Origin of the sequence: Herbiconiux ginsengi (assembly GCF_900107435.1) — a bacterium.
Classification (GTDB): Bacteria; Actinomycetota; Actinomycetes; order Actinomycetales; family Microbacteriaceae; genus Herbiconiux; species Herbiconiux ginsengi.
This window is the reverse complement of the sequence record NZ_FNPZ01000007.1, coordinates 56,050-113,720: the sequence shown is the minus strand read 5'-3', so window position 1 is coordinate 113,720 and position 57,671 is coordinate 56,050. Positions and strand designations below refer to the sequence as shown.

General features: G+C 69.2%; 47 protein-coding genes, 1 pseudogene and 2 riboswitches (1 of these 50 running past the window's edge). Of the genes and pseudogenes, 30 read left to right on the top strand and 18 right to left on the bottom strand.

From position 1 onward, the window contains the following. Positions 1-220, bottom strand: partial view of a prolipoprotein diacylglyceryl transferase gene (lgt, locus tag BLW00_RS21165; protein WP_245741729.1) — the start only. Its footprint begins 713 nt before the window's first position; 220 of the gene's 933 nt are visible here — the first part of the coding sequence; its start codon is at positions 218-220; the stop codon falls past the left edge of the window. A gap of 181 nt (positions 221-401) precedes the next feature. Here lgt and BLW00_RS21160 point away from each other — a divergent pair, with 181 nt between their 5' ends. The 8 genes from BLW00_RS21160 (at position 402) to BLW00_RS21125 (ending at position 8,695) form a co-directional block, all read left to right on the top strand. After that, positions 402-653 (top strand): DUF2510 domain-containing protein, encoded by a 252-nt coding sequence (locus BLW00_RS21160; RefSeq protein ID WP_092557968.1) that lies wholly within the window; start codon positions 402-404, stop codon positions 651-653. 191 nt (positions 654-844) lie between these two features. After that, positions 845-1,054, top strand: a complete 210-nt coding sequence (locus tag BLW00_RS21155; protein WP_092557966.1) for a cold-shock protein — start codon at positions 845-847, stop codon at positions 1,052-1,054. Positions 1,055-1,223: 169 nt separating this feature from the next. Then, positions 1,224-2,324 (top strand): fatty acid desaturase family protein, encoded by a 1,101-nt coding sequence (locus BLW00_RS21150; protein WP_407650987.1) that lies wholly within the window; start codon positions 1,224-1,226, stop codon positions 2,322-2,324. 16 nt (positions 2,325-2,340) lie between these two features. Continuing rightward, the gene (locus BLW00_RS21145; protein ID WP_175494509.1) at positions 2,341-3,069 is read left to right on the top strand and encodes a copper resistance CopC family protein; all 729 of its coding nucleotides are present in this window, start codon (positions 2,341-2,343) and stop codon (positions 3,067-3,069) included. Between the two features lie 50 nt (positions 3,070-3,119). Beyond that, positions 3,120-3,213, top strand: a riboswitch (glycine riboswitch). 1 nt (position 3,214) lies between these two features. Beyond that, a riboswitch (glycine riboswitch) is annotated at positions 3,215-3,311 on the top strand. A gap of 83 nt (positions 3,312-3,394) precedes the next feature. Next, positions 3,395-4,525, top strand: a complete 1,131-nt coding sequence (gene gcvT, locus BLW00_RS21140) for a glycine cleavage system aminomethyltransferase GcvT (protein WP_092558044.1) — start codon at positions 3,395-3,397, stop codon at positions 4,523-4,525. A 1-nt stretch (position 4,526) separates the two neighbouring features. Then, entirely contained in the window at positions 4,527-4,898 is a 372-nt protein-coding gene (gcvH, locus tag BLW00_RS21135; protein ID WP_092557962.1) for a glycine cleavage system protein GcvH, read from the top strand. Positions 4,899-4,905: 7 nt separating this feature from the next. Continuing rightward, positions 4,906-7,863, top strand: a complete 2,958-nt coding sequence (gene gcvP, locus BLW00_RS21130; RefSeq protein WP_092557960.1) for an aminomethyl-transferring glycine dehydrogenase — start codon at positions 4,906-4,908, stop codon at positions 7,861-7,863. A gap of 55 nt (positions 7,864-7,918) precedes the next feature. Continuing rightward, entirely contained in the window at positions 7,919-8,695 is a 777-nt protein-coding gene (locus tag BLW00_RS21125; protein WP_092557958.1) for a pentapeptide repeat-containing protein, read from the top strand. On the opposite strand, the gene BLW00_RS21120 is transcribed toward BLW00_RS21125, so the two are convergent. Continuing rightward, entirely contained in the window at positions 8,692-9,468 is a 777-nt protein-coding gene (locus BLW00_RS21120; RefSeq protein ID WP_092557956.1) for a CPBP family intramembrane glutamic endopeptidase, read from the bottom strand. The two genes, BLW00_RS21125 and BLW00_RS21120, sit on opposite strands and share 4 nt — an antisense overlap. 200 nt (positions 9,469-9,668) lie before the next feature. Between BLW00_RS21120 and BLW00_RS21115 the strand changes: the two genes are divergently transcribed. From BLW00_RS21115 to typA, 5 genes are all read left to right on the top strand, one after another. After that, entirely contained in the window at positions 9,669-11,285 is a 1,617-nt protein-coding gene (locus BLW00_RS21115; protein WP_092557954.1) for a peptide ABC transporter substrate-binding protein, read from the top strand. Between the two features lie 106 nt (positions 11,286-11,391). Then, positions 11,392-12,321 (top strand): ABC transporter permease, encoded by a 930-nt coding sequence (locus tag BLW00_RS21110; protein WP_175494507.1) that lies wholly within the window; start codon positions 11,392-11,394, stop codon positions 12,319-12,321. After that, on the top strand, positions 12,311-13,261 hold the full coding sequence (locus tag BLW00_RS21105; protein WP_092557952.1) for an ABC transporter permease: 951 nt from the start codon (positions 12,311-12,313) through the stop codon (positions 13,259-13,261). Before BLW00_RS21110 ends, BLW00_RS21105 begins: the two co-directional genes overlap by 11 nt. Further along, on the top strand, positions 13,258-15,021 hold the full coding sequence (locus BLW00_RS21100; RefSeq protein WP_092557950.1) for a dipeptide ABC transporter ATP-binding protein: 1,764 nt from the start codon (positions 13,258-13,260) through the stop codon (positions 15,019-15,021). The genes BLW00_RS21105 and BLW00_RS21100 overlap by 4 nt, the downstream gene beginning before the upstream one ends. 53 nt (positions 15,022-15,074) lie before the next feature. Next, positions 15,075-16,985, top strand: a complete 1,911-nt coding sequence (gene typA / locus BLW00_RS21095; RefSeq protein WP_092557948.1) for a translational GTPase TypA — start codon at positions 15,075-15,077, stop codon at positions 16,983-16,985. An 8-nt stretch (positions 16,986-16,993) separates the two neighbouring features. On the opposite strand, the gene BLW00_RS21090 is transcribed toward typA, so the two are convergent. The 4 genes from BLW00_RS21090 to efeU all read right to left on the bottom strand — a co-directional run bounded on the left by BLW00_RS21090 (position 16,994) and on the right by efeU (position 21,881). Continuing rightward, entirely contained in the window at positions 16,994-18,403 is a 1,410-nt protein-coding gene (locus BLW00_RS21090) for an MFS transporter (protein WP_092557946.1), read from the bottom strand. A gap of 100 nt (positions 18,404-18,503) precedes the next feature. After that, positions 18,504-19,793, bottom strand: coding sequence for an iron uptake transporter deferrochelatase/peroxidase subunit (gene efeB, locus BLW00_RS21085; protein ID WP_092557944.1), 1,290 nt, complete (start codon positions 19,791-19,793; stop codon positions 18,504-18,506). 17 nt (positions 19,794-19,810) lie between these two features. Further along, on the bottom strand, positions 19,811-21,004 hold the full coding sequence (efeO, locus tag BLW00_RS21080; protein WP_092557942.1) for an iron uptake system protein EfeO: 1,194 nt from the start codon (positions 21,002-21,004) through the stop codon (positions 19,811-19,813). Positions 21,005-21,017: 13 nt separating this feature from the next. Further along, positions 21,018-21,881, bottom strand: a complete 864-nt coding sequence (efeU, locus tag BLW00_RS21075; protein ID WP_092558040.1) for an iron uptake transporter permease EfeU — start codon at positions 21,879-21,881, stop codon at positions 21,018-21,020. A 133-nt stretch (positions 21,882-22,014) separates the two neighbouring features. Between efeU and BLW00_RS21070 the strand changes: the two genes are divergently transcribed. From BLW00_RS21070 to BLW00_RS21045, 6 genes are all read left to right on the top strand, one after another. Continuing rightward, positions 22,015-23,871 (top strand): helicase HerA-like domain-containing protein, encoded by a 1,857-nt coding sequence (locus tag BLW00_RS21070; protein WP_092558038.1) that lies wholly within the window; start codon positions 22,015-22,017, stop codon positions 23,869-23,871. Between the two features lie 29 nt (positions 23,872-23,900). Further along, the gene (locus tag BLW00_RS21065) at positions 23,901-24,437 is read left to right on the top strand and encodes a hypothetical protein (protein ID WP_092557940.1); all 537 of its coding nucleotides are present in this window, start codon (positions 23,901-23,903) and stop codon (positions 24,435-24,437) included. A gap of 36 nt (positions 24,438-24,473) precedes the next feature. Further along, the gene (gene fdxA / locus BLW00_RS21060) at positions 24,474-24,797 is read left to right on the top strand and encodes a ferredoxin (RefSeq protein WP_092557938.1); all 324 of its coding nucleotides are present in this window, start codon (positions 24,474-24,476) and stop codon (positions 24,795-24,797) included. 17 nt (positions 24,798-24,814) lie between these two features. Continuing rightward, positions 24,815-25,930, top strand: coding sequence for a succinyldiaminopimelate transaminase (gene dapC, locus BLW00_RS21055; protein ID WP_092557936.1), 1,116 nt, complete (start codon positions 24,815-24,817; stop codon positions 25,928-25,930). Positions 25,931-26,194: 264 nt separating this feature from the next. Continuing rightward, positions 26,195-27,472 (top strand): citrate synthase, encoded by a 1,278-nt coding sequence (locus tag BLW00_RS21050; protein ID WP_407650988.1) that lies wholly within the window; start codon positions 26,195-26,197, stop codon positions 27,470-27,472. Positions 27,473-27,732: 260 nt separating this feature from the next. Further along, positions 27,733-28,596 carry a hypothetical protein gene (locus BLW00_RS21045; RefSeq protein WP_092557934.1) on the top strand — a complete coding sequence of 288 codons (864 nt, stop codon included), beginning with the start codon at positions 27,733-27,735 and terminating at the stop codon, positions 28,594-28,596. 129 nt (positions 28,597-28,725) lie between these two features. On the opposite strand, the gene dapD is transcribed toward BLW00_RS21045, so the two are convergent. After that, entirely contained in the window at positions 28,726-29,685 is a 960-nt protein-coding gene (gene dapD, locus BLW00_RS21040) for a 2,3,4,5-tetrahydropyridine-2,6-dicarboxylate N-succinyltransferase (RefSeq protein WP_092557932.1), read from the bottom strand. A 39-nt stretch (positions 29,686-29,724) separates the two neighbouring features. Here dapD and dapE point away from each other — a divergent pair, with 39 nt between their 5' ends. The 3 genes from dapE to BLW00_RS21025 all read left to right on the top strand — a co-directional run bounded on the left by dapE (position 29,725) and on the right by BLW00_RS21025 (position 32,425). Then, positions 29,725-30,873 (top strand): succinyl-diaminopimelate desuccinylase, encoded by a 1,149-nt coding sequence (dapE, locus tag BLW00_RS21035; RefSeq protein WP_092557930.1) that lies wholly within the window; start codon positions 29,725-29,727, stop codon positions 30,871-30,873. Between the two features lie 8 nt (positions 30,874-30,881). Next, complete coding sequence (locus BLW00_RS21030) at positions 30,882-32,132, top strand: mannosyltransferase family protein (protein ID WP_245741728.1); 1,251 nt, start codon at positions 30,882-30,884, stop codon at positions 32,130-32,132. 119 nt (positions 32,133-32,251) lie between these two features. After that, entirely contained in the window at positions 32,252-32,425 is a 174-nt protein-coding gene (locus BLW00_RS21025; RefSeq protein WP_022897336.1) for a DUF3117 domain-containing protein, read from the top strand. Between the two features lie 80 nt (positions 32,426-32,505). Here BLW00_RS21025 and BLW00_RS21020 read toward each other — a convergent pair whose 3' ends face one another. Beyond that, positions 32,506-33,138, bottom strand: a complete 633-nt coding sequence (locus tag BLW00_RS21020) for an O-methyltransferase (RefSeq protein WP_092557928.1) — start codon at positions 33,136-33,138, stop codon at positions 32,506-32,508. Positions 33,139-33,233: 95 nt separating this feature from the next. Here BLW00_RS21020 and BLW00_RS21015 point away from each other — a divergent pair. Further along, a pseudogene (locus BLW00_RS21015) lies at positions 33,234-33,519 on the top strand (Sec-independent protein translocase TatB); the annotation flags it as partial. 388 nt (positions 33,520-33,907) lie between these two features. On the opposite strand, the gene BLW00_RS21010 reads toward BLW00_RS21015, so the two are convergent. The 4 genes from BLW00_RS21010 to BLW00_RS20995 are packed head-to-tail and all read right to left on the bottom strand — an operon-like array spanning position 33,908 to position 37,941. Continuing rightward, positions 33,908-34,861 carry a hypothetical protein gene (locus BLW00_RS21010; protein ID WP_092557926.1) on the bottom strand — a complete coding sequence of 318 codons (954 nt, stop codon included), beginning with the start codon at positions 34,859-34,861 and terminating at the stop codon, positions 33,908-33,910. Beyond that, the gene (locus tag BLW00_RS21005) at positions 34,858-36,030 is read right to left on the bottom strand and encodes a P-loop NTPase (protein WP_217634465.1); all 1,173 of its coding nucleotides are present in this window, start codon (positions 36,028-36,030) and stop codon (positions 34,858-34,860) included. The genes BLW00_RS21010 and BLW00_RS21005 overlap by 4 nt, the downstream gene beginning before the upstream one ends. After that, positions 36,027-36,614, bottom strand: coding sequence for a DUF1003 domain-containing protein (locus BLW00_RS21000; protein WP_092557924.1), 588 nt, complete (start codon positions 36,612-36,614; stop codon positions 36,027-36,029). The genes BLW00_RS21005 and BLW00_RS21000 overlap by 4 nt, the downstream gene beginning before the upstream one ends. Further along, positions 36,601-37,941, bottom strand: a complete 1,341-nt coding sequence (locus tag BLW00_RS20995) for a magnesium transporter MgtE N-terminal domain-containing protein (protein ID WP_092557922.1) — start codon at positions 37,939-37,941, stop codon at positions 36,601-36,603. The genes BLW00_RS21000 and BLW00_RS20995 overlap by 14 nt, the downstream gene beginning before the upstream one ends. Positions 37,942-38,068: 127 nt before the next feature. Between BLW00_RS20995 and BLW00_RS20990 the strand changes: the two genes are divergently transcribed. Then, positions 38,069-38,566, top strand: a complete 498-nt coding sequence (locus tag BLW00_RS20990) for a general stress protein (RefSeq protein WP_245741726.1) — start codon at positions 38,069-38,071, stop codon at positions 38,564-38,566. Between the two features lie 75 nt (positions 38,567-38,641). On the opposite strand, the gene BLW00_RS20985 is transcribed toward BLW00_RS20990, so the two are convergent. After that, positions 38,642-40,153, bottom strand: coding sequence for an aminopeptidase P family protein (locus BLW00_RS20985; protein ID WP_092557920.1), 1,512 nt, complete (start codon positions 40,151-40,153; stop codon positions 38,642-38,644). A gap of 84 nt (positions 40,154-40,237) precedes the next feature. On the opposite strand from BLW00_RS20985, the gene BLW00_RS20980 reads away from it, so the two are divergent. Then, positions 40,238-41,110 (top strand): PHP domain-containing protein, encoded by an 873-nt coding sequence (locus BLW00_RS20980; RefSeq protein ID WP_092557918.1) that lies wholly within the window; start codon positions 40,238-40,240, stop codon positions 41,108-41,110. A 177-nt stretch (positions 41,111-41,287) separates the two neighbouring features. Here BLW00_RS20980 and BLW00_RS20975 read toward each other — a convergent pair whose 3' ends face one another. Further along, positions 41,288-42,799, bottom strand: a complete 1,512-nt coding sequence (locus BLW00_RS20975) for a DEAD/DEAH box helicase (RefSeq protein ID WP_092557916.1) — start codon at positions 42,797-42,799, stop codon at positions 41,288-41,290. Between the two features lie 213 nt (positions 42,800-43,012). On the opposite strand from BLW00_RS20975, the gene BLW00_RS20970 reads away from it, so the two are divergent. Further along, entirely contained in the window at positions 43,013-43,729 is a 717-nt protein-coding gene (locus BLW00_RS20970) for a ferritin-like fold-containing protein (RefSeq protein ID WP_245741725.1), read from the top strand. A gap of 21 nt (positions 43,730-43,750) precedes the next feature. On the opposite strand, the gene BLW00_RS20965 is transcribed toward BLW00_RS20970, so the two are convergent. Next, positions 43,751-44,059 (bottom strand): hypothetical protein, encoded by a 309-nt coding sequence (locus tag BLW00_RS20965; RefSeq protein ID WP_092557914.1) that lies wholly within the window; start codon positions 44,057-44,059, stop codon positions 43,751-43,753. Positions 44,060-44,069: 10 nt separating this feature from the next. After that, the gene (locus tag BLW00_RS20960; protein WP_092557912.1) at positions 44,070-44,294 is read right to left on the bottom strand and encodes a DUF3107 domain-containing protein; all 225 of its coding nucleotides are present in this window, start codon (positions 44,292-44,294) and stop codon (positions 44,070-44,072) included. A 163-nt stretch (positions 44,295-44,457) separates the two neighbouring features. Between BLW00_RS20960 and BLW00_RS20955 the strand changes: the two genes are divergently transcribed. After that, a complete protein-coding gene (locus BLW00_RS20955; RefSeq protein ID WP_245741724.1) occupies positions 44,458-47,733 on the top strand; it encodes a UrvD/REP family ATP-dependent DNA helicase in 3,276 nt (1,091 codons plus the stop codon). Further along, positions 47,730-51,143: an ATP-dependent DNA helicase gene (locus BLW00_RS20950; RefSeq protein WP_245741723.1), complete on the top strand. Its 3,414-nt coding sequence runs from the start codon at positions 47,730-47,732 to the stop codon at positions 51,141-51,143. The genes BLW00_RS20955 and BLW00_RS20950 overlap by 4 nt, the downstream gene beginning before the upstream one ends. Before the next feature lie 21 nt (positions 51,144-51,164). On the opposite strand, the gene BLW00_RS20945 is transcribed toward BLW00_RS20950, so the two are convergent. Continuing rightward, entirely contained in the window at positions 51,165-52,208 is a 1,044-nt protein-coding gene (locus tag BLW00_RS20945) for a phosphotransferase (protein ID WP_092557908.1), read from the bottom strand. 61 nt (positions 52,209-52,269) lie between these two features. Between BLW00_RS20945 and nudC the strand changes: the two genes are divergently transcribed. Together nudC and BLW00_RS20935 are read left to right on the top strand one after the other, a co-directional pair. Continuing rightward, complete coding sequence (gene nudC / locus BLW00_RS20940; protein ID WP_092557906.1) at positions 52,270-53,292, top strand: NAD(+) diphosphatase; 1,023 nt, start codon at positions 52,270-52,272, stop codon at positions 53,290-53,292. Then, on the top strand, positions 53,289-55,100 hold the full coding sequence (locus BLW00_RS20935) for an ATP-dependent helicase (RefSeq protein ID WP_092557904.1): 1,812 nt from the start codon (positions 53,289-53,291) through the stop codon (positions 55,098-55,100). Before nudC ends, BLW00_RS20935 begins: the two co-directional genes overlap by 4 nt. A gap of 1,030 nt (positions 55,101-56,130) precedes the next feature. On the opposite strand, the gene BLW00_RS20930 is transcribed toward BLW00_RS20935, so the two are convergent. Then, on the bottom strand, positions 56,131-57,477 hold the full coding sequence (locus BLW00_RS20930) for a zinc-dependent metalloprotease (RefSeq protein WP_175494505.1): 1,347 nt from the start codon (positions 57,475-57,477) through the stop codon (positions 56,131-56,133). Between the last annotated feature and the right edge of the window lie 194 nt (positions 57,478-57,671).

Genomic DNA, 57,671 nt, shown 5'->3' with positions numbered 1-57,671 from the left:
CCGCGCCCGGGTAGAAGTAGTCGCCGAGGTGCGTGAACACGTGGTAGAAACGAGCCCCGATGATGCCGAGCGGAACCGCCCAGAGCACGATGTCGATGACGATGCCCGGCTCGCCGCCGCGGGCGGTGAGGCGCCGGTTCACGATGATCATCGCGACGATGATCCCCGCGAGGATGAACAGCGCGTAGATGTGGATCTGGAGGAACCAGACGTTGAACACCGCGAACGAGTGATCGGGACTCGGGATGCTGAGCGGGCTGATGATCTGCGACCTTTCACGAAAGCGCGGAGAGCTGCGCGATGCACCGGATCGACCCGGCCACGTCGAATTCTAAAGGATACGGCCGTCGCCGCGATTCGCAGTTCGGCCGAGACCCAGCTTCGCGGCGTAGAACCGACGCATGAGCGACGATCGGCCGAGCCGCCCCGGCTGGTATCCCGCCATCGGCGACCGCGCGGCCGGCCGGGAGCGCTGGTGGAACGGCACCGAGTGGACGGGCGACGAGCGCGACACGGGCACCGGTTCGGGTGCGCGGGGCCGGATGTCGCCGGCCCGCCGCAACCGCATCCTCTTCGGCGTCATCGTGGCCGCGATCCTCTTCGCCGGTCTCGTCTCGATGATGGCGACGGATCTGATCAGCGCGGTTTCCTAGGCGATTCGTAGCGAAATCCGCTGTCCCCGGCTAAGCTGGCCTGAGTTGTTGTGTTACCCATGAATCTTGAATAGGGTCTACTGCTCGATTTCGATCGAGTCGCAGACTTGTTTTTCTGAGGAGCGGAACAAAGTACACCGCGACGGTAGGTCCCGACAGGCGGGGCCGCTTACCTCGAAAAGAGAAAAACAATGCCTACAGGCACCGTGAAATGGTTCAACTCCGAAAAGGGCTTCGGCTTCATCTCCCCCGATGACGGTGGCGAAGACGTGTTCGCCCACCACTCCGGCATCTCCGGCTCGGGCTACAAGAACCTCGAAGAGAACCAGCGCGTCTCGTTCGACGTCACCCAGGGCCGCAAGGGCCTGCAGGCGGAGAACATCACGCCGCTCAGCGCATAAGCACTGAACCAGAAGAACCCGTGGTCGCCGCAAGGCGACACGGGTTCTTTCTTTTTGCGTCGGCAGGGTCAATACGCAGGTTGACCCCGTAGCCTGTGGCTATCTGAAGTGGGCGAATGCTCGAAGAAACGACTGGGAAGTCGAACCCGACACCAGTGAGCAGGTCCCGTTGACCGTCATCAATAATCCGGCCGCCCGTGCCACGGTCCCTCGCAAGGCCGGTGCCGCGCATCCGACCGCCGCGTATTCCGAACTCCTCACCACGGTGCGCGACGTGGGCCTGCTGCGCAAGCGCCGGGCCTTCTACATCGGCATGTTCTCCGTGCTCGTGCTGGCCCTCGGTGGCGCAGCCGCCGGCTTCGTGCTGCTCGGCGAGTCCTGGTACCAACTGCTGATCGCCGGCGGTCTCGGCATCATCTTCACCCAGTTCGCCTTCTTGGCGCACGAGGCGAGCCACCGCCAGGTGTTCGAATCCGGCCCCGCCAACGACCGCGCCGGCCGCACGCTCGCCACCGCATTCGTGGGCATGAGCTACACCTGGTGGATGTCGAAGCACACCCGCCACCACGGCAACCCGAACGTCATCGGCAAAGACCCCGACATCGAGGTCGACACGGTCTCCTTCATCGAAGAGGATGCCGCCTCCCGCCGTGGCCTGATGGCCTGGCTCACCCGCCGGCAGGGCTACGCGCTCTACCCGCTGCTGTTGCTCGAGGGCCTGAACCTGCATTACCTGTCGTTCAAGACGCTGTTCAGCCGCAAGCCGGTCGAGGGTCGCCGCTTCGAACTGTGGTTCATCGGCATCCGCCTCGTCGCCTATGTGGCGGTCATCTTCTACTTCCTGCCACTCGGCATGGCGTTCGCCTTCATCGGCGTGCAGTTGGCCGTGTTCGGTCTCTACATGGGCGCATCCTTCGCCCCGAACCACATCGGCATGACCGTCTTCCCGGCCGGCACCCGCATCGACTTCCTCAGCAAGCAGGTGCTCTCCTCGCGCAACATCGCCGGCGGCTGGGGCATGACCGTGTTCATGGGCGGGCTCAACCTGCAGGTCGAGCACCACCTCTTCCCGAACATGGCCCGCCCCAACCTGATGAGGGCCCGCCCGATCGTGCAGGAGTACTGCGCGACCCACAAGATCCCCTACACGCAGACCTCTCTGCTCGAGGCGCACGCCTCGGTGATCGCCTACATGAACCGCGTCGGCATGCACGCGCCCGATCCCTTCGACTGCCCGCTGGTCAACCAGTACCGGGTTCGCCGCGGCTGACGGATATCGTTGTCGGGTGAGAACTGCGCGCACCCGAACCCGCTCCAACGCCCTCGCCGGCGGCCTCGCTGCCGCCGGCGTCGTCGCGCTCCTGCTGGCCGGCTCGGCCGGTGCGGCCACGGCGCACGACGCGCTCGAGTCGTCGTCGCCGGCCGCCGGTGATTCCCTGACCACCGATCCGGGGCTCGTGACCCTCGGCTTCTCGGATGAACTGATCACTCTCGGCGCCGACACCAGCGGCTTCGCGATCCAGGTCGTCGACAGTGAGGGCCTGCACTACGAATCCGGCTGCGTGAGCGTGCAGGGCTCCTCGATCGACACGCCCATCGCCCTCGGCCTCGCCGGCGGCTACGTGGTGCTCTGGCAGGTCGTCTCCTCCGACGGCCATCCCACCTCCGGGCAGTACGAGTTCGACTACGAGCCGCCCACCCGGGCCGGCGCCCACGACGGCCTCACGAATCCGCCCGCCTGCGGCGAGCCCTGGGCGGGGGAGCCCGACGGAACCCCGACTCCCGCCGCCGGGGCGGCTGCTCCGACACCGATCGCCACCGCCTCGACCCCGGTGCCGGCCGCTGCGTCGACCGACGTCACGCTGACGGCGACCGATGCGCCGAATCCGGCATCCGCTGCGGTCGTGCCCTGGCCGATCGCCGTGCTCCTGGGCCTCGTGGGCCTCGGCGTCATCGGGGCGATCGTCGTACTGGTCGTGCGCCGCGGCCGTGGCGGAGGCTACGGCGGCCAGTGAGGGGCGCTAAGCTCGTTCGCGTAGCACCTCAACTGAATACCGCTGGCCACTAGCTCGACGCGGGAGAGCCGATCCACTCCGGAACGGCACCGAAGGAGCAATCCTCCCCGATAATCTCTCAGGTCCTCGTACCGCATCGAACTGGCCGCTCTGGAAAGCAGTCCGCAGCATCGACAGCGGCTCGCCCACGGTGAAAGCGCCGCTCGCGGCGTGAAACTCTCAGGCACGATGACAGAGGGGGAGTTCTCAGGGCAGACCTGCACGGTGATCGTGCATGCTGCTCCCGCCACTCGCCGGCACCGCCTGCGACGAAACCGGAGAACTCATGACCGAATCGACGGATTCCCCTCCTCGCTACTCCCCGCTGCACGCGGTGCATGTCGCCGCGGGCGCCACCTTCACCGACTTCGCCGGCTGGCAGATGCCGGTTCGCTACTCGAGCGATCTCGCCGAGCACCACGCCGTGCGCACGGCCGTGGGGCTCTTCGATCTCTCGCACATGGCGGAGTTCGAGGTGTCCGGCCCCGAGGCCGCAGCGTTCCTCGATCATGCGCTCGCGGGTCTGCTCTCGGCCATCGAGCTCGGCCAGGCCAAGTACTCGTTGTTGCTGGCCCCGGAGGGCGGCATCATCGACGATCTCGTGGTGTACCGCACCGGAGACTCCGATTTCCTCGTCGTGGCCAACGCCTCGAACCACGATCCGGTGGCCGCCGCGCTGACCGAGCGGATCGGCGGCTTCGACGCCGTGCTGCGCGACGTCAGTGACGAGACGGCACTGATCGCCGTGCAGGGTCCGGTCTCCCGGTCGGTCCTCGAAGCGACCGCCGGCTTCGACGCCCCCGGCCTCGACGAGCTGCGGTACTACCGGGCCATCGAGGGCACCTTCCGGGGCGAGCGCGTTCTGGTCGCTCGCACCGGCTACACGGGTGAGGACGGATTCGAGCTGTACGTGCATCCGGATCTGGCCGAGGCCGTCTGGGCCGCCGTGGCAAAGGCCGGAGCCGACCACGGCATCGTGCCCGCCGGGCTCGCCAGCCGTGACACCCTGCGCCTCGAGGCCGGCATGCCGCTCTACGGCCACGAACTCTCCCTCGAGACCTTCCCGGTGCAGGCGGGACTCGGTCGGGTGCCCGCGATGGCGAAAGCCGCGTTCGTCGGCCGTGCGGCCGTCGAACAGGGCCCGGCCGCCGACGCTCCGGCGCTGGTGGGTCTCGTGGCCGACGGCCGTCGAGCTGCGCGTGCCGACTATCCGATCTACGCCGACGACACGGCGACGGAGCCGATCGGCATTGTGACGAGCGGGGCGCTCTCGCCGACGCTCGGGCATCCGATCGCCATGGCCTACGTGACTCCGGCGTTCGCCGAGCCCGGCACCGAGCTCAGTGTCGACATCCGGGGCACCCGCCTCGCGTTCCGCACCACGACCCTCCCGTTCTACCGCCGGAAGAAGGATTGACATGACTGACCAGAGCGAACTCCGTTACACCTCCGAACACGAGTGGGTGCTCGTCGAGGGCACGGTCGCCACCATCGGCATCACCGCCTACGCGGCCGCCCAGCTCGGCGACATCGTGTACCTCGATCTGCCCGCGGCCGGCACCCAGATCGCCGGCGGCAGCGTCGTGGGCGAGATCGAGTCGACCAAGTCGGTGGGCGAGCTCTTCGCCCCGGTCGACGGCACGGTGGTGGAGAAGAACGCCGCGGTCGAAGACGCGCCCGAGCTCGTGAACAGCGACCCGCTGGGCGCCGGCTGGCTGCTCAAGGTCGAGTTCACCGAGCTGCCCGAACTGCTCTCGCTCGCCGAATACAACGCCCTGATCGGGGAATGACCACACGATGACCCAGCTCCCCTTCTCCTCCCGGCACATCGGAACGGATGCGGCGGCCCAGTCGCACATGCTCGAAGCGGTGGGCTACTCCAGCGTCGCCGAGCTGATGGCCGCCGCGGTGCCGCGCGCCATCCAGTTCGACCGCTCCCTGGCCGACTCGCTCGTGCCGCCGGCGGCGACCGAACGGGAGGCCGTCGCCGAGCTCCGGGCCCTCGCCGCCCAGAACCGGGTCTCCACCTCGTACCTCGGGCTCGGCTACTACGACACCATCACGCCCGCGGTGATCAAGCGCAACGTTCTCGAGAACCCGAGCTGGTACACGGCCTACACGCCCTACCAGCCGGAGATCTCGCAGGGCCGGCTCGAGGCGCTGATCAACTTCCAGACCATGGTGGCCGATCTCACCGGCCTCGCCACCGCGAACGCCTCGATGCTCGACGAGTCGACGGCGGCGGTGGAGGGGATGCTGCTGGCCCGCCGCGCCAGCAAGTCGACTTCGCGCCGCTTCATCGTCGATGCAGACGCATTCCCGCAGACGAAGGCCCTGCTGCGCTCGCGCGCCGAGGCGGTCGGCATCGAGATCGTCGAGATGGTGCTCGACGCGGTCGACCATCCCGCGCATCCGGCCGCCGACGCGTTCGGCGTGTTCATCCAGTATCCGGGCGCCTCGGGGCGGGTCTGGAACCCGGCCGACGTGATCGAGATCGTGCACCAGGCCGGCGGGATCGCCGTGGTGGGCGCCGACCTGCTGGCGCTCGCGCTCATCACCTCGCCCGGAGAGCTCGGCGCCGACGTCGCGATCGGCACCACCCAGCGCTTCGGCGTGCCGATGGGCTTCGGCGGGCCGCACGCCGGCTACATGTCGGTGCGGGCCGGTCTCGAGCGTCAGCTGCCTGGGCGGCTCGTCGGGGTCAGCGTGGATGCCGCGGGGCACCCCGCCTACCGGCTCAGCCTGCAGGCGCGCGAGCAGCACATCCGGCGCGAGAAGGCCACCTCGAACATCTGCACCGCACAGGTGCTGCTGGCCGTGATGGCGGGCATGTATGCGGTGTACCACGGTCCCGACGGGCTCCGTGCGATCGCCAGCGAGGTCAACCGGGCCGCTCGCTCCCTGGCTGCCCGGCTCGCGGCCGCCGGGTACGAGATCGTGCACGGTGACTACTTCGACACCCTCCAGGTGCGGGTGCCCGGCCGGGCCCGCGGACTCGCGGAGCATGCGCACTCGCAGGGCATCCTGCTGCGGGTCGACGACGACGACACGATCGGCATCGCGGTCGACGAGACCACCGGCGATGCCGAACTGCTCCAGCTCGCCATCGTGTTCGACGCGGTCACCGCTCCACCGATCGCGACGACCGACGCGCGCGCCGCGTCCGAGGCGAACCTCGAGCGCGCTCGGCGAGCGAGCGCCGCGGCGGAGGAGATCACCGAGGTGGCACCGTCCCTCCCCGAGCACCTGGTGCGCACGAGCGACTTCCTCACGCATCCGGTGTTCAACACCCACCGCTCGGAGACGAGCATGATGCGCTACCTCAAGCGTCTCGCCGACTACGACTACGCGCTGGACCGCGGCATGATCCCACTCGGCTCCTGCACCATGAAGCTCAACGCCGCCAGTGAGATGGAGGCGGTGACCTGGCGTGAGTTCGCGGGCATCCACCCCTTCGCGCCCAAGAGCGACGTGGGCGGTTACCTGGAGCTGATCGGCCAGCTCGAGCGCTGGCTCGCCGACGTCACCGGCTACGACTCCGTGTCGCTGCAGCCGAACGCGGGCAGCCAGGGCGAGCTCGCGGGCCTGCTGGCCATCCGCGGTTACCATCGCTCGCGCGGCGACGTCGATCGCACGGTGTGCCTCATCCCGTCGAGCGCGCACGGCACCAACGCGGCATCCGCCGTTCTCGCGGGCATGAAGGTCGTGGTCGTGGCCTGCGACGAACTCGGAAACGTCGATCTCGACGACCTGCGCGCCAAGATCGACCAGCACGCGGCCGGCCTCGCCGCGCTCATGATCACCTACCCGTCGACCCATGGCGTCTACGAGCACGAGGTCACCGAGATCTGCCGGCTCGTGCACGAGGCCGGGGGACAGGTGTATGTCGACGGGGCCAACCTCAACGCGCTGCTGGGCTTCGCCCGCTTCGGCGACTTCGGGGGCGACGTCTCGCACCTCAACCTGCACAAGACCTTCTGCATCCCGCACGGCGGCGGTGGTCCGGGCGTCGGACCGGTCGCCGCGAAGGCCCACCTGGCTCCATTCCTCCCGGGGCATATGTTCGCTCAGGATGCCGGGCACCTGCTCATCGACGGAAGCCGCGTCGAGCACGCCGGCGGCCCGATCTCGGCAGCGCCGTACGGCAGCCCCAGCATCCTGCCGATCAGCTGGGCCTACGTGCGCATGATGGGGCTCGAGGGGCTCGCGGATGCGACGGCCTCGGCCGTGCTCGCCGCCAACTACATCGCCGCGCGGTTGGCCCCGCATTTCCCCGTGCTCTACACGGGCGAGAACGGCTTGGTGGCACACGAGTGCATCCTCGACCTGCGAGCGATCACCGCGGCATCCGGAGTATCGGTCGACGACGTCGCGAAGCGCCTCGTGGACTACGGGTTCCACGCACCCACGATGAGCTTCCCGGTGCCCGGCACCCTGATGGTCGAACCGACCGAGAGCGAAGACCTGGCCGAGATCGACCGTTTCGTCGAGGCGATGATCCGCATCAAGCAGGAGATCGACTCGGTCGCGGCCGGGGAGTGGCCGGCCGACGACAACCCGTTGCGGAACGCTCCGCACACGGCGCAGTCGGTGATCGAGGGCGAGTGGGCGCATCCCTATGACCGCGAGAGGGCCGTGTACCCCGTGCACTTGTTGGTGCGGGGCAAGTACTGGCCACCGGTGCGCCGCATCGACCAGGCCTACGGCGACCGCAACCTGGTGTGCGCCTGCCCGCCACCGGAGGCCTTCGAGTAGGGCGCGAGCGCTCGAACGAGGTTCGGCGTCATCGCGCTTTGCTAAGGTTCTCGCCATGCCCGCCGCTCCGCGCTTCCGCTCCGTTCGTCTCCAGGCCGGCCTGATCGTTGGCGTCGTGCTCGCGCTCGTGGGCGTGGGCGCAGCTCCGGCGTTCGCCGCCGACCCCGTGTTCGCCGAGGGCGACTGCGTCGTCTACCGGTTGAGCGATAACGGGCCGGGCGGCGCGCAATGCGCCGGGGTCGACCTGAGCGGCACGCGCTTCGGTGAGGGCGACTTCCGCGGCGCCGCCTTGACCGGCGCGAATTTCGCGGGTGGCGACGTCCAGGGCGCCAAGTTCGACGGCGCGGTGCTCGACGGGGCCGACTTCAGTGCGACGCGCGTGGTGGGCGCCGACTTCACGAACTCGAGCATCCTGCCGGGCACCATCGATGTGACGGCCGACGCCTCCGGCCAAGCGCCGGTCGAATTCGCCGCAAACCTGCCGACCGGGCTGACGCTCGACGGCTGTTCGATCGTCGGCACTCCCGTGGAGTCCGGCCAGGCCTTCCCGATCGGCACCTCGAACATCTTTTGTCAGCTCTCGACCACCTTCGCCGGCAACGACCCGGGCACCGCCCAGGCCGTGATCACGGTGAACGTCACGGCTTCGCCGACGGCCCCGGCCACGAGTGATCCGATCTTCACCGCCGTGGCGGAGACCCCGGATGCGCAGAGCGGCTCGGGCGAGACCCCCAACACCCTGATGATCGGCGGCTTCATCGGCGGCGGGCTGCTCGTGGTGCTCGGCATCGTCGCGTTCATCCTCGCCAATCGCAAAGGCCGGAAGGCCTAGCCGAACAGCGCCGGGAAGGTGGCCAAGGCCCAGGCGTAGCCGACGAACGAGGCGATGTCGATGATCCAGTGCGCGACCACCAGCGGCATCACGCGCCCCCAGCGCCAGTAGCACCAGCCGAACACGATCCCCATCACCACGTTGCCGAAGAAGGGCCCGATGCCCTGGTAGAGGTGGTAGCTGCCGCGCAACACGGCGGCCGACAGGATGATCTGCCATTTCCCCCAGCCGAGCTGGCGCAACCGGGTGAACAGATAGCCGACCACGATCAGCTCCTCCTGCAGCGCCGCACGGAGGGCCGAGAGGATGAGGATCGGCGTCGTCCACCAGTAGGTGTCGAGGGGAGCGGGCACCACGTTCACGGTGAAACCGAGAGCGCGGCCGACGAAGTAGAGGGCGATGCCCGGCACGCCGATCACGAGCACGAGCAGCAGACCTCGCCCGAGGTCGCTCGCCGGCTTCTTCAGGTCGAAGCCGATGCGGCGGAAGGGATTGCCGCCGGAGATCGCGAGCAGGTAGAACGCCAGCGCCACGGGCACCAGGTCGAAGAAGATCGCGAGCAGCTGATAGGTGAGGTCGAGCCAGGCGCGGTCGCTCAGCGCTCCGTTGATCGTCGCGGTCTGGTCGGCCAGAGCGGTCTCGGCGGTCAGCCGGCCGATCAGATTGACGACCGAGTAGACCGCGGATGCGCCGAGCGAGACCCCGAGCACGATCCCGATCTCCGTCCACAGACGACGGCGGCGAAAACGGGCCCATTCGGTGGCTCGGGTCATCACTCCACTTTCTTGCGCGCAGCGCTCGTTTTCGACGAAATCTGTGGGAAATCCACAATAAACCAGCGGAGATAGTTTCGTGTATGTAACTTTTTTGGCCACCATTTTGTCGTTCCTGGTACCCCCACTTAGGGTACTTCCTTAGGCTGCGCCCTCCATAAGGGGGTTTCGCCTTGCCCGCATTTTGCACAGGAGGAAAATTGAAAATCAGACGGTTAGGCATCGGCGCCATCGCGCTGGCTGCCGCGAGTGCACTCGCACTGTCCGGCTGCGCCAGCGGCAGCTCGGACACTCCCACGGGAAGCTCTTCCGCGGTCATCACGGCGAACGGTTCTGAACCGCAGAACCCGCTGATCCCCACCAACACGAACGAGACCGGTGGTGGGCGCATCATCGACTCCCTCTTCGCCGGACTCGAGTACTACGACGCGACGGGCGCTCCCCAGCTCGACGTCGCCGAGTCCATCGACACCGACGACTCGCAGACTTTCACGATCAAGATCAAGCCCGACCTGACCTTTACCAACGGTGACCCGGTCGATGCGCAGAGCTTCGTCGACGCCTGGCAGTATGGCGCCCTCCTCTCGAACGAGCAGCTGAACAGCTACTTCTTCGAAGACATCGAAGGCTTCAGCTACGACGAGGACAGCCCCCTCACGGGCCTCAAGGTCGTCGACCCCACCACGTTCACCGTCACGCTCAAGGAGCCCCGCGCGGACTTCCCGCTGCGCCTGGGCTACTCGGCCTTCTACCCGCTGCCCAAGTCGGCCTACGACGACATGGACGCCTTCGGTCAGGCCCCCATCGGAAACGGCCCCTACAAGCTGGCCTCCGATGACGCTTGGCAGCACAACGAGAAGATCGACCTCGTCGTCAACGACGAGTACACCGGAGGCCGCAAGCCGGCCAACGGCGGCGTGACCTTCGTGTTCTACGCCAGCCAGGACGCCGCGTACGCCGACCTCCTCGGTGGCAACCTCGACGTTCTCGACGCGGTTCCGGACAGCGCGTTCGGCACCTACGAGTCCGACCTCGGCGACCGCGCCGTGAACCAGCCGTCCGCTGTGTTCCAGTCGTTCACCATCCCGGAGCGCCTCGCGCACTTCGGCAACGACGAGGAAGGCAAGCTCCGCCGCGCCGCCCTCTCGATGGCGATCAACCGCGACGAGATCACCGACGTCATCTTCCAGGGCACCCGCACCCCCGCCTCCGACTTCACCTCCCCGGTGATCGACGGCTGGAGCGACTCCCTCGAAGGCGCCGACGTGCTGAAGTACAACCCGGACGAGGCGAAGAAGCTGTGGGCCCAGGCCGACGCCATCTCGCCCTGGGGCGACACCAAGTTCCAGATCGCGTACAACTCCGACGGTGGTCACCAGGGCTGGGTCGACGCCGTGTCGAACAGCATCAAGAACACGCTGGGAATCGACGCCTCGGGTGCTCCGTACCCGACGTTCGCCGAGCAGCGCACCGCGATCACCGACCGCACCATCCAGACGGCGTTCCGTACCGGATGGCAGGCCGACTACCCGGGTCTGTTCAACTTCCTCGGCCCGCTGTACGCGACCAACGCATCCTCGAACGACGGCGACTACTCGAACCCCGACTTCGACGCTCTGCTCCAGGCCGGTTCGTCGACCACCGACACCGCGGAGGCGAACGACGACTTCCAGAAGGCCCAGGAGATCCTGCTGAAGGACCTCCCGGCGATCCCACTGTGGTACTCGAACGTCACGGGCGGCTCCAGCGAGTCCGTCAGCAACGTGGAGTTCGGCTGGAACTCGGTTCCGCTCTACTACGCAGTCACCAAGAGCTAGTTCTCGCTCGATCGGGGGCGACGGCCATCGGCTGTCGCCCCCGTATCATGTTCTCTAGTCCAGGTGGCACACGATGCCCATTAGCCCGATTGGTACGGTCTGACCTTTGGCCGGATATATCTTCAGGCGTATTCTGCAGGCGATCCCCGTCCTGCTCGGTACGACCTTCCTCATCTACTTCATGGTCTTCGCGATGCCCGGAGACCCGCTTCTCGCCCTCTTCGGTGACAAGACCCCGAATCCTGCTCTGCTCGAACGCCTGCGCCAGGAATACCACCTCGACCAGCCGTTCATCGTGCAGTATTTCCTCTACCTCGGCGGGATCCTCCGCGGCGACTTCGGCACCTCCTTCTCGGGTGAACCGGTCTCCGCGATCCTCGCGCGCACCTTCCCGGTCACCATCCGGCTCGCCATCATGGCGCTCTTCATCGAATTCGTCGGCGGCGTGCTGATCGGTCTCGTCTCGGGTCTGCGGAAGGGGAAGCTCTTCGATGCATCGGCGCTCGTGGTCAGCCTCATCTTCATCTCGCTGCCCATCTTCGTGATCGCGTTCGTCGGTCAGTTCATCTTCGGCATCCAATTGGGCTGGGCGAGAACCACCGTCTCGTCGGGAGCTCCGATCCAGGACCTGATACTCCCGGCCTTCGTGCTGGCGAGCATCACGTTCGCGCAGATCGTGCGACTGACCCGCGCGTCGGTGATCGAGACCCAGAGCCTCGACTTCGTGCGTACCGCCTACGGCAAGGGCCTCACCCGGCGCCGCATCATCCCCGTGCACATCCTGCGCAACTCGCTCATCCCGGTCGTCACCTATGCCGCCACCGACTTCGGCGTGCTGCTGGTGGGTGCCACCGTCACAGAGGGAATCTTCAACGTCCCCGGCGTCGGGCGCACGCTCTACCAGGCCATCATCCGAGGCGAGGGCCCGACCGTGGTCTCGTTCGTGACCGTGATGGTGCTCATCTACTTGGTGGTCAACCTCGTCGTCGACCTCCTGTACGGCCTTCTCGACCCGAGGATCCGCTATGTCAAATAACACTCCGTCTTCGAATCACTTCGTCGCGCCCCTGGAGGAGACCCCTCTCGTCGCGATCGACGCGGTCAAGGTCGGCGACCGTCCGAGCAACCTCTGGATCGACGCCTGGCGCGACATGCGCCGCCGCCCGATGTTCTGGATCTCGGCCGCGATCATCCTGCTCGTGCTGATCGTCGCGTTCTTCCCGAACCTGTTCACCCAGGTGCCGCCGAACGACAACTGCCAGCTGTCCAACAGCAACGGCGCCCCGACGGGGGAGCACATCCTCGGCTTCACCAAGCAGGGTTGCGACGTGTTCTCGCGCATCATCCACGGAACCTCGACGTCGCTCTCGGTCGGCATCATCGTGGTCATCCTGACCACCGTGCTCGGCATCCTGTTCGGCATGTTCGCCGGCTACTACGGCGGATGGCTCGACTCCGTGCTCTCCCGCGCGGGCGACATCTTCTTCTCGATCCCCTACATCCTGGCCGCCGTGGTCATCATGTCGGTGTTCTCGGCCTACCGGAACGTGTTCGTGATCTCGTTGGCCATCGGCATCTTCGCCTGGCCGGCGACCGCGCGCGTGCTGAGAGCCGAGATCCTGCGGGTGAAGAACTCCGACTTCGTGATGGCCGCGCAGGCGCTCGGCGTCTCGCGGTTCCGTATCCTGATCCGACACGTGCTGCCCAACTCGATCGCCCCGGTCATCGTGGTCACCACGATCTCGCTGGGAGCGGCGATCGTGGCCGAGGCCACTCTGTCGTTCCTCGGTGTCGGCCTGCCCAACTCGACCATGTCGTGGGGCAACGACATAAGCCAGGCGCAGACCGACCTCCGCACCGCGCCGCAGACACTCATCTATCCGTCCCTCGCGCTCTCGATCACCGTGCTCAGCTTCATCATGCTCGGCGAGGTCATCCGAGACGCTCTCGACCCGAAGGCGAGGGCTCAGCGATGAGCGACCGCATCACCGCATCGTCCGACGAGCAGGCTCCGCTGCTCAAGATCCGCGACCTGCAGGTCGGCTTCCAGACCACGGAGGGCGTCGTTCCCGCCGTGCGCGGCGTCGACCTCACCCTGATGCCGGGCCAGACCCTTGCCATCGTGGGGGAGTCGGGCTCGGGCAAGTCCACCACGGCGCACGCGATCATCAACCTGCTCCCCGGCCCCGGCCGCATCACGGGCGGCTCGATCGAGTTCGACGGCAAGGAGCTCACGAAGTACTCAGAGAAGGAGATGGAGGAGATCCGCGGCAAGCTGATCGGCTTCGTTCCGCAGGACCCGATGTCGAACCTCAACCCGGTGTGGAGCATCGGTTTCCAGGTCGAGGAGACGATCCGGGCCAACGGCATCGCCACCGGCCGCAAGGAGGTGCGCGCCCACGCCATCCAGGTGCTCCGGGAGGCCGGACTCGCGGATGCCGACAAGCGGCTGAAGCAGTTCCCGCACCAGTTCTCCGGAGGCATGCGCCAGCGGGTGCTGATCGGCATCGGGCTGTCGTCGCGCCCGAAGCTGCTCATCGCCGACGAGCCGACCTCGGCTCTCGACGTGACCGTGCAGCGGCGCATCCTCGACCACCTCGAGACGCTCACCCGAGACATCGGTACCGCAGTGCTGTTCATCACGCACGACCTCGGCCTGGCGGCCGAGCGTGCCGAGCAGCTCGTGGTGATGTACAAGGGCAAGATCGTCGAGGCCGGGCCCTCGAAGGAGATCCTGCAGAACCCGATCCACCCCTACACCCAGCGTCTCGTGGCCGCGGCTCCGAGCCTGGCCTCGCGGCGCATCCAGTCGGCGACGCACGAGTCGGCGACCCACGCGCTGAGCGACCTCGACTACGCGCCCACCTCGGTGACCGAGGGTCTCGACCTGATCGCCGCCGCGGAGCAGCGTCTCGAGCACCTGCCCACGACCAAGCGTCCCGACGCCATCGTGGTGAAGGACCTCACGAAGGTCTACAAGATCCGCGGCCAGGGCCGGGGTGCGTCGGGTGAGGTCATCGCCTCCGACAAGGTGAACTTCTCGGTGGAGAAGGGCACGACCACGGCCCTCGTGGGCGAGTCGGGCTCGGGCAAGTCGACCGTCGCGCGGATGATCCTGCGCCTCGAAGACCCCACCAGCGGCTCGATCATGATCGACGGCCAGGATGTCGCTCCCCTCAAGGGGAAGCAGCTGCTCGATCTGCGCCGGCGCATGCAGCCGGTGTTCCAGGACCCGTACGGTTCGCTCGATCCGTTGCGCAACATCGGCAACACCATCGGTGAGCCGCTCCACACGCACAAGGTGGGCGACCGGACGTCGCGCAAGGAGCGCGTGCTCGAGCTGCTCGACCAGGTCGCGCTGCCGCAGTCGCTCATCACGCGGTACCCGAACGAGCTCTCCGGCGGTCAGCGGCAGCGTGTCGCCATCGCCCGCGCGCTCGCCCTGAAGCCCGACGTCGTCATCCTCGACGAGGCGGTCTCCGCTCTCGACGTGCTCGTGCAGGCCCAGATCCTCAAGCTGCTGGCCGATCTGCAGGCCGAGTTGGAGCTCACCTATCTCTTCATCACGCACGACCTCGCGGTGGTGCGCGTCATCGCCGACAACGTCTGCGTGATGCAGAAGGGGCGGATCGTGGAGGCGGCTTCGACCGACGATGTCTTCGACAACCCGCAGGAGCAATATACTAAGGAGTTGCTGAACGCCATTCCGGGCGCTGGAATCACCCTGGGCGTTTAGCGGATCGGGCCTCGTCGCCCCCTTTTTCCCCCGAATTCCTGAGGACTTTTCCCATGGCACATGCCACCCGTGATGACCTGCGTAACGTCGCGATCGTCGCCCACGTCGACCACGGCAAGACCACGCTGGTCGACGCCATGCTCACGCAGACCAACTCCTTCGACGCGCATTTCGATGCCGACGACCGGATGATGGACTCGAACGACCTCGAGCGTGAGAAGGGCATCACGATCCTCGCCAAGAACACGGCGATCTCCTACAACGGCAAGCACGCGAACGGCAAGGCGATCACCATCAACGTGATCGACACCCCGGGCCACGCCGACTTCGGCGGCGAGGTCGAGCGCGGCCTGTCGATGGTCGACGGCGTCGTGCTGCTGGTCGACGCCTCCGAGGGCCCGCTGCCGCAGACCCGCTTCGTGCTCCGCAAGGCGCTCGAGGCGAAGCTGCCGGTCATCCTGCTGGTGAACAAGACCGACCGTCCGGATGCGCGCATCGACGAGGTCGTGGGGGAGTCGCAGGATCTGCTGCTCGGCCTGGCCTCCGACATGGCCGACGACGTGCCCGACCTCGACCTCGACGCCATCCTCGACGTGCCGGTGGTGTACGCCTCCGGCCGTAACGGCGCCGCGAGCCTCAACAAGCCCGAGAACGGCACGCTGCCCGACAACGACGACCTCGAGCCGCTGTTCGGCGCCATCCTGGAGCACATCCCGGCCCCGACCTACGACGACGAGGCGCCGCTCCAGGCCCACGTCACCAACCTCGACTCGTCGCCCTTCCTCGGCCGTCTCGCCCTCCTCCGTGTCTTCAACGGCACGATCAAGAAGGGTCAGCAGGTCGCCTGGGTCAAGCACGACGGCACCGTCACCAACCAGCGCATCAGCGAGCTGCTGAAGACGGTGGCGCTCACGCGCTTCCCCACGGAGTCGGCCGGCCCCGGCGACATCGTGGCCATCGCCGGCATCGAGGACATCACGATCGGCGAGACCATCGCCGACCCCGACGACGTGCGACCGCTGCCCGCGATCACCGTCGACGACCCCGCCATCTCGATGACCATCGGCACCAACACCTCGCCGCTGGTCGGCAAGGTCAAGGGCCACAAACTCACCGCGCGCATGGTGAAAGACCGGCTCGACCGCGAGCTGATCGGTAACGTCTCCCTCCGCGTCGTCGACATCGGAAACCCCGCCGCCTGGGAGGTGCAGGGCCGTGGAGAGCTCGCGCTCGCCATCCTGGTCGAGAACATGCGCCGCGAGGGCTACGAGCTGACCGTGGGCAAGCCCCAGGTGGTGACGAAGCAGGTCAACGGCAAGACGCACGAGCCCTACGAGCACCTCACGATCGACGCCCCGGAAGAGTACCTCGGCGCCATCACGCAGCTGCTCGCCGCCCGCAAGGGCCGGATGGACGGCATGTCGAACCACGGCACCGGCTGGGTGCGCATGGAGTTCATCGTTCCCTCGCGCGGCCTGATCGGCTTCCGCACCGAGTTCCTCACCATCACCCGCGGCACCGGCATCGCCAACGCGATCTCGCACGGCTACGACGAGTGGGCCGGCGCGATCGTGACCCGCAACAACGGATCGATCGTGGCCGACCGCGCCGGTGTCGTCACGCCGTTCGCCATCATCGCTCTGCAGGAGCGCATGACCTTCTTCGTGAACCCCACCGAAGAGGTCTACGAGGGCATGGTGATCGGCGAGAACTCACGCGCCGACGACATGGACGTGAACATCACCAAAGAGAAGAAGCTGACCAACATGCGTCAGTCAACGGCCGACAACTTCGAGTCGATGACCCCGTCACGTCAGCTCTCGCTCGAAGAGAGCCTCGAGTTCGCCCGCGAAGACGAGTGCGTCGAGGTGACGCCGGAGACGGTGCGCATCCGCAAGGTCGAGCTCGACCAGAACCTGCGGGCTCGCAAGACCGCGAATCTCAAGCGCGCCAACAACTCCTGACCACACGGTCAGCGTGAAGCGGTGGCGGCCTCGGCCGTCGCCGCTTTCGCTGTTCCGGTGCGGCCGCTGAGGGCCAGGGCTCCCAGCGTGAACAGCAAGCCCAGAGCGAAGACGGCCGCGAACGCCCCGGCGCCTCCCGCGGTCGCTGCGGCGCCGGGGCCGGCAACGGCCTGGAACAGGATGCCGGCCAGCGAGAGCGCCATCGCGGGGCCGGCGGCGTCGGCGATGTTCAGCGCCGCACTGTTGAAGCCCTGGTTTCCCGGAGCCGAGTATTCGAGCACGAGCACCGAGAGCCGCGGGTAGCACAGCCCCATGCCCGCGCCCGAGACCGCCCAGCCCGCGATGGCGACGGACGCGGGCAGGCCGAGCAACGCCGTGGCGAGCACCACGGACACCGCCGCACAGACCAACACCGTGCCGATGCGCAGGCTCGTGCGCGTGGTGAGCCGGTCGCTGAACTGCCCCTGCAGCCACGACGACGCGCCCCAGGCGACGCCCGCCACGGTGAGCGCGAGCCCCGCGAGAGCCGGGCTCAACCCGAATCCTCCGGTGAGGAAGTAGGGCAGGTACACCTCGGCCGAGAAGTAACCGCCGGCCAGGAGCATCCGGAGCAGCACGACCGTGGGCAGACCGCGCGCGCCGAGCAGGGTGCGCCGCGGCACGAGCGGGCGCAGGGCCACGAGCGCCACCACCAGCGCGGCGCCGCCCATGACGAAGACGGCGGCTCCGTCGAGTTCGGTCGACAGGCTGAGCCCGAGGATCGCGACGGCCAGCAACAGCGACCACAGGATGCGCGGGGCGCTCCAGGCAGGCCTCGGCGCGTCATCCGGAGCCCGCATCGAGCGCATCGCAGGCACGACCATCACGGCCGCGAATACGGTGAGTACCGCCACGCCGAGGAACACCCAGCGCCAGCCGACCGTCTGTCCGAGCACGCCCGCGATGAACGGGCCGACGAGGGCCGGGATGACCCAGGCAGCCGCGAACATGCCGAAGATTCGCGGTTGCAGCAACGGCGGATACACGCGCGCGACGACGACGTAGAGCGCCACGGTCATGGCGCCTCCGCCGAGTCCGTGCACGAGTCGGCCGGCGACCACGGCGCCCATCGTGACGGCCGTGCCGGCGAGCAGCAGCCCCAGTACGAACAGGGCGACGGAGGCGTAGAGCGGGGTCTGCGGGCCGGCGCGATCGGCCCAGGTGCCGGCGACGACCATCCCGAGCACGGAGACGGCGAGCGGAGCGGCGAACGCGACGGCGTAGAGCGCCGCGCCGTCGAGTTCGGCGCTGATGACGGGCATGACCGTTGTGACGGCGAGGTTCTCGAAGGCGCTCACGAACACCAGAGAGATGGCCCCGATCGTGATCAGCCGGTAGTGCCGCGAGAACAGTCCGGGTGTCCTCGTCGTGCTGCTCACACCCTCGACCGTAGCGCGTCGCCCGGCCAGGGGTCGTGATCCGCACGTTTTCGCGCTGCGCCCGCGGCCGGAGGCGCCAAGACGTGCGGATGAGCGTCGGTTACGCGCCGAAGAGGGTCTCGCCGACGTAGCCGCCCTGGTGGGCACCCGGGGGCACTGCGAAGATGGCCGATCCGACGTGGCGGATGTACTCGTTCATCGCGTCGTTCTTGGCGAGGTTCATCTGGATGGGGATGAACTGCTCGCGCGGGTCGCGCTGGTAGGCGATGAAGAAGAGGCCCGCGTTCAGGCGGCCCAGCTCGTCGTTGCCGTCGACGAAGTTGTAGCCGCGGCGCAGCAGCTGCGCGCCGGAGTTCTGGTCGGGGTGCGAGAGCCGCACGTGCGCATCCTTCGCGATGAGCGGGGCGCCGCCCTGGCCGGTGGCCGCGAAGTCGGGCTCGGAGAATTCAGTGCCGCCCGAGTAGGGCGCGCCCTCGCCTTTCGTGCGCCCGATCACCGCCTCCTGCTCGCGGAGCGAGGTGCGGTCCCAGGTCTCGATCGTCATACGGATCTTGCGCGAGACCAGGTATGACCCGCCGGTCATCCAGTCCGCACCGTCGGAGCCCGACGCCCAGACCTGATCGCTCAGCACGCCGGTGTCTTCGGCCTTGATGTTCGCGGTGCCGTCTTTGAAGCCGAACAGGTTGCGCGGCGTCTGCTGCGCCTTGGTGGTGGAGCTGGTGCGGCCGAACCCGAGCTGCGACCAGCGGATGTTCGCGCGCCCGAAGGCGATCCGCGACAGGTTGCGGATGGCGTGCACCGCCACCTGCGGGTCGTCGCTGCAGGCCTGGATGCAGAGATCGCCGCCGGAGAGCGCATCCTGCAGCATGTCGGCGGGGAAGTGCGGCAGGTCGACCAGCGCGGCCGGGCGCCGGGATGCGATGCCGAAGCGGTCGGTGCCGTCGGCGGTCTGGAAGAGCGTGGGGCCGAAGCCGATGGTGATGGTGAGACCGGATGCTGGGAGCCCGAGCGCCTCGCCCGTGTCATCCGGCGGGGCGTCGTAGTTGCCGCTGACGGCGCCGAACTGGCCCGCCTCCTTGCCCTGGGTCATCAGGGCGGCCGCGGCGCTCCAGTCCTGCAGCAGTTCGACCAGTTCGTCGCGGCTGATGTCGGCCACGTCGTAACTGGCGAAGTGCAGGCGGTCTTGTGCCGGGGTGACGATGCCCGACTGGTGCTCGCCGAAGAAGGGGTACACCGCCGCGTTCTCCTGGGCGGAGGCGGTGGGCGGCAGCACGAAGCGGTCGACCGCGGCCCCCACGCCGAGACCCACGACGCCCGCCCCGGCGAGCCCGAACAAGCCCCTTCGGGAGATGCCGGACGTCGACGGCGCGGGCGTCGTGGGATCGGACATGGTGATTACTCTAGATCTCAGCCGACGAGCGTCGCCGTGAGCTGGCTGAGCGGCTCGCCCAGCGCGTTCACGCCGTCGGCCAGCTGCTTCACCTGATCGGGCGTGAGGTCGTTGTAATAGGTGAATCCGTCGTCGAGGTTGCCGTACTCGGCCAGGAGGGTCTGCAGGGAGCCGAACTGGTCGTCGAGCTTCTTCACCAGCTCGGGATCCTTGGCCTCCACGATGTCGCGCACACCCTCGTAGGCGACCTTCGCGCCCTCGAGGTTGGCCTGGAAGTCCCAGAGGTCGGTGTGTGACCAGATCTCCTCTTCGCCGGTGATCTTGCCGCTCGCCACTTCCTCCATGAGCCCGATCGCGCCGTTGGAGATGGCGTCGATCGTGACCGTGTAGTCGGACGCGTTCACCGCGTCGTAGAGCGCCTGGGTGTCGGTGGTGAGCTTGGCGGCGTAGTCCTGCCGCTCGGCGGCGGTCAGTGGCACGTAGGTGACACCGCCGTTGTCGGCGGCGGCCGGCGGGAAGAGGTCCTTCTCGATGCGGTGCCAGCCGGTCCACTCGTCGCCCTCCGCGACGTCGGCCTCACGGAAGTCGATCTTCGGGTCGAGGTCGCCGAACGACTCCGCCACCGGCTCGATGCGCTCGTAGTTCGCGCGGGTGATGGCGTAGAGGTCGCGGGCCTTCTGGTCGTCGCCCGCGAGGTAGGCGTCGAGGAAGGTCTGGGTGCCCGTGACCAACTGGCCCACTTGGTCTTTCACGTAGGCGACGTAGTTGACGGCGGCCTGGTCGACCTGGTCCTGCACGTCGCCGGCCAGCTGCACCTTGTCGCCCGTGACGGTGAAGGAGGCGCGGCCGATGCCGTCGCCCACCATGCCGGGCTTGCAGACGGTGAAGTAGTCGCCGGGCTGGGCCTGCACCACGAGGTCGCGGGAGATGCCGGGGCCGACGTTCTCGACCTCACCGATGATCCGCAGTCCGTCGTCGGCGAGCAGGTAGAACTCGGTGACCTGGTCGCCGGAGTTGGTGACCGAGAAGGTGAGCGTGCCGCTGGTCGCGGTGGTGGCGCTGACCGCGCAGTCGTCGGCCGAGCTGTCGACGGTGATCGCGCCGGCTGCATCCGTCGACGAGGCGTTGTTCGGAACGCAGCCGGCGAGGGCGAGCAGGGTGATCGCCGCGCCGGCGGTGATCAGAAGGGGTCTGGTCTTCAGGATCGTCATGGACGTTGGGCTCCTAGCTGTGGGCGGTGTGGGCGACGGCGGGTGCGGGCGCCGACGCCTTCTTCTTGGACTTCTGGCCCCGCAGCACCGCGCGGATGAACAGGGTCATGGTGGGAACGAAATAGAGCAGCCAGACCGTGAGCTCGAGCCAGGTCGTGGCGGGGGAGAAGTTGACGGTGCCCTTCAGCAGCGTGCCGTACCAGCTGTCGGGCGGCACGATCGCGCTCACGTCGAAGGCGAGGCTGCCCAGACCGGGCAGGATGCCCGCCTCCTGCAGGTCGTGCACGCCGTAGGAGAGCACGCCGGCGGCGACCAGGATGAGGAAACCACCCGACCAGGCGAAGAACCGGGCGAGATTGATGCGCACGAGGCCGCGGTAGATGAGGTAGCCGAGCACCACGGCGCTGAGGATGCCGAGGGCTGCGCCGAGGAGGGGGAGCGTCGTCTCTCCCGTGGCCTGGACGGCGGCCCAGATGAACAGGGCGGTCTCGATGCCCTCGCGGCCGACGGCGAGGAACGCTACCAGCACCAGGCCCCAGCCGGCGCCGATCAGGGCCCTGTCGATGTCGCTCTGCAACGTTCCTTTGAGGTTCTGGCTCGTGCGGAGCATCCAGAACACCATCCAGGTCACGAAACCGGTGGCGACGATGGAGAGCGAGCCGCCGAGCGCCTCCTGCGCCTCGAAACTGAGGCCGTAGGCGCCGAAGGTGAGGATCGCGCCGACGCTCAGAGCCACCAGTACGGCCAGTCCCACGCCGATCCACAGCCGGAACAGCACGTCGCGACGGCCGATCTTGCGCACGTAGGCCACGAGGATGCCCACGACGAGCGCGGCCTCGAGGCCCTCACGCAGACCGATCAGATAGTTGGCGAGCACGAGCACCATTTCCGGGAGAGGGGAGCCTTACTTGGGTAAGCCTAGCCTTACCAAGGGTCGAGCGTAATGATCGCGACGGTGATTGTCCAACCCGAAGCATCTCTGTGAGGCGTGGTTCTCCTAGGCTGTGCTCATGACGGATGACGAGGTTCGTAATGCTCAGGCGGATGCCGCGGCAGCGGTGGAGGCGGCCCGGCTGGCGCAGGCGGCGGCGGAGGCCGCGGTGAAGCGGGCCGAGGAGGCGGCGGCCGCTGCGGCGGCCACAGTGGCCACGGCGGCTCCGGCGGCTCCGGATGACCCGCCGGCAGCCGCTGCGGAGTCACGCGCGGGGGCGGCCGAGCCGCCCGCTGCACCGCTCGACGGCGGGGAGCCGTCGGTCGGGCCGCTCGACGCCGCCGAGGTGGAGGTCATCCGCGCCGGGTACGCCTTCGAGGGCCCGGCGCTCGACATCGGCGCTCTCGTCAACGGCGAGGCGCTGCCCGGGGTGCAGGTGCGCATCCCGCTCGCCATGACCAACCGGCACGGTCTGGTGGCCGGCGCCACGGGCACCGGCAAGACGCGCACCCTGCAGACCCTCGCCGAACAGCTCGCAGCCGCCGGGGTTCCCGTGTTCGCCGCCGACATGAAGGGCGACCTCTCGGGTGTCGCCACGCCGGGCGACGGCACCGAGAAGCTGCTCGCCCGCACCACTGCGATCGGCCAGGACTGGACTCCGAAGGCCAGCCGAACCGAGTATTTCAGCCTCGGCGGCATCGGCAAGGGGGTGCCGATCCGGGCCACGCTCTCCGGTTTCGGCCCGTTGCTGCTCAGCAAGGTGCTGGGCCTCAACGACACGCAGGAGTCGAGTCTCGGCCTGGTGTTCCACTATGCCGAGCAGGCAGGACTGCCACTTCTCGACCTCAGCGACCTCCGGGCCGTGCTCACCCACCTCACGAGCGACGAGGGCAAAGAGGAGCTGAAGACGATGGGCGGGCTCTCCAACGCCACCGTCGGCGTCATCCTGCGCGAGCTCATCGCCTTCGCCGCCCAGGGCGCCGAGGCGTTCTTCGGTGAACCGGAGATCGACACCTCGGTGTTCCTGCGCACGGCCGACGACGGCGCCGGCATCATCAGCCTGCTCGAGCTCCCACGCGTCGCCGACCGGCCGGCGCTCTTCTCCACGTTCTTGATGTGGCTGCTCGCCGATCTCTACAACGACCTGCCGGAGGTCGGTGACCTCGACAAGCCGAAGCTGGTGTTCTTCTTCGACGAGGCGCATCTGCTCTTCCGCGATGCGTCGAAGGACTTCGAACAGGCGATCGTGCAGACCGTGCGGCTCATCCGGTCCAAGGGCGTGGGCATCTTCTTCGTCACCCAGACGCCGAAAGACGTTCCGGGTGACGTGCTCGCCCAGCTCGGCTCGCGGGTGCAGCACGCCCTTCGTGCCTTCACGCCCGACGATGCGAAGGCCCTCCGCGCGACGGTGTCGACCTACCCGACCTCGGCCTACGACCTCGACCAGGTGCTGCAGAACCTCGGCACCGGTGAGGCCGTGGTGACGGTGATGAACGAGAAGGGCGCGCCGAGCCCGGTGGCCTGGACGCGCGTGCGCGCTCCGCAGGGGTCGATGGCCCCGACTCCGGATGCGCAGATCGACGCGGCCGTCGCGGCCTCGCCGCTGCTGCCCCTCTATGGAACGCCGATCGATCGCGAGTCGGCGCGGGAGCTGCTGGCCGCGAAGATGAACGCGGCGGCGGCGGCCGCGGCCGCCGACGAAGCCGCGGAGGAGTACGCCAAGCAGCAGGCGGAGTTCGAGGCGCAGGTGGCGCGGGAGGCGAAGGCGCAGGCCGCGAAGGATGCCCGGAGAGCGCCCGCGCCCCGGTCCGCTCCCCGCAGCCGCACCACGAAGCCGGAGCCGAACATCCTCACCGACGTTCTCGGGTCCAAGACCACCCAGACGATCCTGAGAGGTGTCATCGAAGGGGTCTTCGGAACCCGTCGACGGCGGTAGCGACGGTCTGCACGTCGTAGGCTGGATCGGTGGACAACGAGCCGCGCCACTACGGCGCCGATCAGGGCGAACCGGCCTACGGCATCCGCACGACCGGTGCCGACGGGCCGAGCGTGCCCGTTTCGCGCGAGGTCGTCGTCGCCGATTCCGGAACCCCCGTCGGTGCGTCGATCCTCACCCGGGTGCTCGGCTACCTGGTCGCCCTCCTGCTCGGTGCGCTCTTCGGCGTGCTCGGCACGATCGTGCACCAGATCAGCTTCAGCGTGTTCGGCCTGTTCGACGTGCCGATCGGCCTGATCATCGCCCTGCCCGCTGAGACACTGCTGCTGGTGGGGTTGCGGATGAGCTTCGCCTCGCGGCTCGCCTCGATCCTCGCCGGGGTCGGTCTGGTGGGCATGGTGGCCCTGCTGGCGCTCCCGAGCCCGGGCGGCTCCATCCTCATCCCCGGCAGTGTGGCCGGGGCGGAGAACGTTCTGGGCACCGTGTGGCTCATCGGATCGACGCTGGTCGCCGTGGTGGTGCTCGCCTGGCCCCGGCTGGGCGGCGCGCGCCCGGCGACGAAGTAGACTCGTATTCCGGTCATCGAAGGGATCTGAAGCACTGTGACCTATGTCATCGCCCTCCCGTGCGTGGACGTCAAAGACCGCGCGTGTATCGACGAGTGTCCCGTCGACTGCATCTACGAAGGCGAACGTTCGCTCTACATCCACCCCGACGAGTGCGTCGACTGCGGTGCCTGCGAACCGGTGTGCCCCGTCGAAGCGATCTACTACGAAGACGATCTGCCCGAAGAATGGGCCGACTACTACAAGGCCAACGTCGAGTTCTTCGACGAGATCGGGTCGCCCGGCGGCGCCGCGAAGGTCGGCGTGATCAAGCACGACCACCCGGTCATCGCCGCGCTCCCGCCTCAGGGCGAGCACTGAGTTCCGGGGCCTGAGCCATGGCCCTCGGTGAACTTCCCGACTATCCGTGGGATCAGATGGCGTCCTTCGCGGCGACGGCGAAGGCGCATCCCGACGGCATCGTCGACCTCTCGATCGGTTCGCCGGTCGACCCGACGCCACCGGTGATCCGTGACGCGCTCGCGGCGGCGACGGATGCGCACGCGTACCCCCAGACAGCCGGCACCCCGCTGCTGCGGGAGGCTGTCGTCGACTGGTACGCGCGCCGTCGCGGCGTCACCGGGCTGACCGAGGCGAACGTGCTGCCCACCATCGGCTCGAAGGAGTTCGTGGCCTGGCTGCCGTTCACGCTCGGTCTCGGCGAGGGCGACGTGGTGGTGCACCCGCGCGCCGCGTACCCGACCTACGCGATGGGGGCGACGATCGCGGGGGCGACCTCGTTCGCCTCCGACGATCCCGACGAGTGGCCCTCGAACACGCGACTGGTGTGGACCAACAGTCCCGGCAACCCGGACGGGAGCGTGCTGGACGTCGACGCCTTGCGCGCCGCCGTCTCGCGGGCCCGCGAGCTCGGAGCGGTCATCGCCGGCGACGAGTGCTACGCCGAGCTCGGCTGGGCCGGGCGGTGGGCCTCCGAGCCCGTGCCGAGCATCCTCGACGCCCGGGTCACCGGAGGCGATCCCACGGGCGTCATCGCCGCATACTCGCTCAGCAAGCAGTCGAACCTCGCGGGCTATCGTGCCGCCTTCGCTGCGGGCGACCCGGCGGTGATCGCCCGGCTGTTGACGGTGCGGAAGCAGGCCGGGATGATGCCGCCTGCCCCCGTGCAGGCCGCGATGGTCGCCGCGCTCGGCGACGACACGCACGTGGCGGAGCAGAAGGCACGGTACGGGGCCCGCCGTTCCGTGCTGCGTCCCGCGCTCGAGCGGGCCGGGCTCCGGATCGACGCGAGCGAGGCCGGTCTGTACCTCTGGGCGACCGAGCAGCGCGACGGGTGGGACACCATCGCGGCGCTCGCCTCCCGCGGCATCCTGGCCGGTCCGGGGCACTTCTACGGTGATCATTTCCCGCAGCACGTGCGGTTCTCGTTGACCGCCACCGACGAGCGGATCGCCGCCACGGCAGCCCGCCTGGATGCGTCAGGATTGCGTTAGGAGCATTCCTCCAACAACCCGGTGCAAGCGTGATCGGATGCAACAGTAGGGTTCTGGTCACATTAGGCTGTATGAGGGTCAACGCGGTCACGGGTTCACAAAAGCCTCACTGCGTCCCGCCACTGACACGCAGGCAGGATCACTCAAGGAGGCGCCGTGACGGACGTCGGTCAAAAAGCAGAGGGCACGATCGCCGGTATCGACGACGTCGTCGAGGCGCCGGTCGCCGAGGCCACGCCGAGCGTCGAGGGTCAGACCGCCACGCTGAGCTACCCGGGAGGCAGCGCCGAATTCCCGCTGCTGCAGAGCGTCGACGGAGCGTCGTCGATCGACCTCTCCACGCTCACCAAGAAGACCGGGCTCACCACTCTCGACTACGGTTTCGTGAACACGGCGGCCACGCGCTCCGAGATCACCTACATCGACGGCGATGCGGGCATCCTGCGCTACCGCGGCTATCCGATCGAGCAAGTGGCGCAGAATCTCACCTATCTCGAAGTGGCCTGGCTGCTCATCTACGGCGAGCTTCCCACGCCCGCCGAACTCACCGACTTCGACGAGAAGATCCGCCGCCACACCCTGCTGCACGAAGACCTCAAGAGGTTCTTCGACGCGCTCCCGCACAACGCGCATCCGATGTCGGTGCTCTCGTCGGGCGTCTCGGCTCTGTCGACGTACTATCAGGACTCGCTGAACCCGCACAAGCCGGAAGACGTCGAGATCTCCACCATCCGGCTGCTCGCGAAGCTGCCCGTGATGGCGGCATACGCGCACAAGAAGAGCCTCGGGCAGGCATTCCTCTACCCCGACAACTCGCTGTCGTTCGTCGACAACTTCCTGCGGCTCAACTTCGGCAACCTGGCCGAGCCGTACGAGATCAACCCGGTGCTGTCGAAGGCGCTCGAGCGGCTGCTCATCCTGCACGAAGACCACGAGCAGAACGCGTCGACGTCGACCGTGCGGCTCGTCGGATCGACCGAGGCCAACATGTTCGCCTCGATCTCGGCCGGCATCAACGCGCTCTTCGGGCCGCTGCACGGTGGAGCGAACGAGGCCGTGTTGACGATGCTCGCTCAGATCCGCGACTCCGGCGAGGGCGTGGGCAAGTTCGTCGAGCGGGTGAAGAACAAGGAGGCGGGCATCCGTCTCATGGGCTTCGGGCACCGCGTCTACAAGAACTACGACCCGCGCGCCAAGCTCGTGAAGGAGAGCGCCGACGAGGTGCTGGAGGCGCTCGGGGTGCAAGACCCGCTGCTCGACATCGCTAAGGAGCTCGAGCAGGTCGCCCTGTCGGACGAGTACTTCATCTCGCGCCGGCTGTACCCGAACGTCGACTTCTACACCGGCGTCATCTACAAGGCCATGGGCTTCCCGACGCGGATGTTCACGGTGCTCTTCGCGATCGGCCGGCTCCCCGGCTGGATCGCCCACTGGCGCGAGATGGCCACCGACCCGCAGACGAAGATCGGTCGCCCCCAGCAGCTCTACATGGGCGCCCCCGCCCGCGACCTCCCGCCCACCTTCCGGGCCCCCCGCCCCTAGGCGTCGCCCCTCCTCCTCCTCCTCCTCCTCTCCTCCTCGCGACCCGCCAAATTCCGCCCTTCGGAAGGCCGTTCCTGGGCGGATTTTGGCGGGTCGCGTGGTTGTGGACAAGGGATTGTGCACAGATGGCGGATTGTGGTCCCGTGGGGGTGGCGTAATCGTGACCATGGGGCATGGAACGAACGCCGCTACCGCCTCACCTGACCAAGGTCCCATTTCATGTCGACGCCGGTGCTGAAGCAAGTCTGACCGACAAGCGGATGCGTGGCCGCGACCTGACGACTCCCTTCCCCGGCGTGCGCATGGTCGCCGAGGCGTCGATAGGAGGTGGCGACGGCGCTTCGTTGTTGGCCCGCTGCCTCGCCTACTCGACGCGACAGAGCGCGGGTCAGGTGTTCAGCCATGCGACGGCTGCCCGACTCTGGGGCGTGCCGTTGCCGGCATGGCTGCAATCCGACCCGCGACTCCATGTCTCGACCGTCGATGGCGCCAATCGACCCCGGCTGATCGGCGTCGTCGGGCACGAACTCACCGATCCGGCGCTCCGGATCGTCACACGACTCGGGGTTCGGGTGCTCGATCCGGCGACGGTCTGGTTACAGCTCGCAGCAAGGCTTCCCCTCGACGACCTCATCGCCGCAGCCGATCATCTCGTTCTCACCCCTCGCCGCGCCGACCTCAGCGATCCTCGTCCCTACGTCGCCCTGGATCGACTCTCCGATCGAGTCCGGCGATTCCGCGGGCGCGGACGGCGGAACGCCCTCATCGCGATCGGTCAGGCTCGAGACGGGGCGGAATCACCGAGGGAGACCTTGCTGAGGCTCTCCTTGATTCGGCACGGACTCCCGGAGCCCGCCTTGAATCTTCCCCTCTTGGATGCTCGCGGCGGGCGGATCGGGTTCGGCGACCACGTCTACCCGGAGTTCCGCGTCGTCGTCGAGTACGACGGGGAGCAGCATCGCACCGACTCGAAGCAGTTCCTGCACGACATCGAGCGCCACGAGGCGCTCGTGCGTGCCGACTGGCTGCATCTTCGGGAGACGAAGGAGACTCCACGCTCCGGACCGCGCTCAACCCCCTGGCGCACCGAGCGGGCTCTCCGTGTGCGCGGCTGGCGACCATGACCGCCGCTCCTCCTTGCGACCCGCCAATACTCGCCCACTTTTCCGGGGGAGAAGGGCGGATATTGGCGGGTCGGGAGGCAGGGAGGAGGAGGGGAGGAGGAGCGGAGGATGAGGAGGGGGAGGGGAGGGTCAGGCGTGGAGGGTGGGGTTGAGGGTGACGCCGGCGCCGGAGCGGGAGACGGCCTCGACCGCGCCCGAGAGGGAGTTGCGGCGGAAGAGGAGGTTCGGCACGCCGGAGAGGGCGACCGCTTTAACGATGCGGTTCTCCTCGTCGGAACCCGATCCGTCGATGAGCACCACCTTCGTGCCCGCCGTGACGTAGAGCCCGGCCTCCACCACGGAATCGTCGCCGATCGAGATGCCGATGCCCGCGTTCGCGCCGAGCAGCGCGCGCCGCCCGATCGAGACGCGCTGCGTGCCTCCGCCGGAGAGGGTGCCCATGATGGAGGCGCCGCCGCCGATGTCGGAGCCGTCGCCCACGACGACGCCCTGCGAGATGCGCCCCTCCACCATCGAGGCGCCGAGCGTGCCGGCGTTGAAGTTCACGAAGCCCTCGTGCATCACGGTGGTTCCCGGAGCGAGGTGGGCACCGAGACGCACCCGCGAGGCATCCGCGATGCGCACCTTCGCCGGGGTGACGTAGTCGAGCATCCGGGGGAACTTGTCGACACCGTAGGCCTGGATGCCCGCCCGCTGGAGCGAGGGGCGCAGACGATCGAAGTCGTCGGGATGCACGGGGCCGGCGTTCGTCCACACCACGATCGGCAGGTGGGCGAAGATGCCGTCGAGGTTCACCGAGTTGGGGGCGACCAGGAGGTGGGAGAGCAGGTGGAGCCGCAGGTAGGCATCCGGGGTCGACTGCGGAGCCGCCGCCAGCTCGATCTCCACGGTCGCGACCTCGATGGTCACGTTGCGGCGCGCATCCGGGCTCGCGAACGCCACGAGATCGTCAGGGCGTTGCGTTTCTGCGGGCGCGCGGCCCAGCGCGGGAGCCGGGAACCAGGTGTCGAGCACAGTGCCGTCGCCGGCGAGAGTGGTGAGGCCGTAGCCCCAGGCGTGCGTGGGCTCGGTCAGGACTTCATCAGGCATGACTCAAGCGTATTGGGCCCGGAACCCTAAACTTGTGGAATGCCTGCTTTCGACCCCGCGCATCCGGTTCTCGATCTCACCGAGTCGTCGGTGGTGCTGACCCAGCAGATCTGCGACGTCGAGTCGGTGTCGGGCAACGAGACCCTTCTCGCCGACGCGATCGTGGCGGCGCTGGCGGATGCCGCCCACCTCGAGATCTTCCGCGACGGCGACACTATCGTGGCCCGCACCAACCTCGGCCGCGCCCAGCGAGTGGCGATCGCCGGACACATCGACACCGTGCCGCTCAACGCGAACCTGCCCACGCGCTACGAGACGATCGACGGCGTCGACTACCTCTGGGGCCGTGGCACGGCCGACATGAAGGCGGGCACGGCGGTGCAGCTGAAGCTCGCCGCCGAGCTGGTGGCGCCCACGGTCGACATCACGTGGATGTGGTACGACCACGAAGAGGTCTCGAACGACCTGAACGGCCTCACCCGGCTCGCCGCCAACCGGCCCGACCTGTTCGCCGCCGACTTCGCCATCCTCGGCGAGCCGAGCAACAGCCAGATCGAGGGCGGCTGCAACGGCAACCTGCGTGCCGAGATCCGCGCCTACGGGCTGCGCGCCCACTCGGCCCGCAGCTGGGTGGGCGACAACGCCATCCACAAAGCCTCGAGCATCCTCGACACCCTCGCGAACTACCGGGCGCGCGAGGTGGAGGTCGACGGGTTGGTCTACCGAGAGGGACTCAACGCGGTCGGCATCTCGGGCGGAGTGGCCGGCAACGTCATCCCGGACGAGGTGATGGTGCACGTGAACTACCGCTTCGCGCCCAGCCGCTCCGGAGAAGAGGCGATCGCGCACATCCACGAACTCTTCCCGGGCTTCGACGTCCGGATCGTCGACCTCGCCGAGGGAGCGCGCCCGGGGCTCGACGCGCCACTCGCGCAGCGTTTCCTCGCGGCCGTGGGCGGGGTCGCCAAGCCGAAGTACGGCTGGACCGACGTGGCCCGCTTCTCGGCCATGGGGGTCCCCGCCGTGAACTACGGCCCGGGCGACCCGCTGAAGGCGCACGCCGACGACGAGCGGGTGAGCATCCAGCAGATCATCGACTGCGAGGCCGGGCTCCGGGCCTGGCTGACCGCGGGCGAGCCGGCCGACGGTCAGCCGGCCGAACCCGTGGCCGAACCCGTCGCCGACTGAGCCCGCCCGTGTCGCAGCAGCTCGCCCGCGCATTCGGCGCGCAGCCCGCACCGCCGGTGCGTTCCCCGCGCCCGTCTCGGCTGCTGCTGCGCTACCGGATGACACCGTGGTGGCTCCGGGTGATCGTCGTGTTTGCGCTCTCCCGCGTGGTGACCACGATCATCGTGCTGCTCTTCGCGCGAGCACAGGGCGCGAATCCGTGGACGGGCCCGAATCCGCCCTATCTCAGCTACGCCGCGATCTGGGACGGCAATTGGTACAAGATCATCTCGTTCTACGGCTATCCGGCTCAGCTGCCGGTGACGGCCGACGGGCACGTGGGCGAGAGTGCGTGGGCGTTCATGCCCGGATACCCCTTTCTCGTGGGCGGCATCCGCTTCATCACCGGGGCCCGCTGGGAGCTCATCGCCGTCGTCGTAGCCGTGGCCTGCGCACTGGGCGCGGCCCTGGTCTTCTACCGCCTGATGCGGCACGTGCTGAACGACTCGAATGCCGCGCTCTTCAGCGTGGTGCTGTTCTGCGTGGCCCCGCTCTCGCCGCTGTTCCAGTTCGCCTACGCCGAGTCGATGTCGCTGCTGCTGCTCGTCTCGGCGCTCTACCTCGTGGTCAGGCGCCGCTACGCCTGGGTGTTCCCGATCGTCGCCGTGATGGCCCTCACGAGGCCGTCCGGGCTCGCCTTCGCCCTGTTCGTGGGCTTGCATCTCGTGCACCGGTTCCTGGTGCGGCGCACCGATCCCTTCCCGGTGCGGGAGCGGGTGATCACCGTGGCGCTGGCCGCCTTCAGCGGGGTCATGGGTCTGGTGTGGCCGCTGATCGCCTGGATCGGCACCGGATCGATGAGCGCCTACACCGACACCGAGTTGGCCTGGCGGGCGTCGTACATCGGCTACGGGGAGCTGGTGCCGTTCACCGCATGGTTCCAGGGCGGCAACTGGTGGCTGGGGGAGCCGTGGGGCATCCTCGTGGTCGCGCTGCTCATCATCGGATTCGCCGTGTTCCTGTTCCTTCGGCCGGTGAAGCGGCTCGGCGTCGATCTGCGGCTGTGGCTGGCGAGCTACGCGATCTATCTGCTCGCCGTGTTCTTTCCGCAGTCGAGCACCTTCCGGCTGCTGATGCCACTGTTCCCGGCGCTCGGCGCGCTGGCCTTGCCCCGCTCGAAGATCTACCGGATCGCGCTCGTGCTGGTCTGCATCGCCGGGCAGGTGGGGTGGATGACGATCGCCTGGGGAGTCGACGGTCGTGACTGGACACCGCCGTGATCTTCCGACCGTGAACCCCGGTCGAACATCGGGTGAAACGGATGTTCGACACCCGATGAGTTTCATCACGCGTGGCGCATCGGCGATAATGGATACCGACACCACGAAAGGGGAGCCGAATGGCCGCCATGAAACCCAGGACCGGAGACGGACCGATGGAGGCAGTGAAAGAAGGACGCCTCATCATCGTGCGAGTGCCGCTGGAGGGCGGGGGGCGCCTCGTCGTCTCCGTCAACGACGCGGAGGCGAAAGAGCTTCACGATGCACTCGCCGGGGTGGTCAACCCCGCTTAGGCGAGTTGCTCACGACGACCTCGGTGCCTGGCACCGGGGTCGTCGGCTTTAACGCTCGCCGACGCGCCGGGGGTGACGGCTCAGCTGACGATCTTGGTGACCTGCAGCAGCCCGTCTCCGGCGGGGGAGAGCGCCACCAGCACCGCCTCGGAAGCCGAGAGCTCGGTGATCAGGGTGCGGAAGTCGCCCACGGTGTCGCCGCGTTGCACAGGATCGGCCACCTTGTCTTTCCACAGCGCGTGCGGCACCAGCACGGTCCCGCCGCGGCGCACGAGCCGGAGGGCGTGCTCGACGTACTCGATCACCGATGCGGCGTCGGCGTCGACCAGCACCAGGTCGTAGGAGTTCTCGTTCAGGCGGGGGAGAACGTCGCCCGCCCGGCCGGTGATGAGGCGGATGCGGTTGGCCGGCACCTTGGCCTCGAGCAGCGCCGCCCGGGCGACCTGCTGGTGCTCGAGCTCGGTGTCGATGGAGGTGATCGTCGCATCCGGAGCCCCCTTGAGCATCCAGAGGGCGGAGACGCCGAGTCCGGTGCCGATCTCGACGATCGATTTGGCGGCCGTCGCCGCGGCGACGACGGCGAGTTGGCTGCCGATGGCGGGCGAGACGGACTCGACACCGACCTCGGACGCGTGCGATCGGGCCGCGATGATCTGCGGGCTCTCGACGACGATGTCGTCGGCGTACTTCCAACTGGATTCTTTGCTTGACACGGTGGGCCTCCGATGCCAGCTTAGGCAACCGGCCGCCTGCTCCCTGGGAGCCACGCCCCACAGCTAGCTCTCGGCGACGGCTGTATGATTTCAGAGTGTTCGGGTTGACCTTTGAGAAGCTGCTGCTGATCGGTGTGATCGCGGTCTTCGTGCTGGGCCCGGAACGCTTGCCGGGATACGCGGCCAAGCTCGCTCAACTCGTCCGCACCGTTCGCGACATGGCCAACGGCGCCAAAGAGCGCATGAAAGACGAAATGGGCCCCGACTTCGACGAGGTCGACTGGAAGAAGCTCGATCCGCGTCAGTACGACCCACGGCGCATCATCCGCGAGGCGCTGCTCGACGACGAGCCGGCCGCGCCGGCCGTGCGTCCGGTGACCCGAACGCCCGGAGCCGCACGACCGGAGCCGGCGTATCTGCAGCACAAGGCGAAGTCCGCGGGCGGGCCGGTGCCGGTCGCCGGCGCGGGCGCCGGGGCCGCGGTTGCGGGAGCCGGCCTTGCGGGAGCCGCCGGTGCCGCCGGAGCCGCCGGTGCCGATGGTGCGGTGGATGCCGACGCGGGTGCTGCTTCCTCGGATGCGACGCTCGACGGGGCCGAGACCCCGGTGGCGGTGGACGCTGCCGGTGCGGTCGCCGAGCCCACCCCGGCGTACGACTCCGAAGCCACCTGACTCGCGTAACCCCGGGTACCGCCAGAAGCGCTGACGTCGAAGAAGTCGTTGTGCGCCGGTGCAGTTCTGGGGTGCGGTCTGTGCCCGAGGGTGCTGCGTCAGCCTGCGGGCGCGGGCGCGGGCGTCGCCGCAAAACCGCAGTGGGCCGCGATGAAGTCGTAGAGAGCGAGCCGCAAGGTGTCGCTCGACGGCACCGGGACCGTGCCTGACGGGCCGTCGGTCACCTCGAGCACCACGGGCAGGAAGGTGCCGCGCTTGTCCTCCGCGATCGAGTGCGGATCGCAGCGGGCCGGTACGGCGTCGAGTGTGAACTCCCGCACCGCGCCGCCACCCGGCACCGTTGCGTCCAGCGGCCAGGTCGTGCCGTCGGCGGGGGCGAGCAGGATGGTGAAGCGCGCCTCATCGAGCAGCAGTTCACCCGTTCCGCCCGAAGGGTCGACGCGCAGGGTCAGGTGCGCCACCGAGTCGCCGCCGGCACCGGTGACCTCGAGAGTGTCATCCAGGGTCAGCGCTGCGATCCCGGCCACCGCTTCGTCGAGGCAGTCCTCGGCGGCGATCCGGGGGAGCACGCCGAACGGGTCGGCGGGTGGGCCCGTCACTTCTCGGGTGGTTCCGGATGCGTCGGCCACGGTGATCGTGAGGCTCGGCGTGGTCGCGTCCGGGGTCGGGCAGACCGCCGCGGGCAGCTGCACGGGCAGGTGACGGGTGAGACCCGCGGGCACCGCGGACGAGGCGGCCTTCGTCCACGCCGCGGGCTCGGCGAACTGCGCCGATTCGAATCGCGCGCCCACCACCGTGATCGGGTCACCGGCCTCGTTCGTGACCGAGACCTGCAGCACTCGGGTGGCGTAGTCGGGCCGGTTCTGCAGGATCGAGAGCCCGAGGCCGTCGACGACGGTGGCTGGTGCCGGGGTCGTGGCGGCTGTGGGGGTGGGGCGCGCCGACGGCGAGGCATCCGCACCGCCCGGCCCCGTGCATCCGCTGAGCGCGAGCGAGGTCGCCACCAGACCGCCGGCCAGCACGACGCCACGCCGACGACGCCGCAGGGTCATACCGGCGAGAGACCGAGTTTGCGGCCCGCCAGATCGCGTCCGCGCCGGGCCATCCGGTCGGCGACGGCACGGATGGCGACACTGGCGGGATCGGCCGGGTCGGCCAGCACGACCGGTGAGCCCTGGTCGCCGCCGGTGCGCAGCCCCAGGCTGATCGGCACCGAGGCGAGCAGCGGCACCTCCGAGCCCTGTCGGGCGCTCAGCCGGGAGGCGACATCCGATCCTCCGCCCGCGCCGAAGATGTCGAGGATGCTGCCGTCGGGGGCCGCGAACCCGGCCATGTTCTCGATGACGCCGTAGACGTGCTGCCCGGTCTGCATCGCGACCAACCCGGAGCGCTCGGCGACGTCGGCCGCCGCAGCCTGGGGGGTGGTCAGCACGATGACCTCGGCGTTCGGCAGCAGCTGACCGATCGAGATCGCGATGTCGCCGGTGCCGGGCGGGAGGTCGAGCAGCAGCACGTCGAGGTCGCCGAAGTAGACGTCGGTGAGGAACTGGTTGATCGTGCGGTGCAGCATGGGTCCACGCCAGGCGACCGCGCCACCGGTGGAAGAGGCCTGATCGGGATCGATGAACATGCCGATCGAGATCACCTTCACCCCGAAGGCCACGGGCGGGAGGATCATGTCGTCGACCCGGGTGGGGCGGGCCGCCACTCCCGCGTCGTCGACCAGGCCCAGGATGCCCGGGATCGAGAACCCGTAGACGTCGGCGTCGATGAGACCCACCGAGAGTCCGCGCTCGGCCAACGCGACGGCGAGGTTCGCCGTGAGCGTCGACTTGCCCACGCCGCCTTTGCCGCTGGTGACGGCGTAGACGCGGGTGAGCGAGCCAGGCCCGAAGGGCATGACCCGCTGGCCGGGGCCCCGGAGCTTCAGGGTGAGGGCGGCGCGCTCCTCCTTGGACATGACGGAGACGTCGACGAGCACACCCGCGATGCCGGGAACCGCCGCGGCAGCCTCGCGCACGTCGCGTTCGATGGTGTCGGCGGCCGGGCATCCGGCGATCGTCAGCTTCACGCCGATCGTCGCGTGGCCGCTCTCGCTCACGTCGACCGACCCGACCATGTCGAGCTCGGTGATGGGTTTGCGGATCTCCGGATCGATCACCCGTGCCAGGGCACCGCGCACGGCCTCCGCGAGAGCGCCGTCTGCTGCGGACACGATCAGTCGCTCGTCGTGCGGGAGGCGCCGGGAGGGCTGGACGCTGCGGCCGAACCGACGGCACCGGTGGGCCCGGTGGCCGGCCGGTCGCGATCGAGTTCTTCGAGAAGTGACCGCAGCTCGGCGCGGATGAACTCCTTGCTCGCCATGTCTTGCAGCGCGAGCCGGAGCGCCACCACCTCGCGGGCGAGGTACTCGGTGTCGGCGAGGTTGCGCTCGGCGCGCTGCCTGTCTTGCTCGAATTGCACGCGGTCGCGGTCGTCCTGCCGGTTCTGGGCGAGCAGGATGAGCGGAGCGGCATACGAGGCCTGGAGCGAGAGGATGAGGGTCAGCGCCGTGAACCCGATGGCCGCGGAGTCGAAACGCCACGCCTCGGGGCCGAGGGTGTTGAACAGCATCCAGACGACGACGAACAGGCTCAGGCCGAAGAGGAACCACGGTGTGCCCATCCCGCGCGCGATGGCCTCGGTGAGGCGGCCGAAACGATCGCGATTGGGGGCGGCGACCGAACGACGGCGGGGGAGCACGCTGCTGCGGCGCCCTTTCGGGGCATCCAGGGAGTTGTCCTGCTTGGTGTTACGACGTGCCATTGGTGGTCCTCCTTCCGCGGTTCATCAGTCGCGGCGCTCCGCTCTGCGCTCGCGTCGGCGTGCGATTCGGCACCCGGTCGGGAGCGTCGTCATCGCTGTCGTTACTTCGCCAGTCGTCAGGCAAGAGGTAGTCGAGGACATCGTCAATGGTCACCACCCCGACCAGTCGGTGGTTGTCGTCGACAACCGGCACGGAGACGAGGTTGTAGCTCGCGAGGATGCGCGACACCACGGCGGCGCTGGTGTCGGCGGTGACCGGCTCCAGGCCTTGGTCGAGGATGGTGCCGAGGCGCTCGTGCGGCGGGTAGCGGAGCATCCGCTGGAAGTGGACCATGCCGAGGAAGCGCCCGGTCGGCGGCTCGTAGGGCGGCAGGGTGACGCAGATCGCGGCGCCGAGGGCCGGAGCGAGCTCATGCCGGCGGATGAGCGCGAGACCCTCCGCCACCGTGGCGTCGGCGGAGACGATGATGGGCTCGGTGGTCATGAGCCCGCCGGCGGTGTCGGGGGCGTAGGCGAGCAGCATGCGCACGTCGTCGGCCTCTTCGGGCTGCATGAGCTCGAGAAGGTGCTCGCCGCGCTCCTCGGAGAGCTGAGCGATGAGGTCGGCCGCGTCATCCGGCTGCATCTGATCGAGCACGTCGGCGGCCCGGTCGTCGTCGAGCTGGGAGAGGATCTCCACCTGCTCGCTCTCCGGCATCTCCTCGAGTACGTCGGCGAGACGGTCGTCGGGCAGTTCTTCGGCCACCTCGAGCATGCGGGCCTGGGGGAGGTCGAGAAGGGTGTTCGCGAGGTCGGCGGGCTTCAGGTCGCTGTAGGTGGCGATGAGCTGCTCGGCCGACTGCGCCTGGCCGACCGCGGTCTTCTCGCGCACGTCGCTCCAGTTGGCGAACACGGTCGCACCCTTGGCGAAGGGGGAGGAGCTCGTCTTCGGACGGCGCACGAAGAGCTGGGCCACCGCCCACTCGCCCGGGCCGAACTCCTCGATGGCCACGTCTTCGATCGTGGCCTGGCCGGAGCCGTCGGTGAACACCACGGTGCGGCCGAGCAACTCGGCGATCACCCGCACCTCACCACCGCGCTGCTCGAAGCGGCGCACGTTGATGAGACCGGTGGTGATGATCTGACCGCTCGAGATGCTGGTGACGCGCCCGATCGACACGAACACGCGGCGCCGGCCCGGGATCTCGACGATCAGACCCACGACGCGTGGGGGGTCGCTCTTGCGGTAGACCACGAGAACGTCGCGCACCTTGCCGAGCCGGTCGCCCGCGGGGTCGAAAACGGTGCACCCCGCCAAACGGGCGACGAAGACTCTGGTGGCACTCACATGTCTAACTTAGACCTTCGAACCGTGTGCTTCCGGGGCGTGCGCGGCGCGCGCCGGCCGCGTCGCCGCATCCCGGTGCCGACCGCCTTCCCACCCGGCATGGATATGCCCGTGGAAGAATGAGCGCGTGACCGATCGACCACCCTTCACCCGCCGCGGGATGCCGCGTGAGCCCGTGCTGCCGCGCGGGGAGGTGGTGGCGACCTTCGACAGCTACCAGGAGGCACAGGCGGCGGTCGACCGCCTCGCGCACGCCGAGTTCCCGCTCCGCGAGGTCTCGATCGTCGGCAGCGACCTGAAGAGTGTCGAACGGGTGACCGGCAAGCTGAGTTACGGCCGGTCGGCGCTCGCCGGCGCGCTGTCGGGCCTCTGGGTGGGATTGTTCTTCGGGTTGCTGCTGGTGCTGCTCTCGCCCACCGGCACGACCCCGTTGTTCATCGGTGCCGCCGCGTTGATCGGTGCGGGGTTCGGACTGTTCTTCAACATCGCGGTCTACAGCATCGGGCGCCGTCGCCGCGATTTCACCTCGGTGATGCAGGTGATCGCGACGTCGTATTCGGTGCTCGTCGGCGCGGAGTTCGCCAACCGCGCCCGCAACCTGCTCGACGCTCCCGCGGCTCCGTAACCCGCGCTCACGCGCCCCTCGGCCGCACGTGCCCGGCGTGGGGCCTCGGCTCGGCTCTCCGGGTGCCCGGGCTGCTCACCCCTCCGGGTTCAGGCGGGCGAACCAGGCCTCCACGTCGTCGGCCGTGCGCGGGATCGCGATCGAGAGGTTCTCCGCGCCGTCGGCCGTCACCAGGATGTCGTCTTCGATGCGCACGCCGATGCCGCGCATCTCCTCCGGAACCGTCAGGTCGTCGGGCTGGAAATAGAGCCCCGGCTCGATCGTGAACACCATGCCCGGCTCGAGGATGCCGTCGAGGTACAGCTCACGCCGTGCCTTCGCACAATCGTGCACGTCGATGCCCAGGTGATGGCTGGTGCCGTGCACCATGTAGCGGCGGTGCTGCTGGTTGTCGGCTTCGAGCGCCTCCTCGGCGGTGACCGGCAGGAGCCCCCATTCCGCAGTGCGTCGCGCGATCACGGCCATGGCCGTCTGATGGATCTCACGGAATCGGATGCCCGGACGCACGATCGCGAACGCCGCATCGGCCGCCTCGCGCACCGCCTCGTAGATCTTCCGCTGCACCTCGGTGTAGCGCCCCGAGACGGGGATGGTGCGGGTGATGTCGGCCGTGTAATAGCTGTCGAGCTCGATGCCCGCATCCATCAGGATGAGGTCTCCGGGCACGACCGGGCCGTCGTTCCGTGTCCAGTGCAGGATGCAGGCGTGCGGGCCCGAGGCCGCGATGGTGTCGTAACCGACGGTGTTGCCGTCGAGGCGCGCCCGGGTGTTGAACACTCCCTCGACGAGGCGCTCGCCGCGCTCATGCTGCGAGCTGCGCGGGAAATCGGCGATCACGTCGTCGAACCCGCGAGCCGTCGCATCCACGGCCAGGCGCATCTGCTCGATCTCGTAGGCGTCTTTGACGAGCCGCATCTCGGAGAGGAACTGGTGGAATCCGGCGTCACCCTCGTCGCCCGCTCCTGCCGGAAGATCCCCGGCCGCTTCGCGGACGACCAGCGTCGACGCGTCGAACTCGACGGTCTCGAACGCCGCGATCCCGCGCGTGGCCAGCGCCAGGTCGCTCGCCACCTGGGCCAGCGAGGGGCGCGGGCCGATCCAGAACTCCCCGATCTCGGGGTTGGCGTAGAACTCGTCGGAGTCGCGCCCGGCCCGCTCGCGGAAGTAGAGCGTGTATTCGTGCCCCTCGGCCGTCGGTTCGCCGACCAGGAAGGCGCCGGGTTCTGAGTCGGAGCCCCAGCCGGTGAGGTAGGAGAAGGCGGAGTGGGCGCGATAGGGATAGTCGGTGTCGTTCGACCGTTGCTTCGCGGCGCCCGACGGAACGATCAGCCGCTTGCCGGGGAAGGCTCCGGAGAGCCGGCGCCGGCGCTCGGCCGCGAACGGCGCCTGCGCACGGGCGGGCGGCAGCACATCGGCGCGCTCGGCCCAGCGGCTGCCGATGTACTCGCGGAACACCTCCGACGCCGGCGTGGTGGAGCGGTTGCTCGTGGCGCGAGGCGTCGGCGCCTCGGTCGCCTGGTGGCCGGCGGTGCTGTGCGCGGCCGTGTTCTGCTCGGCGGTGGTGCTGGTCTCGGTCGTCTCTGCCATGCATCCATTCTCCCACTCGATCCTCCGAGCTTCGCCGGACGGCCGCGGTCTGTGGACGAGTCGCCGACTGGCTACGATTGTGGAATGTCTTCCGATCGGCTGTTCCGGGGGCCGATCGATCTGCACACCCACAGCAGGGTCTCCGACGGCACGGAGTCGCCTGCGCAGCTCGTGCGTGCGGCCGCCGAGGCCGGGCTCGGAACCGTCGCCCTGACCGACCATGATTCCACGGCCGGCTGGGCCGAGGCATCCACCGCGGCCGTCGGCAACGGCATCACGCTCATCCCGGGCATGGAGCTCAGCACGCGCGTCGAATGGTCGAGCGTGCACATGCTCGCCTATCTCTTCGACCCGAACAACGCGAAGCTGGTCGCGGAGACCGCGCGCATCCGGGAGGCCCGTCTGCATCGGGCCGAGGAGATGGTGGCGCGGATCGGCCGCGACTACGACCTCGAGTGGGACGACGTGGTCGCCCAGACCGATCCGGGCTCCACCGTCGGACGCCCGCACATCGCCGACGCCCTCGTGGCGCGCGGCCTCGTCGGCACGCGCAGCGAGGCCTTCGAGGGCATCCTGCACTGGCGCGCCGGCTACTACCAGCCGCACTACGCGCCCGATCCGCTTGCCGCGATCGAACTCGTGGTGGCGGCCGGGGGAGTGCCGGTGATGGCACATCCGGCCACCCGCAGCCGCACCGATGTCGCCTTGGAAGGACGGATGCGCAGCTACGCCGACGCGGGCTTGTTCGGCCTGGAGATCGATCACCGCGAGAACACCCCGGAAGGCAGGGTGCGATTGCGTGCACTCGCGGCCAAGTACGGCCTGGCGCTCACGGGATCGAGCGACTACCACGGCGAGGGCAAGCCCAACCGTCTCGGTGAGAACACCACGGCCCCCGAAGTGGTCGACGCCCTGATCGCCCGCGCAACCGGCATCACACCCGTCTACGCTGGCTAGCTGCCTCGGGCGCCGTGCTTCGCGCGGCTTCCTCGGGCGTCATGTTCGCGTGAGGTCGCTTTGCGGCCTCGCGCTCACCTTGGGTCATCGACAAGGGCCTGCTGCGTTCGTGTCCCGTCCCCATTCAAGCGGGTCGGGACTGCGCGCTGTCGGCCCTTGTCGACGGCACCAGCACCCCTATTCGGCGCGAGGGGCGCGACGGCGGGTGCGCGAACGGCGGCGGGGCGCACTGTTGCCGTCGTGGTGCTCGGAGCCGGCACCGGTCGACGTGGACTCCGTGGCCGCGGCCGAGCCCTGGTCGCCGGTCGCAGTCGGGAAGGTCTCGTTGAAGCTGCGCGGGGCGCTGTCGGAGCCCGCCGCGCCGCCCGAGCGGCTGCGGCTGCGGTTGCGCGGAGGACGGCTGTCGGCGGCGCTGCCGCCGGACGAACCGCCACGGGAACTGCCTCGCCCGCCACGGTCGCGGTCGCCTGAACCCGAGCCTGATCCCGACTCGGCGGTGCGCGAGGTCGGCTTGAGGCGCCCGCGGGTGCCTTCGGGGATGTCGAGGTCGGTGAACAGGTGCGGCGACGACGAGTAGGTCTCGACCGGCTCGGGCTGCCCGAACTCGAGGGCGCGGTTGATGAGCGCCCACTTGTGCAGGTCGTCCCAGTCGACGAAGGTCACCGCGATGCCGGTCTTGCCGGCGCGGCCCGTGCGGCCCGCGCGGTGCAGGTAGGTCTTGTCGTCGTCGGGGATGGTGTGGTTGATCACGTGGGTGATGTCGTCGACATCGATGCCGCGGGCTGCGACATCCGTGGCGATCAGGATGTCTTTCTTGCCGGCCTTGAAGGCGGCCATGGCGCGCTCGCGCTGCTCCTGGTTGAGGTCGCCGTGCACGGCGGCGGCGTTGAAGCCGCGGTCGTTGAGCTCTTCGACCAGTTTCGCGGCGGCGCGCTTGGTGCGCGTGAACACGACGGTCTTGCCGCGACCCTCGGCCTGCAGGATGCGGGCGATGACCTCGTCTTTGTCCATGTTGTGCGCACGGTAGACCAGGTGCTTGATGTTGGCCTGCGTGAGCCCCTCGTCGGGGTCGGTGGCACGGATGTGGATGGGCCGGTTCATGAAGCGGCGCGCCAGGGCCACGATCGGGCCGGGCATCGTGGCGGAGAAGAGCATGGTGTGGCGGGTGGGGGGAGTCTGCGCGAAGAGCTTCTCGATGTCGGCGAGGAAGCCGAGGTCGAGCATCTTGTCGGCCTCGTCGAGCACCATCTCGCTCACCGCGCCGAGGTTCAGCAGGCGCTGGCCGGCGAGGTCGAGGAGGCGGCCCGGCGTGCCGACGACGATCTGGGCGCCGGCCTTGATCTGCTCGATCTGGCCCTCGTAGGCCTTTCCGCCGTAGATCGACACGATCTTGGTGCTGCGGTTCTGCGCCGCGAAGTCGAGGTCTTCGGTGACCTGCACGCAGAGTTCGCGGGTGGGCACGACCACGAGGGCCTTGACGCCGGGAGCCGGGTCGAGGCCGAGGCGCTGGATGAGGGGCAGACCGAATCCGAAGGTCTTGCCGGTGCCGGTCTTCGCCTGGCCGATGATGTCCTGCCCGTCGAGGGCGAGGGGGATGGTCTGCTCCTGGATGGGGAACGGTTCGAGGATGCCTTTGGAGGCGAGAGCATCGACCATGTCCTGATCGATGTTGAGTTCGGTGAAAGTCACTTGGATACCTGTCGTGGATGCGAGGCCGCCGGTGGTGAGATCGGTGCTGCGCGAGACGTGCGCGGCGACAACCGACGATGGCGTCGGGCGGCGGCGATTGCCCCGAGTTTCGTCAGGGCCCGGCACGAGTTTAGTCGACCGGTGGGGTGAGGGCGGCGAAACGGCTCGCGACGCGCGAAAAGCGCGCCGGTGCGCCCCGATAGGATTGGCGTCGTGTTCGGATTCCTCCGCCGCCCGAAGGTGCGCATCGACATCCCGCGGTTGAAGCCGAGGGTCGACACGTCGACCTATCCCAAGGTGAATCTGGCCGAGCTGACTCCCGAGGTGCTGCCCTACCTGGGGCAGGCCGCCTACGTGCAGCTCGCGGTGTTCGAAGAGGTCTCGGATGCGATCGCGGCGGCTCCCACGGTGGCCGCCAAGCAGGTTCTCGCCCCGGCCGCGAGCCAGGCGCTCGACAAGCACGAGCGGCTGGTCGCGGAGATCCGCCGCCGGGTCGACACCCCGGCGGAGGTGATGGCCCCGTTCACGGTGGGGATCGATCGGTATCGCGCCCTGGTGAAGGGATCGGACTGGTACGAGCAGCTCGCGAGCGTCTACCTCACGGCCGGCATCCTCGACGACTTCTTCTCGCTGCTGGCCGCCGGGCTGCCGGGTGACATCGGTCCGCGCTGCATCGCGATCCTCGACGCCGAGACCGGCCGCCGGGCGATCGTCGACGTGCTCTCGGAGGCGATCACCGCCGATCCGGTGCTCGGATCACGACTGGCCATGTGGGGTCGCCGGGTGGTGGGCGACACCTTGCTCGTCGCGCGATCCGCGATCCACCTCACGGGCAACCCGGAGTCGGACGAACAACGGATCGAGCCGGTGTTCACCGAGATGATCGCCGCCCACACGCGACGCATGGACAAGCTCGGGCTGACCGCCTGAGCCGCGCCGACAACCTGCGGGTCAGCCCGCGACCGGGATGTGCCGCGACAGCAGCGCTTCGAGCCGACGCTGGTCGTGCTGCTTGCGCGTGCGCCCGATGAGCAGGTCGGCGATCACCACGACGGCCGCGGTGACGACCAGCGTGACCGCCCAGATCCACCCGCCGTCCCACGCCCAGCCGAGCCAGGTGAGGCCCACCCAGACGACCGCCGAGACGACGGCGCCGATGGCGGGCACGAGCACGACGCCGTGGCGATCGCGGTTCGGCAGGAAGTAACGGGCGCCGAGACCGAGGATCACTCCGCCGAGGGTGATGAACAGCAGTTCCATACTGGGGACGTTAGCCGACGAAGCCGACGCGGCGCGACTCTTCGCTGCCGATCTCGACGTAGGAGAGCGAGGCGACGGGCACGAGGTAGACCTTGCCCTTGTTGTCGCTGAGCGAGACGTGCGTGCCGCCGCCGCCGAGCGCCGCCGCGATGGCCTGCTCGATCTCAGCGGGAGTCTGGCTCGACTCGAAGTTGAGCTCACGGGGCGAGTTAGCGATACCGATTCGGATGTCCATCTGGTGTGCCTTTCACGTCACGTGATCGGATTGACGACCACCTGCCCAGATTACGGCACCGCTCCGGCGCATCCGGCCGATCCGCGAGGGTCGGGCAGCAGCCCAGAGCGAACAGCCGTCGGGGAGGCGTCCGATGTCGGAGGAGGCCGCTAGCGTGGGGGCCGTGAAAGAAGGTGCCGCCATCGAACTCGACCCCGTGCAGCGGTCCGTGCTCGAACGGCCGGCCGACGCCTCCTTCGCCGTGATCGGTGCGCCCGGCAGCGGTAAGACGGTCACCCTGCTCGAATTGGTGGCCGACCGCGTTCAGCGCTGCGGGTTCGCCCCCGAGAGCGTTCTCGTGCTGGCGCCCACGCGGCAGAGCGCCACGCGGCTGCGCGATCGGGTGGCGCTGCGCCTCGGAGTGCCGAGCAACGGGCCGCTCGCGCGCACGCCCACGTCGGCCGCGTTCGAACTGGTGCGCCGGAACTCCGCCGCATCCGGTCGCCCGGTCGCGTTGCTGACGGGGGCGGAGCAAGACAGAATCATCGCCGAACTGCTCGAGGGTGCCCTCGAAGACGCATCGGCGGGGCGGGCCGCGGTCGACTGGCCTGAGCACCTGCCGCCGGAGGTGCGGCGATTGCGCGCGTTCCGCACCGAGCTGCGCGAGCTGATGATGCGCGCTACCGAGAACGGTGTCTCGGCGGCGGCGCTGCGCGAGCTCGGCCTGCGCCATGAGGTGCCGGAGTGGGTGGCCGCATCGGCATTCTTGCGCGACTACCACGCGACGGTCGAAGGCTTCGAGGCTGCTCGGCTCGACTCCGCCGAACTGCTGGCCGAGGGGCGGCGGATCGTGCGCAGCTCGGGCGCACTCTCCGGCGTGCGGCTCGTGGTGGTCGACGATTTCCACGACCTCGCGGTGGGGGCCGTGAACCTCGTGCGCGAGCTGGCGCGCCAGGGGGCCGCCGTGGTGGCGTTCGGAGACCCGGATGCCGCGACCGCCGGTTTCCGCGGATCGGACGTGCGGGCGCTCGGTCAGTTGTCCCGCGCCCTCGGCGTCCCGACGGCGTCGCCGGTCGTGCTGCGCACCTCCTACCGGCAGACCGGGGCGCTGCGGGTGTTCACGCGGCGGGTGACGGAGCGGATCGGCACGGCGGCGGCAGGATCGCAGCGTGACACGCGTGATGTGGTCGTGGGCGAGGCGGGCGCGGGCGGGCGCGTGCTCACCGTGCAGGCGGATTCGCGGGCGGCGGAGATCGCCACGATCGCGCACATCCTGCGGGAGCGCTTCCTGCTGCACGACACCGACTGGTCGCGGATGGCGGTCGTCGTGCGCTCGGGCGCCCTGGTGCCCGCCATCGCCCGGGGCCTCGCCTTGGCCGAGGTGCCCACGCGAACACTCTCGGCCGTGCAGGCGCTCCGCGACGACTACGCGGCGCGCCATCTCGTCGAAGGACTCGCGATCGCGATCGGGGCGGCCGAGCTGACCCCCGAGACGGTGACCTCGGTGATTCTCGGTCCGCTCTGCGGCGTGGATGCGGTGGGCCTGCGCCGCCTGCGGCTCGCCCTCCGGCACGACGAGCTGGCCGGTGGCGGCGCACGCCACGCCGACGAGCTCCTGCGCGAGGCCGTGCTGACGCCCGGTGCGCTGGTCACCATCGACTCCGCGCCGGCCCGTCGGGTGGCGGCGCTCGGCACCACCCTCGCGAAGCTCGCCGAGAGCCACCGGCGCGGTGCGACGATCGAAGAACTGCTCTGGGAGCTCTGGCAGCGCACCGGCCTCGCCAAGCGCTGGGGCGAGCTCGCCGCGGGGTCGGGCATCGTCTCCGACGAGGCGAACCGCAACCTCGACGGCGCGGTCGCCCTGTTCACCGCGGCGAAGCGCTCGGTCGAGCGAGAGCCCGAACGCCCGGCCGAACTCTTCATCGACGAGTTCCTCACGGCCGAAGTACCCGAAGACACCTTGTCGCCGCGCTCGCGCAGCGGCTCGGTGCTGGTCACTACGCCCACGGGTGCGGTGGGCGTCGACGTCGCGGTCGTGGTGGTCGCGGGTCTGCAGGAGTCGGTCTGGCCGAACCTCCGCCAGCGCGGCTCGTTGCTGCACGCGCAGCGCCTGAGCGCTCTGGCCGAGGCCGGCGCGGAATGGGGCGGATTGCCCGCTGACGTCCCACCCCGAGGCGGAGGTGCAGACCTCGGCGGCCATGTGGAGGTCGGCGCGAGTGGCGACAGCGACCGTGGCGCCCGCCCGACGACCCCGCTCGAAGACACCCGGGCCGAGGTGCTCTCCGACGAGTTGCGGATGTTCGCACTCGCCGTCTCACGGTCCCGCGAGCTCACGGTGCTGAGCTGCGTCTCCAACGACGACGAGCAGCCCTCGCCGTTCTTCGGCCTGGCGCCCGACGCCGATCCGGTGCGCCCGGCGCGCCATCCGCTCTCCCTGCGCGGTCTCACCGGGCACCTGCGTCGCCGTCTGGTGGAGGAAGGGGACCCACGGGCCGCCTCGGCCCTCGCCCGCCTGGCCACGGAGCAGGTGCCCGGTGCGCATCCCGCCGACTGGTACGGCCTGCTGCCCGCCTCGACCGAGGAGCCGATCGTCGACCCCGACGACGAGGAGGCGGTGGTGCGCGTCTCGCCGTCGCGCATCGAGGCGTTCGAGCAGTCACCGCTGGTGTGGTTCATCGACCACGTGGCCGGCGGGTCGAAGGGCCTCGCCGCCGGCATCGGCACCATCGTGCACTCCGTGATGGAGCAGGTGGCGGCCGATCCGGAGGCCGAACTCAGCACCGAGGAGCTGTGGCGGGCGGCCGAGGAGCGCTGGAGCGAGCTGCGCTTCGAGGCGCCCTGGATCGAGGAGCGCGAGAAGCGTGCACTGCGCACCAAGCTCGACGGGCTGTCGGAGTACCTGCGTCATTTCGCGGCGGCCGATCACGAGCTGCTCGGCGCAGAAGCGCCCTTCGCCTTCCGGCAGGGGCGCGCCCAGGTGAACGGGTCGATCGACCGCGTGGAGCGCCGCTCCGACGGCCGGGTGCTCGTGATCGACCTGAAGACCGGAAAATACCCGGCCTCGAAGGCCGACCTGCCGCGGCACGCCCAGCTCGCCAGCTATCAGCTCGCGGTGCGGTCCGGGGCCGTCGAGGGTTTCGACGGTGCCGGGGGAGCCGGTGAGGCTGCGCCCGCGAAGTCGCTCGTGGCGATGGACGTGGCCGAGACGTCGCTCGCGGCGACGGAGGCGGGGGGCGCCGCCCTGCTCTACGTGGCGAAGGGCGAGCGCGGCCTGCGCTTCACCCTCCGCGCGCAGGAGCCGCTCGACGACGAGGCGCTCGCCGACATCGCCCGGCGCATCGAAGAGGTGGCCGAGGGGATGGCCGGCGCCACCTTCCGGGGCGTCGCCGAACCCGAGGAGCGCGACCACCAGAACTCCTACGACTACCGCATCCAGCTGATCAAGGCGGTCTCCGAGTGACCGACGCGCTCTTCGATCTCGAGGCCCTCGACGATCCCGAGGCCTTCGGGGCCCTGCCGCGCCATCCGTTCGGCGCCCGCGAAGCCGACGGTGGAGCCGGTGACGACGCGGATGCGACCCTCGGCCCGGTCGAGGGCGCCCGCCTCTCCGCCGTCGAGATCGCCGAGCGGCTCGGCCTGCCGCGCCCCACCGAACAGCAGCGGGCGGTGATCGAGGCGCCGCTGGACCCGCGCATCGTGGTGGCCGGCGCCGGCAGCGGCAAGACCGAGACCATGGCGAACCGTGTGGTGTGGCTGATCGCCAACGGCCTGGTGGGCGTGCCCGAGGTGCTCGGTCTCACCTTCACGCGCAAGGCCGCCGGCGAACTCGCCGAGCGCATCCGGCACCGCCTGAAGCAACTCGCCGACGCGCACCTCACGGAGCTCGTCTTCGATCCCTTCGACACGCCCTCGATCGCCACCTACAACGCGTTCGCGAACAGCATCTTCCGCGAGAACGCGGTGGTGATCGGCCGGGAGGGCGAGGCCGCCGTGCTGAGCGAGGCCTCGGCCTGGCAGCTCGCGCGCAAGGTCGTGGTGTCGAGCGCCGATCAGCGCCTGCTGCGGGTGGAGAAGTCGGTCGACGTCGTGACCTCGGCCGTGCTCGCGCTCAGCCGGGCGCTGGCCGAGAACGTCGTGGAGTCGGCCGCGGTCAGTCGCTACGCGGAGCGTTTCAGCGCGCTCACCGAGCTCCCGCTCGGCTCGGCGCGGTTGCGCGGTGTGCCGACCGAACTCGCCAAGGCGGTCGAGAACGTGGCGACCTTGCCGCTCTTGCTCGAACTCGCGGATGCCTACGCCGCCGAGAAGGTGCGCCGTGGCTACGTGGAGTACTCCGACCAGATCGCGCTCGCCCTGGCGATCGTCGAGGGCACCCCGCGGGTGGTGGCCGATTACCGCGACCGCTATCGCGTGGTGCTGCTCGACGAGTATCAGGACACGAGTGTGGTGCAGACGCGGCTGCTCTCCGCGCTGTTCCGGTCGCATCCCGTGATGGCCGTCGGCGACCCGCACCAGTCGATCTACGGGTGGCGCGGCGCGAGCGCAGCCAACCTGGCGCGGTTCGGCGCCGATTTCGACGGGAACGCGCATCCGTTCGCCCTGTCGACCAGCTGGCGCAATCCGCGGCTCGTGCTCGACGCGGCGAACGCCCTGGTCGAGCCGTTGTCGGCGACCGCCGGGGTGCCCGTGGAGCAGCTCGGGCCGAGGCCGGGTGTGACGCGCGGCACCCTCGAGGTCTCGTTCACCGAGACCGTGCGCGACGAGGCCCGGGAGGTGGCGAGCTGGCTCGAACAGCAGCTGGCCGTGCGCGACGCGGAGGGTCGCCGGCGCTCGGCCGCGCTCCTGTGCCGCTCGGTGAAGAAGGTGGAGCCGTTCACCGCGGCGCTCGATGAGCGGGGCATCCCGTATCACGTGCTCGGCATAGGCGGCCTGCTCGGACAACCCGCTGTCGCCGACCTGGTCTCGACCCTGCGGGTGCTCTATCACCCGACCGCGGGGCCCGACCTGGTGCGGGTGCTCGGTGGGGCACGCTGGCGCATCGGCACCAAAGACTTGATGGCCCTCCGGAACCTGGCGTCGTGGATCGCGCAGCGCGATCACCGTTTTCAGAAGCTCGACCCGAGCGTCTCGGGGCAGCTGCGCGGATCGGTGGTGGCCGACGAAGACCGCTCGATCATCGACGCCCTCGACTTCCTCGCCACCGCGTCGGCCGAGCACGGCGCGGTGACCGGTTTCAGCGAGGCCGGCCTCTCGCGCCTGCGTCAGGCCGCCGCCCAATTCGCCTACCTGCGCACGCGGGCCGGCCTCGGTCTCGTCGACTACGTCGATCTGGTGCAACAGGAGCTGCTGCTCGACATCGAGGTGCTCGCCAGTCCGCATGCCGCGTCAGGACGGGCGAGTCTCGACGCCTTCTCCGAGCAGCTCGACTCCTTTCTCGCGCTCGATCCGGCGGCCGGGCTCGGCGAGTTCCTGGCGTGGCTCGAAGAGGCGGAGAAGCGCGACCGGCTCGAGCCGCGAACCGAAGAACCGGAGCCGGGCACGGTGCAGATCCTCACCATCCACGGGTCGAAGGGCCTGGAGTGGGATGTGGTGGCCATCCCGCGGATGGTCGAGAGCGAGCTTCCGGGCGCTCCGATGTCGAACCTCGGCTGGCTGGGGTTCGGCGAGCTGCCGTTCGACTTCCGGGGCGACTCGGCCGAGCTTCCGGCGCTCGCCTGGCGCGGTCTCCAGGGCCAGAACGAGTTCAAGCCGGCCTTGGAGTGTTTCAAGGCGGCGAATGCCGATCACTACGCCGCCGAGCAGCGCCGGCTGATCTACGTCGCGGTCACCCGAGCCCGTTCCGATCTTCTGCTGTCGGGCTCGTTCTGGACGACGGGGGTCAAGAAGCTGCGCGGGCCCGGCCAGTACCTCCGCGAGCTCGACGAGATCGGACTGGTGGCGTCGGGTGCGCTTCCGGAAGCCACGGTGCACGACGAGAATCCGCTGGCCGAGTCGGAGAGCTGGGCGGCGTGGCCGCGCGATCCGCTCGGAGCCCGGCGGCCGCGGGTGGCGGCGGCGGCCTCCGCCGTTCTGGCAGCCGACCCGGGGGCGTCGACGCCCTACGACCACGACATCGAGCTGTTGCTCGCCGAGCGGGCCGCTTTGCGCGGCGAACGGATGCTCGACGTGCCGGTGCGCATCCCGGCCTCCCGTTTCAAGGACTACGTCTCCGACCCCCAGGCCGTGGTGCGTGCACTGCAACGCCCGATGCCGGAGCGACCGTTCCGGGCCACGCGGCTCGGCACGCGGTTCCACAGCTGGGTGGAGGAACGGTTCCGGCAGCAGGGCGGCAATTCGCTGATCGATCTCGCGCTCGTGTCCGGGGAGAACCTCGACCTCTTCGACGACGAGTCGGATGCGGCCGACGACGGGTTCGCGGTGGAATCCGGTGGCGGGTCGGGCGAAGCTGCGGCCGGGTCGCCTGAGCCGTCCGAGTTGCCCGAGCAGGCCGATGAACGGCGTTTCGCGGAGCTGGTGGCGACGTTCGAGGCATCCGAATTCGCCGACCGGCAGCCGGTCGAGGTCGAGGTGGAGATCCATCTCGTGCTCGCCGATCGCGTGGTGGTGTGCAAGATCGACGCCATCTTCGCCGAGGGCGATTCGTTCCAGGTGGTCGACTGGAAGACCGGCAAGGCACCGGCCGACGAAGCCGACCTCGAGCTGAAGCAGCTGCAGCTCGCGCTCTACCGTCTGGCCTACGCGCGGTGGAAGGGCATCGACGTCGAGCGGGTCGACGCGGCGTTCTACTTCGTGGCCGACGACGAGGTGGTGCGCCCCGAGCGGTTGTTCAGCGAGGCAGAACTCGTGGCCCTCATCCGCGACTCCCTGCTCTAGCGGGGAGGGCGCGCCGCACCGCTAGTCTTCGGCGATGCGATTCGCGTGTTCGGTGGTCGAAGACCGCCCCGGCAGGGGTGTGCGATCGAGCATCGCCTCGACGTCTTCGACGGCCATGATCTGGCCTGTGTCGGTCGAGAGCGGGTTGAGCAGGTCACTCTGCACCGTGGAGCTGAGACTGCCGAGCATCGACTCGGCGTCGGCGACGATCGACGCATCGCGGCTGTCGACTCCGTGCAGCAACCAGCGGGCGATCTCGAGCTCGGCATAGAGCCGCGCGCGCTTGCGGAGCTGCCGGTCGGCCGGCTTCGACACGGCGTTCTCGTAGGCGCTGTAGACGCGATCGGCGCTCTCGGCGCTCGAGGCCGAGTTGAGCCAGAACAGGTCGAGAGCCGGATCGCCGACGCGCAGGTTCTGCCAGCCGATGATGCCGGTGACCTGGTCGTCGGCCAGCAGGAACGACTCGGGCGCGAGTGCGCCGTTGACCACGGTGGGCTGGAACTGCCAGAGCGCACTGTCTTCCAGCGCCAGCGACCACCGGGTGAGCAGCTCCTTCGGCACCTTGCCCGACGCGGCCGCGCGGTCGGCCAGCTTGCGCGAGGTGGCGGCGATCTGGGCGGGTGTGTTCGTGGTGAGCCCCGCATCCGAGACCACCGAGGTCGGCAGGGAGTGCACGGCGGCGATGGCGCGGCCGATCGAATCGGAGGCGCTGTGCTCACCGCCGATGTCGTGGAGCGAGGCCGGGGAGCCCTGGATGTAGTCGTAGACCACCGCACGGGTCTCGGCGATCGGCGCCTGGCCGACGTAGGCGGGGATGTGGAACGGCAGCCGGGAGCGCACGCCCGGAGTCAGCGCGTTGAGGGCGACGAGGTCGCGCGACTGCTCCGATTCGGCGTCGGAATTCACCGGGACCCGCACGATGTACTCCTCACCCGACCGCAGCGTGACGACCGCCGAATCGAATCGGCCGTGGGTCGCGCTCGAGAGCGCGCGGGTCGCGACGATGTCCGCCCCCGCGACGGCAGAGGTCGCGAGCGCGGCTAGAGTGAGGTGGGATCTCGCCATGCTCTCTAGGGTAGGGCGGCTCCCGCCGGTCACGGCTTTCGCCACGCACGATTGGTCAACCATGTCACGCGCTTTCCAGTCCCTGCTGCCGCTCTCCCGCCACCGGATCGATCGCGATCACGTCTCGCGCGCGAACGCCGCACTGCTCGACGAACGCTGGCACGGTCCGGAAGCGCGCGTGCTCGTGTTGCACCGCGGTCAGGCGCTCGCCATCGCGGGTGCGAATCCGGCCGACTACGACGGCTTCGGGCCGAAGCCGACCGTCGCCGTGCATCCGCGGCTCGACCTCCGATCGCCCGCCGACCTGCCCGACTCCGTCGTGCGGCATCTCGCATCGGGAGGGGTTCGGCTCTATCTCGGCTTCGGGCTCGACGACTCCGACGACCTCCCGGCCGGCGCGCCCGTGTTCGCGATCTCGGTGACGGATGCGGGTGCCAGTGCCCTCGAGACGCCCGGCTCGAGCTGGCTGAACCTGCGCATGGTGGCCGCCGATCTCGACGACGTGGGTGCCGGCATCTTCACCGAAGCCCTCGCCATGGTCAACTGGCACACCACCCACACCCACTGTCCTCGCTGCGGCGAGGCGACGGTGGTGGAGAGCGGCGGCTGGGTGCGGCGCTGTCCGCGGGAGGACATCGAACTCTTCCCGCGCACCGATCCGGCGGTGATCGTGGGAATCGTCGATCACGACGACCGCATCCTGCTCGGCTCCAACGCACTCTGGGAGAACAACCGGTACTCCCTGCTGGCCGGCTTCGTGGAGCCGGGGGAGTCGCTCGAGGCGGCCGCGATCCGGGAGATCGCGGAGGAATCCGGTGTGATCATCGACGACCCCGAATACGTGGGATCGCAGCCCTGGCCCTTCCCCGCCTCACTCATGGTCGGCTTCATGGCGCGGGTGTCCGAAGAGCACCCGGCGGCGCTCCGCCCCGACGGCGACGAGATTCTCGATCTGCGCTGGTTCACGCGCGAGCAGCTGGCCGATCCGGCGAGCGACGTGCTGCTCCCGGGCGCCGCGTCCATCGCGCGGGCGATCATCGAGCGGTGGTACGGCGGACCCCTCCCGGAGCCCGAGAAGCAGTGACCGAATCCTCTGCCGACGACCTGCTGGACGCTCTCGACCCCCAGCAGCGCGTCGCGGCCCGGTCGTTGCTCGGGCCGGTCTGCATCCTGGCCGGCGCGGGCACCGGCAAGACCCGGGCCATCACGCACCGGATCGCCTACGGCGTCGCGACCGGGGTCTACTCGCCGAACCGGGTGATGGCGCTCACCTTCACCGCCCGCGCCGCCGCCGAACTGCGCACCCGGCTGCGCCCGCTCGGCGCCGGCGGAGTCGCCGCTCGCACGTTCCACTCCGCCGCGCTCGCGCAACTGAACTACTTCTGGCCCCAGGTGATCGGCGGCGAGGCGCCGAAGATCATCGACAACAAGGCGAAGGCGATCGCCCACGCGGCCGAGCTGCTCCGTCTGCGTGTCGACACCGCGACCCTGCGTGACGTCGCCGCGGAGATCGAGTGGCGCAAGGTCGCGAACCTCGGCCTCGACGAATACGAGCTGAAGGCCCGCACCGTGCGCACGATGCCCACGAACGTCTCGGTCGAGCAGATGGTGGCACTGCACGAGCGCTACGAGCAGTTGAAAGACGAGCGCCGCCAGCTCGACTTCGAAGACGTCTTGCTCGTGACGGCGGGCATGATCGAACTCGAACCCTCCGTGGCCATCCAGGTGCGCGAGCAGTACCGGTTCTTCGTGGTCGACGAATATCAGGACGTCTCTCCGCTGCAACATCACCTCCTCCAGCAGTGGCTGGGCGACCGTCGCGACCTCTGCGTGGTCGGCGACGCGAGTCAGACCATCTATTCCTTCGCGGGCGCGAGCGCCGAATACCTGCTCGACTTCGAACGTCATCACGAGAACGCGACCGTGGTGACGCTCGAGCAGAACTACCGTTCGACGCCGCCGATCATCGCGCTCGCGAACCGTCTGATGCGTGGCCGCCCCGGAGCCCTGACCCTGCACGCGGCGAACTCCGCCTCGTCGACGGGCGGGGCACCCGCCGTCGGGGTGGCCGACGAGGAGGTCGGCGGTCCGGATGCCGCTCCCGGCGCACCCACTGCTCCGGCCGCGGCACTTCCCGCTCCCGCACCGGAGCCCCGGGTCACCGCCTACCGCGACGACGTCGCCGAGGCCGAGGGCGTCGCCGCCGCCATCGCCGAGCTGATCGCTTCGGGAACCGAGCCGCACGACATCGCCCTGCTCTACCGTGTGAACGCGCAGTCGGCCGTGCTCGAGCAGGCGCTCACCGCGGCCGGCGTCAGCTACCAGCTGCGCGGTGCCACCCGCTTCTTCGACCAGCCCGACGTGAAGCGCGCGGTGATGGAGCTCCGCGCCGCCTCGGTCTCGATCTCCCACGAGCCCCTGTTCAAATCGGTGAGTGACGTGCTCCGCTCTCGCGGCTGGTCGCAGGACCCGCCAGAAGGCGTCGGCGCCGTGCGCGACCGTTGGGAAGCCCTGAACGCACTGATGGGGTTGGCCGAGGGGATGCCGCCGGGCACCACGTTCCGGCAGTTCACCGACGAGCTGATGGAGCGCCAGTCGTCTCAGCACGAACCGACCGTGCGTGCGGTCACGCTCGCCACCTTGCATTCGGCGAAGGGCCTGGAATGGCCGGCGGTGTTCATCGTCGGCGTCGCCGAAGGGCTCGTGCCGATCAGCTACGCCACCGGATTCGACGGCATCGACGAGGAACGGCGCCTGCTCTACGTGGGCATCACCCGGGCACGGCGGCTGCTCTCGCTCTCCTGGGCGGCGGCCGGATCACGGCGCAGCGGAGATCGCCGGCCCTCTCGATTCCTGGAAGAGAGCGGCATCCGCAGCTCGGATGCGGTCTGATCCGCTCCACCGACACGGTGTGACCGGCCCGCCCGGGGCGGAGTAGGCGAACCGCGTGGGTTCGCCACGACGACTCGCCCGCCCCGAACTCGGCGAGTACTCGCGCCACGACCGGTGCCGCCGTCGCCGCTCCGAGCGCATCCGCCGAGGGTGCGGTGCGGCGCAGTGCCTGCAGGGCGATGGCCGGCCACGCGCTGTCGGCATCGCTCCGGGTGTGCTCGATGCACCGCGCGCACGGCCCCGGCTCGCCGTCGACGACAGCCGGAGGCGCATCGTCAGCCGACCCGGCGTCGTCACGTGGGCCGGCGTCGCCAGGGGTATCGATCCCTGGAGCGACCACCGGACCCACCCGCACCGAGTGCTCGCCGAACTCGACGAGCAGGTGCGGCACGTCGCCGCGCAACCACACGGCGGCCCGGCGCGGATCGGTCGCGTAGTGCGAGACGAGCACCGCGAGCTCGGGCGCCGCGGGCCGCCCACGGGTGGAAGCCGCGGCCACCGGCTCGTGCCCGGCGGTCGGCGCCGCGGTGACGCCCGGAACATCACCTGGGGCGCCCGCGCTGCCGCTGCCGCCACCGCCGCTGCGGCGGGCGCCGGACTCGCCCGCGCCCCACAGCCGTGCGCCCAGCCGCCGGAGCAGCAACGCGATCTCCTCCGCGGCGGCGCCTGCCCCGTCGACCGCGATCCACCGCCCCTCGAGCGGCACCGCGGGCGACCGGCTCTCCAGCAGCACGCCCGCGAGCTCGCCCAGCAACTCGTCGAGCGCCGCCGACGGCAGGCCGTTCTCCTCGGCCAGGAGCTCCAGCACCGGGCGGGTGACCCCGCGCGCCAGCACGTCGAGCATCAGCTCGCGAGGCGCCTCGAGCCCTCCGAACGCTCGCGAGAACGACGGGACGACCGCGACCGGCCGCTCGATGCCGAACTGCAGCAGCGCGGGCGTGCGCCATACCATCGGATGATCGGGGTCGAGTCGCAGAACCATGCCGGAATACTGCCCGACGATTCATCCCCGATCGGAGTTATCCACAGCTCAGGGCGCCGGCGGCTGGTCATCCCCATCTTGTGACGTCTCTTCGCGGAGAAGATCCTCGAGCGCCTGGTCCATCTCGTCGGGCTCGGGAGCGCCGGCAAGGAGCCGGGCGACCAGGGCGGCCGGGTCGTCGAGGTCGGCAGAGCTGGGCACCAGATCGGGGTGCGACCACAGGGCGTCCCGCTTCTCCTGGCCCACGGCCTCCGTCACCGCCTGCCACATCGCTGCCGCGTCGCGCAGTCGCCGCGGTCGCAGTTCCAGCCCGATCAGGGCGCCGAAGGCCGACTCCGCCGGGCCACCGGTCGCCCGGCGGCGACGGACCGTCTCGGCGATCGCGTTCCAACGGGGGAGCCGGCTCGACGCGTTCGCCGTGACGATGTCGACCCAGCCCTCGATGAGCGCCAGGGTGGTCTCGAGCCGCGCGAGCGCGTGCTGCTGCTGCTCCGTCTTCGGTGGGATGAGCGCCCCGCTCGCCATGGCGTCACGCAGTTCCTCGGGGTTCGACGGATCGAAGCTCTCGGCCAATTGCTCGAGCCGACTGGTGTCGATGGCGATGCCCTTGGCGAATTCGGTGATCGACGAGATCACGTGCAGGCGCAACCAGCGTGCGTGACGGAACAGGCGCGCGTGCGCCAGCTCGCGGATGGCGAGATACAGCTGCACCTCTTCGATCGGGATGTCGAGGCCTTCGCCGAAGTCGGCCACGTTCTGCGGCACGAGCGCCGCCTGCCCCTCTTCGAGGAGCGGGATGCCGACGTCGCCGCCGGAGACGACCTCTTGCGAGAGCTGACCCACGATCTGCCCGAGCTGCATGGCGAACAGGGTGCCGCCGAGATTGCGCATCAGCTGGCTGGCTCCCGCGAGCATGCCGGCCATCTCCTCGGGGGCCTGATCGCGCAGCACCTCGGTGAGCGCATCCGAGATGCTCACCGCGACCGGCTCGGCCAACTGGGTCCAGACCGGAACCGTGGCGGTGGCCCACTCGGTGCGGGTCATCAGCCGTGGCGCGACGGCGGAGTCGGAGAGTGCGGTGACCTCGTCGAGCCAGAGCGACGCGACGTGCAGGGCCTGATCGAGCTGCGCGCGGGACTGATCGGTGATGCTGAGGCTCGCCTTGCCGGCGATCTCCTGCGCCTGGGTGCGCGCAGCATCCCAGTTCACCCCGTCGGCGCTGGACTGCATGGCGTTCTGCAGTTGTGCCATCAGCTGCGACACCGCTGCCGGGTCGGAGGGCAGACCAGCCGCGCTCGCCAGCTTCGACGGATCGATGTCGGAGTTTCCGGAGAGGAACGCGCGCAGCATGTCGCGGAACTCGTCCTCGGGTTCGTCGCGGGGCTCGTCGCTCACGATGTGTCCTTCCTCGGCGGCAGCCGCTCGGCGGGCTCAGAAGAACCTCCATGCGGGCTGTCAGTTAGTGTTTCTACGCTAACTCGTGGCCCGCCGCCCAGGCTGGGTTTTCCCATAAGCTTGAGCGCTGAACCGTGCGCCCGTGGCGAACACCGGTGCAGCGGCCCGCGGACCCGATCCGCAGCGAGAGGATT

Coding starts and splice junctions, on each gene's coding strand:
- BLW00_RS20965 (WP_092557914.1), bottom strand. CDS start 44,059: ATGGAACTGCTGTTCATCACCCTCGGCGGAGTGATCCTCGGTCTCGGC.
- gcvH (WP_092557962.1), top strand. CDS start 4,527: ATGACTGACCAGAGCGAACTCCGTTACACCTCCGAACACGAGTGGGTG.
- BLW00_RS21010 (WP_092557926.1), bottom strand. CDS start 34,861: ATGACCCTGCGGCGTCGTCGGCGTGGCGTCGTGCTGGCCGGCGGTCTG.
- BLW00_RS21105 (WP_092557952.1), top strand. CDS start 12,311: ATGTCAAATAACACTCCGTCTTCGAATCACTTCGTCGCGCCCCTGGAG.
- BLW00_RS21000 (WP_092557924.1), bottom strand. CDS start 36,614: ATGGCACGTCGTAACACCAAGCAGGACAACTCCCTGGATGCCCCGAAA.
- dapE (WP_092557930.1), top strand. CDS start 29,725: ATGCCTGCTTTCGACCCCGCGCATCCGGTTCTCGATCTCACCGAGTCG.
- BLW00_RS20985 (WP_092557920.1), bottom strand. CDS start 40,153: ATGGCAGAGACGACCGAGACCAGCACCACCGCCGAGCAGAACACGGCC.
- BLW00_RS21120 (WP_092557956.1), bottom strand. CDS start 9,468: ATGACCCGAGCCACCGAATGGGCCCGTTTTCGCCGCCGTCGTCTGTGG.
- BLW00_RS21125 (WP_092557958.1), top strand. CDS start 7,919: ATGCCCGCCGCTCCGCGCTTCCGCTCCGTTCGTCTCCAGGCCGGCCTG.
- BLW00_RS21070 (WP_092558038.1), top strand. CDS start 22,015: ATGACGGATGACGAGGTTCGTAATGCTCAGGCGGATGCCGCGGCAGCG.
- efeO (WP_092557942.1), bottom strand. CDS start 21,004: ATGACGATCCTGAAGACCAGACCCCTTCTGATCACCGCCGGCGCGGCG.
- BLW00_RS21025 (WP_022897336.1), top strand. CDS start 32,252: ATGGCCGCCATGAAACCCAGGACCGGAGACGGACCGATGGAGGCAGTG.
- gcvP (WP_092557960.1), top strand. CDS start 4,906: ATGACCCAGCTCCCCTTCTCCTCCCGGCACATCGGAACGGATGCGGCG.
- BLW00_RS20980 (WP_092557918.1), top strand. CDS start 40,238: ATGTCTTCCGATCGGCTGTTCCGGGGGCCGATCGATCTGCACACCCAC.
- BLW00_RS21045 (WP_092557934.1), top strand. CDS start 27,733: ATGCGTGGCCGCGACCTGACGACTCCCTTCCCCGGCGTGCGCATGGTC.
- BLW00_RS21160 (WP_092557968.1), top strand. CDS start 402: ATGAGCGACGATCGGCCGAGCCGCCCCGGCTGGTATCCCGCCATCGGC.
- gcvT (WP_092558044.1), top strand. CDS start 3,395: ATGACCGAATCGACGGATTCCCCTCCTCGCTACTCCCCGCTGCACGCG.
- typA (WP_092557948.1), top strand. CDS start 15,075: ATGGCACATGCCACCCGTGATGACCTGCGTAACGTCGCGATCGTCGCC.
- dapC (WP_092557936.1), top strand. CDS start 24,815: ATGGCCCTCGGTGAACTTCCCGACTATCCGTGGGATCAGATGGCGTCC.
- BLW00_RS21155 (WP_092557966.1), top strand. CDS start 845: ATGCCTACAGGCACCGTGAAATGGTTCAACTCCGAAAAGGGCTTCGGC.
- dapD (WP_092557932.1), bottom strand. CDS start 29,685: ATGCCTGATGAAGTCCTGACCGAGCCCACGCACGCCTGGGGCTACGGC.
- nudC (WP_092557906.1), top strand. CDS start 52,270: ATGTCACGCGCTTTCCAGTCCCTGCTGCCGCTCTCCCGCCACCGGATC.
- BLW00_RS20945 (WP_092557908.1), bottom strand. CDS start 52,208: ATGGCGAGATCCCACCTCACTCTAGCCGCGCTCGCGACCTCTGCCGTC.
- efeB (WP_092557944.1), bottom strand. CDS start 19,793: ATGTCCGATCCCACGACGCCCGCGCCGTCGACGTCCGGCATCTCCCGA.
- BLW00_RS21100 (WP_092557950.1), top strand. CDS start 13,258: ATGAGCGACCGCATCACCGCATCGTCCGACGAGCAGGCTCCGCTGCTC.
- BLW00_RS20960 (WP_092557912.1), bottom strand. CDS start 44,294: ATGGACATCCGAATCGGTATCGCTAACTCGCCCCGTGAGCTCAACTTC.